The sequence below is a fragment of the Methylobacterium sp. A54F genome, assembly GCF_053346035.1.
In genome coordinates, this window is record NZ_JBKFBF010000013.1 from 1 (window position 1) to 55,335 (window position 55,335).

A 55,335-nucleotide genomic window follows, 5' to 3' on the forward strand; every position below is an offset into this window, starting at 1 on the left:
TGCGCAGCGCCGCGGCCGGACGGGGGGCAGCGGCGGGCGCCGCGGGCCGGGGTGCCGGCGCGGCCTCGCGCGGGGCGGGCGTGCCGGGCGCGGCACCGATGACGCGGCGCTTGACCGTCTCGACCACGACCTGCTTGGAGCGGCCATGGGAGAAGCTCTGACGCACGGTGCCCTGCTCGATCGGCCGCTTGAGGGAGAGCGGCTTCGCGGGAGCCTTCGTCAGAGTCTTGTCGCCCGGGTTGTTCGTATCGCTCATTCAGCCTGAACCCTTAAGGGTTTCCATCGTCCCAAGGACCGGCAACCTCCGGGGCGCCGGCCAGATCCGTCACAGCGTCGTCATGCAAATCGAAGGCGGTCTCGCCATCGCGGGCGGAACCGGGCTCCTCAACCGCGCCGGCCTCGCCCTCGAAGGAACGTAGCCGACGCCAACGCGTCAGGCAGCCGGATGACCCGACTCCTGCGACGAGCGCAGCGTGTATCACATGATCCCGACCGAAGGCCATGTCCAAATCGTCCTCGGACAGGTCGTCGATGATCGGTATGGTGGATATGGCGGCCCCGTACCGCCGATGCAATGCCTGGCCGAGCTTTCGCCGCCCGTCCGGGCTGGCGCCGCGCGCATGCACGAGCGCCGCGACCCCGTTGCCGATCGTCGATTCCACCTTGCCGAAGCCGGTGACGACGCAGCCCGCCTTGTTGGCGAGGGCGAGCGCCTGGCGCAGATCCTCCCGGAGCGCGTCCGCGATGCGGTCGGGGAGATCGGCATCCGCGCTCGCACCCTTCGCCCGGAAGGCGCGCTGGAACAGGCGGCGTCGCACCGCCTCGGCGACCGCCTCGCGGCGGGCGCTCACCCAGGCGCCGCGTCCCGGCAGGCGGGCGCGGAGATCCGCGACCACGTGCCCCTCGGGACCCAGCACGAACCGGATCATCCCGTCCGGATCGCCGGTGCTGCGGGTGACGATGCAGGTGCGCTCGGGCCGGCGACGGCCGCGCGGCGGCCCGGCATCGAGCACGAGGCCCGGCCCGTCGTCCGCCTCTCCGGCCGCCGTCATCCGGGGTTCCCTCAGCTCGCCTGGGCCTCGGTCTCGGCCGCCTCACCCTCGGCCTCGCCCTCGGCGGGCGCCTCCTCGGGCAACGCCTCGATCCAGCCGGCGTGCAGGCGCGCGGCCATGATCAGGGCCTCGGCCTCGGCGCGGGAGAGCTCGAAACCGTCGAGGTAGCCGGCGTGGCGGACGGCGTCGGGCCCGCGTCCCTCGGTGTAGCCGACGAGGTCGTCGGTGGCGCAGCCGGCGAGGTCCTCGATCGACTTCACGTCGTTCTCGCCGAAGGCGACGAGCATCGGCGTCGTGACGCCTTCGATCTCCCGCAGCTCGTCGGCGACGCCGAGTTCGGTGCGGCGGGCATCGTATTCCTGCTCGATGCGGGCGAGGTGGTCCTGCGCGCGGGCCTGGATCTCGGCGCCGGTCTCCTCGTCGAGGCCCTGGATGTTGCCGAGTTCCTGCGGCTCGACGTAGGCGATCTCCTCGACGTTGCGAAAGCCCTCCGCGGCCAGCAGCTGGCCCACCGTCTCGTCGACGTCGAGGGCCTCCATGAAGATCTGCGTGCGCTCGGCGAACTCCTTCTGGCGCCGCTCCGACTCCTCGGCCTCGGTGAGGATGTCGATGTCCCAGCCCGTGAGCTGCGAGGCGAGGCGCACGTTCTGGCCGCGCCGGCCGATGGCCAGCGAGAGCTGGTCGTCGGGCACCACCACCTCGATGCGGTCGGCCTCCTCGTCGAGCACCACCTTCACGACCTCGGCCGGTTGGAGGGCGTTGACGATGAAGGTCGCCTGGTCCTCGGACCAGGGGATGATGTCGATCTTCTCGCCCTGCAGCTCGCCGACCACGGCCTGCACGCGGGAGCCCCGCATGCCGACGCAGGCGCCGACCGGGTCAATCGAGCCGTCGCGGGAGATCACCGCGATCTTGGCGCGGGAGCCCGGGTCGCGGGCGACCGCCTTCACCTCGACGATGCCGTCGTAGATCTCGGGCACCTCCTGGCCGAAGAGCTTGGCCATGAACTGCGGGTGCGAGCGGGACAGGAAGATCTGCGGGCCGCGCACCTCGCGGCGCACGTCGAACAGGTAGGAGCGGATGCGGTCGCCGGGCCGGAAGGTCTCGCGCGGGATCATCTCGTCGCGCCGCACGATGCCCTCGCCGCGGCCGAGGTCGACGATGACGTTGCCGTACTCGACCCGCTTCACGAGGCCGTTCACGATCTCGCCGATGCGGTCCTTGTACTCGTCGTACTGGCGGTCGCGCTCGGCGTCGCGCACCTTCTGCACGATGACCTGCTTGGCCGACTGCGCGGCGACGCGGCCGAAGTCGAAGGGCGGCAGCGTGTCCGAGATGGTGTCGCCGACCTGGGCGGCCGGGTTGTAGCGCCGGGCCTGATCGACCGTGACCTCGCGGGCGTCGTTCTCCACCTGCTCCACCACCAGGAGGTGGCGGGAGAGGCGCAGCGCGCCGGTCTTCGGGTCGATCTCGGCGTGGACGTCGGTCTCGGCGCCGTAGCGGGAGCGCGCGGCCTTGGCGATGGCCTCCTCCATCGCGTCGATCACGATGGAACGGTCGATCACCTTCTCGCGGGCGACCGCGTCCGCGATCTGCAGGAGTTCGAGCCTGTTGGCGCTGACGACGGCCATCGGTGCGGTTCCTTCTCTGTCGAGTTCGTCCGGTCCCCGCGCAGGCGCGCAGGACGCGATTCCATCAGTGGAGCGTGTCGCGGTCCTTGAGGCGGGCCGCCTTGCTGGAAGAGGTCTTCTGGGGCCGCTCGGCAGTCCGCGGCGCGGCGGCCTTCCCGTCGTCCTTGCGAGGTTTGTCGTCCCTGCGGGGCTTGGCGGCCTTGCCGGCGCCCGGCTTCGGCCGCTGCGGCATGGGCGCGAGGCGCGGCGCGTCGGCCTCCGCCTCGTCGTCCTCGGCATCGTCCTCGTCCTGCGCCGGCCCCGTGCCGCGGCGGAGCGACTCGCGAATCAGGTCGTCGGTGAGCACGAGGTGGGCCTCGCCGAGGTCGGCGAGCGGCAGGTCGATCCGGCTCGGCAGCCCCGGCTTCACGTCCGGCAGGTCGATCGGCACGGTGGCGCCGTCCGGGCTCGGCACCCCGAGGATCCCGCGGAAGCGCTTGCGGCCCTCCAGGGGCACGGCGAGCTCCACCTTGGCCTCGTAGCCGGCCCAGCGCTCGAAATCCGAGACCCGCACCAGCGGGCGGTCGATGCCCGGCGAGGAGATCTCGAGGTAGTAGGCAGTGCCGACGGGATCGTCGAGGTCGAGGAGCGGCGAGATCGCCCGGCTCACGGCCTCGCACTCGTCGATCGACATGGTGCCGTCCGGCCGCTCGGCCATGATCTGCACGGTGCAGCCGCTCGCGGTGGAGACCTTCACGCGCACGAGTCGGAAGCCCAGGCCCTCGATGGCGCCCTCGATGGCCCGCGCGACGCGGGCCGCCACGCCGGTCTCGGTGGTCAGACGCTTCTCGGATGTCTCCGCCATGCTGTGCGCTCAAGGATTCGACGGCTGCTCGGTCGATTCTGGCGGCGGGGCGTCGCGGCAATAAAAAAGAGCGGACCCCGGGGGGCCCACTCCGAACCGCAGCCTCACGACTGCAACCAGAACTGTTGCAGCGGATATACGCCGAAATCCCGCGACTTCAAGTGTTTTCCCTTATGCCGCGGCGGCCCCGCGGGCTGGCCGCGCGAGACCCGGATCTCAACGCGCGGACGCGTAGAACGCGACCGGCGGCGTCGGGTGCTCCGCCCGGTCGGTGAGGATCACGGCCAGGATCCAGGCCGTGACGAGGACGAGCAGCGCGCCCTCGCGCGGGCTGAGGCGTCGCTTCTTCGGTTCGGACATCGGCGGGCAGCCCCTCGGCTTGCGGAGGGCAGCCTTGTGAGGGACGATCGTTTCCAGATTATGTGGGAATTCTACCCACGCGAAGCTCGAACTGATTTCGATCGGACCGGATGGCCTGATCCGAGGAGCGGCAGCGCATGCCGGCACGGCCAACGAAAAACGCCGCCCCGCTCGAGGCGGGGCGGCGTCGATCCATGTCAGTCGATCGGCGCGAGCCTGGGCGTCAGGCCGCCTGCTTGGCCTTGTTCAACAGCTTGCGGTTGATCAACACCTCGGCGATCTGCACCGCATTCAGTGCCGCGCCCTTGCGCAGGTTGTCGGAGACGCACCAGAAGGCGAGGCCGTTCTCCACGGTCGCGTCCTCGCGGATGCGGGAGACGTAGGTCGCATCCTCGCCGGCCGCCTCGTGGGGCGTGACGTAGCCGCCGGGCTCGCGCTTGTCGACGACGAGGACGCCCGGCGCCGCGCGCAGGATCTCGGTGGCCTGCTCGGGGCTCAGCGGACGCTCGAACTCGACGTTCACCGATTCCGCATGCCCGATGAAGACCGGCACGCGCACGGCGGTGGCCGTGAGCTTGATCTTCGGGTCGAGCATCTTCTTGGTCTCGGCGACCATCTTCCACTCTTCCTTCGTGTAGCCATCCTCCATGAACACGTCGATGTGGGGGATGACGTTGAAGGCGATGCGCTTCGTGAACTTCTCGACCTTGACCTCGCCGGCGGTGAACACCGAGCGGGTCTGGTTGAACAGCTCGTCCATGGCGTCCTTGCCGGCGCCGGAGACGGACTGGTAGGTGGAGACGACGACGCGCCGGATCGTCGCCGCGTCGTGCAGGGGCTTCAAGGCCACCACGAGCTGCGCCGTCGAGCAGTTGGGGTTCGCGATGATGTTCTTCTTCGTGAAGCCCGTCACCGCGTCGGCATTCACCTCCGGCACGATCAGCGGCACGTCCGAGTCGTAGCGGAAGGCCGAGGAGTTATCGATCACCACGCAGCCGGTCTGGCCGATGCGCGGGCTCCACTCCTTGGAGGCCTCGCCGCCGGCCGACATCAGGCAGATGTCGGTGTCGGAGAAGTCGTAGGTGTCGAGGGCTTTGACCTTCAGGATCTTGTCGCCGAAGGAGACCTCCTGGCCCTGGCTGCGGCGCGAGGCGAGCGCCACGACCTCGTCGGCCGGGAACGCGCGCTCGGCCAGAATGTCGAGCATCTCGCGGCCCACGTTGCCCGTGGCACCGACGACGGCGACCTTGTAACCCATCTTTCCAACTCCGCTCGGGGCTTCGGCCCCGGCACGCGCCGGGGGCCGTCCCGCCTGCCGGCCGCACCCGGGGGCCCTGCTTCCGGGGTCACGCTTCGGACGGCCAACGCCTGCGCGCCGCCTCACGCAACGCGCGCCGGGCCTCGCGGCCCGCGCGGAGCAAGAGACCGCGGCTCACGCCCTGTCAAGGCCGTCCGGGCGACGCGGGGCGCCGATCGGCCCGCGCGCGAGCCCGGATTCCGCCGCCGAGTCGCCGGCTCCGTCAGCCCGTCTCGAACGGGAAGGGCGAGGGCTGCCAGTACGGCTCCAGCACGCTGCCGCGCACGTTCTCCGCCTCCCAGTCGTGCAGCAGCCGCGCCAGGGCCGCGCGGTCGCCCGACATCAGCGGATCGGCGAGTGCACGCATGCGCTCGAAAAGCTGTTGGTCGCCCCGGAACACGTTCTGGTTCGGCACGCAGGGGGCAACCTGTTCCCGCCAGATCGTCTGCGCAGCCTCGAGGTCACCGACGGCGATCGCGGTGGCGATATGCCAGTCCGGCCACTGACACATCATGCGCCGCTCGCAGGCGCGGACGTAGGCGATTCCTTCGCGGACCCCGGTCACCGCTCGCAGTTCCGGGAGCAGGTGGTTCTCGACGCAGTTAAGAAACGCCTCCACGACAGCCGGATCAGTCCATTTCCATGTACGGAACCCGGCCGGGTTCGGGTTATAGTCGGACCGATGACAGCGCGTGACCGCACGTGAGAGCCCGTACATAGGAATATGCTCAGGAAGATAGAGCTGCCTCATGAACGCCTGAACGTCGAACATCTCCTTGAATCCGCACCGATCGATGAGGATGGTCATCGCCTCGTGCCTGACCGGCGTGATCCAGAGAACGTTGCTGGATAGGAGCGCCAAGTCCGGGTGACGCTCCAGAAGGGGTTTGACGAGATTCCTGATCTGTCTGGCGGTGGTCATGAGCTGAACCTCGGTTTCACCGCGGCTTCACTTGGATGATGATGACGCGTAGAGTTCCGATGAAGTGTTGGCCGGCTGCCACGACGAGTTCGAGCGCACGCCCCGGAGACAATTGTGCGTTACCTGTCTTGAAATCGTAGACACAGACCGTCCGCTTCTGATTGTTCTCGAACACGTCGAGCCGCACGGACCCCGCCTGATTTCTCGTTGCCAAAGGGCCGGTCCGCTCAAGGGACAACTCCGCCAGCAGATTCGGATCCTTCAAGGCTTTGATCATCTCCTCGGCTCTGTAGTGCATCAGGTCGCCGAAGCGCTTTCCCGTCGCCTGGGGGAAGAGCCTGCGGATGTCGGCGGCCGCGGTATCGCCGATCGCCTGTACGTCGCCGTTCCTCGGGCAGGCCGCGTCGAGCTGTTTCTGGGTCAGGACCCCGACCCAGACCACGGGATGCGCCGCCGGAGTGGTTCCGACCCTGTATTCCTGTGCCGTCAGGCCGATCACGGTGCCGAAGCCGCTCCGCCGTGCGGACAGCACGGAGAAGAGCAGTGCGCCGAGTTCGATGGTCCGGACGACCGCCGTAGCGGCCGGAAGAAAGGCGGATTGCGGAAACGCCTCGGCCACGGGCCCGACATCCGTCCAGGTGCTGCGCCCGAGGATCTCGCCCGTGGCACCGTGGCGGATGGTCTGGGTGTCGCCCGACGTCTCGAAGACCCGGCTCTCACCGTCCGGACTCGTGACGGTGTGCTCCTCGTCGCCGACCCGTGGCCCGGCATGGATCCGGATCGTGAGGACCTCGGTCCCGTCCCCGAGGAGCGTCCGCTCGCGACTTCGATCCTTGGCGGCCGGCTCATCCTGAGCCGCAAGGGAGGACCATCGGGTTGGGCCGAGCTGCGCAGGATCGACCGTCGCCCCGCTGCCCGCACTATCCTCGGAGACCCATTGGCCGCCGTTCGGCTGACCCGCCGGCGCACGCGGCTGGCCGGGATCGTACTTGCGCGTGAGGATGTGCCGCAGCCGTAGGACTTTCATCTCCAGGGTCAGGCCGGCGATCAGCCCGCGCAGCGCTTCGACTTCGGTCCCGATCTGTCGCCCACCCGCCATCGCACCCGCCCGAATCGCCTTCAATCAAGCGATGATACATGAACATAACAGGAACAAAAAGTATAAATTCCTTTTATGGGAACAATTGGAGCGTCCGGGGGTGCGTCGGTCGCGTCGACCCCGGCAACGCCCGATTCACCCCATGGCGGGAAAGGCGCCCCGCGGGTCCGAGCCTCAACGCTTTCGGAGGGTCCCGGCACTCAGGATGGACCGCGATGCAACGATCCGCGGGCCGCCGGGACCGTACGCCAGCCGGAGAGGGGAGCACGATGCGGGAACGCCGCGAACCGACCTTCGGGGCTCCGGCCTCCGCGCCGCGAGCGATCCCGGTCGAGGTCCTGCCTGAGCCGACGGCCCCGCCGCTGCGGCGACCGCTCGTCGGCTTCGCCGCCCGCGCCCTCGCGGCGATTGCGGTGATCGCGGCCCTGAGCCTGTTCGCCCGCGGCACGATCGAGCGGCACCCGCCGGTCCGCGCGGCGGAGGCGCCGCAGACCCGCGAGACCACCCTGACGGTCGCCTTCGTGCCGGCGGCGGCCCAGGCGGCGCGGCCCGCCGTCCCGGCGGATCCCGCGGGCGCCCGCTTCACCCTCGACGATCCGGACGCCCTCGATCCGGTGCGGGCCGAACCGGGACGGCTCAACCCGGGGACCGGCCTGCGCGAGGACGCCCTCGCCCGCGGCGACTTTCTCGCGATCGAAGCGCCGGCGCTCCGCCTGACAGTCACGCAGGGGATCACGGCGGAGCCGGCCCCGAGCCTCTTCGTCACCCTGGCGCGCCGGGCCGCGGACGGGCCGGGCCTGTCGGTGATCCGCACGGGCGAGCGGGGCCGGATCGCCACGAAGTTCGGCGCGGTCGAGACCCTGGAGGCGACGCTGGCCGGGGCCGTCCGGCGCACGTGCACGGGCTTCGTCAGCCTGGAGGCCGCCCCCGTGCGCCTCGACGGCTGGCTCTGCGCACCCCTCGGCCTGCCCCCGGAGCCGCGGGCGCTCGCCTGCGTCCTCGACGCGCTCGTCCTCGAAGGCCATCCGGACCCCGCCACCGAGGCGGTGTTCCGGGAGGCGAAGGTCCGGCGCGACCCGGCCTGCCGGCCCGCCGCCCAGCCCGCCGCGAGGCTCGCGGAACGCGGCGGACAGACCGGCTCGATCGGTCAGGTGCGCTCGCGCACGAAAAAATGAGGCACAAATGGGGCGAAATGTGCAAGCTGCGCCGTAGAGGCTGGAACAACGGCTCAGCTGGCACGTCTACTCAGCAACGGGGCACCCGGGTTTCTTAACGTTTGGGTGCCAGCCTCCACACCGGCTTAACCAAGGTCCGTCATGCGCTCCTTCAAGATCGCCCTCCTGGGCGCCCTCGCCGTCACCGGCCTCGGCCTGAGCACCGCCGCGGATGCGCAGGACGGCTACTACGCCCCGAACGGCTACGTCCGCGTCAGCCGCCCGCTGCCGATCCGCATCCGCCCCCGCAGCTGGCTCGACGCCGGCAACGTCGTCGAGGCGAACAACGGCTCGGTCTCGAACCCGGCCACGAACCCGCAGTTCATCGCGCAGGCGAACATCCTGAGCCCGCCCTACGGCCGCAACGACCGCTTCGGCGGCGGCATCCTGCCCGACCCGATCACCAACGGCCCGTTCATCGGCGCCCGCTCGAGCGCGATCCGCAACGTCGACCTCTCGGCCTTCGACGCGATCGACCCGACCTCCTACGTGGCCCGCTACGGCAACCCGTACTGAGCCGCACCCACCGTACCCCGTCCGAAGGGCGTCCCGGTCTCCGCCGGGGCGCCCTTCGCCGTTTCAGGCGGCCCGGCTGCGCAGGGCGCCCGCGATCGCCTCGGCCATGGCGCGGGTGCCGACCGCGGTCTCGCCCGCCTGCGCGATGTCGGCCGTGCGGGTGCCGGCCGCGAGGGTCTCGGTGATCGCCCGGTCGAGGAGATCGGCCGCCTCGCCGAGGCCGAAGGAGTAGCGCAGGCACATCGCCAGCGAGCCGATCATCGCGAGCGGGTTGGCAAGGTCGCGCCCGGCGATGTCGGGCGCCGAGCCATGCACGGGCTCGTAGAGGGCCTTGCGCGCGCCCCGGTCGTCGACGGCGCCGAGGGAGGCCGAGGGCAGCATGCCGAGCGAGCCGGTCAGCATGGCGGCCACGTCCGAGAGCACGTCGCCGAACAGGTTGTCGGTCACCAGCACGTCGAACTGCTTGGGCTGGCGCACAAGCTGCATGGCGCAGTTGTCGGCGAGCACGTGCTCCAGCTCCACGTCGGCGTAGTGCTGGCCGTGCACCTGCGTGACGACCTCCTTCCAGAGGACGCCGGACTTCATGACGTTGTGCTTCTCGGCCGAGGCCACCCGGTTCGAGCGCTTGCGGGCGAGGTCGAAGGCGACGTGGGCGATCCGCTCGATCTCGCCCGTGGTGTAGACCTGCGTGTCCACGGCGCGCTTCGAGCCGTCCGCGAGCGTCGTGATCTCCTTCGGCTCGCCGAAGTAGACGCCGCCGGTGAGCTCGCGCACGATCATGATGTCGAGCCCCTCGACGAGCTCGCGCTTGAGCGCCGAGGCCTCGGCAAGCGCCGGGTAGCAGATCGCCGGGCGCAGGTTCGCGAACAGGCCGAGATCCTTGCGCAGGCGGAGCAGCCCGGCCTCGGGGCGGCTGTCGTAGGCGACGCCGCTCCACTTCGGCCCGCCGACGGCGCCGAGCAGGATCGCGTCGGCCGCGTCCGCCCGGGCGAGGGCCGCGTCGGTCAGCGGCGTGCCGTGCGCGTCGAGGGACGACCCGCCGACGAGGTCGGTCTCGGTCTCGAACTGCGCGAGCCCGGTCTCCCACAGGGCCGCCACCACCGTCTCGACGCCCGCCATCACCTCGGGGCCGATGCCGTCGCCGGGCAGGAGGAGAAGCTTGTAGGTGGCCATGGCGGAGCTCGCTCGATCGGGGAGAATCCGGCGGCTGTACGAGCGGTGCGAGGGCGTTGCAAGCGGGGCGCGAGCGGCCCCAGCTTTACGCCTTGCGGGCCACCGTGAAGCGCGCGGCCTCCCGCAGGGTCCGGGCGCGCTCGCCCCAGCGCGACACGGCCTCGTCGCAGACGCCGACGAGGCGGTCGCACTCGGCCCTTGCTCCGTCGAGGCCGAGGCGGTCGACGAGGGTCGCCTTGCCGGCGTCCTTGTCCTTGCCGGTGGCCTTGCCCATCGCCTCCGGGGAGGCCTCGCGGTCGAGGATGTCGTCGGCGATCTGGAAGGCCTGGCCGAGGGCGAGGCCGTAGCGCAGCAGCGCCGCGCGCTCGTCGGCGCTCGCGCCGCCCACGATGGCGCCGGCCTCGACCGAGAAGGCCAGGATCGCGCCGGTCTTCATGGCCTGCATCCGCAGGGTGTCGTCCACGCCGAGATCCACGGGACCGAAGCGCCCCTCCGCCCCGAGGTCGAGGAGCTGGCCGCCGACCATGCCGCCGAGGCCCGAGGCGCGGGCGAGGCCGAGGACGAGGTCGGCGCGGATCGCGGGGTCCGGCTGCCAGGCGGGATCCGCCAGGATCTCAAAGGCGAGCGTCTGCAGCGCGTCGCCGACGAGGATCGCGGTCGCCTCGTCGTAGGCCTTGTGGACGGTGGGCTTGCCGCGGCGCATGTCGTCGTCGTCCATGGCCGGCATGTCGTCGTGGACGAGGGAGTAGCAATGGACGAGCTCGATGCCCGCGCCCGCCGCGAGGGCGCCGGCCTCGGCGCCCCCGAGCATCCGGGCGGTCTCGACGGCCAGGAACGGGCGCAGGCGCTTGCCGCCGCCGAGCACCGCGTGGCGCATGGCCTCCATCAGCCGGGGCGGCCGGGCGATCTCGCCGGTCCGGGTCTCGGGCCCGAGCTGCTCGACCAGGAACGCCTCGACGGTGTCGGCGACCGCGCCAAGCTTGTGGGAAAACGCCTCGGCGGCGCCGTCGGCCTTGACCGGAGCAGCGGCGGCCTGCGTTGAGGACGGGAAAGCGGTCATCGATACTCAAGCCCTGGTGGGGAATGGAAGCGCCGCGGTGGGGCACGCCGAACGCGAAGCCGAGACGGACGCGGTGACGGACCGCGCGGAGGGACGGGGCGCCCGCGACCTCGTGCCGATCCGGCGCGGCGGACGGGGGCGGCGCTGGGGGCCGCGGCGGATCGCCGGGCTCGTCCTCCTCCTCCCCGTCATCGGTCTCGTCCTGCTCGTCGCGCTCGCGCTCGTCTATAGCGCGGTGACGCCGCCCTCAACCCTGATGCTCGGGCGATGGTTGACGCTCCAGCCCGTGGACCGGCGGGCGGTGCCCTTGGAGGCGATCGCGCCGAGCCTCGTCCAGGCGGTGATCGCCTCGGAGGACCAGCGCTTCTGCGCCCATCGGGGGGTCGACTGGGGCGCCCTGCGGGACGTGGTCGACGACGAGGAGGGTCCGAGCCGCGGCGCCTCGACCATCACCATGCAGACGGCCAAGAACGTCTTCCTGTGGCCGGGCCGGTCCTACCTGCGCAAGGCCCTGGAGATCCCGCTGGCGCTCGTCATCGACGCGCTCTGGGGCAAGCGGCGGGTGATGGAGGTCTACCTCAACGTCGCCGAGTGGGGGGAGGGAGTGTTCGGCGCGGAGGCCGCCGCCCGGCACTGGTTCGGCAAGGCGGCCCGGGACCTGACCCGCGGCGAGGCGGCGCTGCTGGCCGCGAGCCTCCCGAACCCGATCCGGCGCAGCGCTGGCCGGCCCTCCCGCGGCGTGCGGGCGATCGCCGCCCGCATCGCGCGCCGGATGCCCCAGGTGGAAGGCCTCACCGGTTGCGTCCGGCGCTGAGGCGCGCGGCTGCGAAATCGGTTAGAGACCCGCCGGAGGCCAGCCGGAGACCCCCATGAGCGCGCAGGACATCGACGTCACCCTGGAGCGGATCGCCCTGATCCGCCGGCTGGTGATCGCCTGGAATCCGGCGGGTGCCGGCGCGCCGATCGTGCATCCGGACGCCCCCTACGGCAGCGCGGCCTGGGACGAGGACATCGCCAACGTCACCGGGGACGACGAGGGGGCCGCCGAGGAGCACCGCGCGGTCGGGGAGGCGCTGCGGGCCTTCGTGCGCCACGCGGTGCTGAAGCCCGGCCGCTTCAGCTATCACAACCCGCTGGAGAAGCTCGATCTCAGCAGGTTCACCGACGTCTTCCGGGATCATGAGACGGGCCGGTCCCCGGCTCAGATCACCTTCGACGTGACGGAGGAGCACCTGCGGCTCATCCGGCACCTCGCGATCGGCTGGGACGAGGCCCTGGCCGTCCCGGCCGTCGACACCGACCGGCCCTACGGCGGGCACGCCGGCCTCACGGACACGATCGCCGGCCTCCTGGGCCGGCCCGCGAACGCTGAGGGCCTCGCAGCCCTCCACCCCGAGCTGCAGCCGGCGCTGCAGATCTTCCTACGCTACGCCGACATCGCGCCGGGCGCCTACGCCTGAGCGCGCGGGTGCCGCCCGGGAGCCTCGGCCCCGGGCGGAGACGGAAGGCTCAGGCCCCGAGCTTCCGGCGGCGCTGCGCCAGGGTGCGCAGGCGCAGGGCGTTGAGCTTGATGAAGCCCGCCGCGTCGCGGTGGTCGTAGGCCACCGCGCCCTCCTCGAAGGTGACGAGGTCCTGGTCGTAGAGGGAGTTCGGGCTCTCACGGCCGATCACGTGGACGCCGCCCTTGTAGAGCTTGAGCCGCACCGTGCCGGTGACGTGCTCCTGGCTCTTGTCGATGAGCGCCTGCAGCATCTCGCGCTCCGGCGAGAACCAGAAGCCGTTGTAGATCAGCTCCGCGTATTGCGGCATCAGCGCATCCTTGAGGTGCGCGGCGCCCCGGTCGAGGGTGATCGACTCGATCGCCCGGTGGGCCGGCAGCAGGATGGTGCCGCCGGGCGTCTCGTACATGCCGCGGCTCTTCATGCCGACGAACCGGTTCTCGACGAGGTCGAGCCGGCCGATGCCGTTGGCCCGCCCCAGCTCGTTCAGGCGCGCAAGCAGCGCGGCCGGCGACAGCGCCTGCCCGTCGATCGAGACCGCGTCGCCCCGCTCGAAGCCGATGCTGACGACCGTCGCCTCGTCCGGCGCCTCCTCGGGGGAGAGGGTGCGGGAAAAGACGTAGTCCGGGACCTCGACCGCCGGGTCCTCCAGCACCTTGCCCTCCGAGGAGGCGTGCAGGAGGTTGGCGTCCACCGAGAAGGGGCTCTCGCCGCGCTTGTCCTTGGCGATCGGGATCTGGTGAGCCTCCGCGAAGGCGATCAGCTGCTCGCGGGAGCGCAGGTCCCACTCGCGCCAGGGCGCGATCACGGTGACGTCGGGCTTGAGGGCGTAGTAGCCGAGCTCGAACCGGACCTGGTCGTTGCCCTTGCCGGTGGCGCCGTGGCAGACCGCGTCCGCCCCGACCGCTTCGGCGATCTCGATCTGCTTCTTGGCGATGAGCGGCCGCGCGATCGAGGTGCCGAGGAGGTAGACGCCCTCGTAGACGGCGTTGGCGCGGAACATCGGGAACACGTAGTCCCGCACGAACTCCTCGCGCAGGTCCTCGATGAAGATGTTCTCGGGCCGGATGCCGAGGAGTTCCGCCTTGGCCCGAGCCGGCTCCAGCTCCTCGCCCTGGCCGAGATCCGCCGTGAAGGTCACGACCTCGCAGCCGTAGGTGGTCTGCAGCCACTTCAGGATGATCGAGGTGTCCAGGCCGCCCGAATAGGCGAGCACGACCTTCTTGACGGGCTTCTGGCTTGAGTCTGGCATGGCACTCGGCGGGTTCGCGACGACGGTTCGCGGCGGCTTATCGCGGCGCCCTTCGGCCTGCAACCGGCGTGCCGCGCCGGGCGTTCGCTGAAGTCGCCGGGCTGCCAAGACCTATCTCGCACGACCAGGACCTTCCTCGCACGACCGCCCTCGCGCGGACATGGTTCCGGGCGACACCATCCAGGCACGGCGAATCCGGAGACCCGCCCCCCATGGCCCGCCAGCCGACGCTCGAATTCTGGTACGAATTCGCCTCGACCTACTCCTACCTCTCGGCCATGCGGATCGAGGACCTGGCCGCAGCGGCCGGCGTCGAGATCCGCTGGCGGCCGTTCCTGCTCGGGCCGATCTTCGCGGCGCAGGGGTGGACCACCTCGCCCTTCAACCTCTACCCGGCCAAGGGCCGCAACATGTGGCGGGACCTGGAGCGGGAGGCCGCCCGCCTCGGCCTGCCGCCGGTGACCCGGCCCGATCCCTTCCCGCAGAACAGCCTCAGCGCGACGCGCGCGGCGATCTACGGCGCGGACCACGGCTGGCACGTCGCCTTCAGCAAGGCCGCCTTCGCGGCCTCGTTCGCGCGCGGGCAGTCCATCGCCGAGCCGGCGGCGGTCACCGGCATCCTCGACACCCTCGGCCTCGACGGGACGCAGATCCTGCGGGCGGCCTCCGCGGAGCCGAGCAAGAGCCGCCTGCGCGTCGCCGGGGAGGAGGCCCGCTCGCGGGGCGTCTACGGCGCGCCGACCTTCCTGACCGAGGACGGGGAGCTGTTCTGGGGCAACGACCGCCTGGAGCAGGCGCTTGCCTGGGCCGCAGGGGACCGTCCGGCGGGCCTGCGCTGATCGGCGCCGCGGCAGGGCCGGCCAAGCCCTGACCTCGCCGCGATTCCGGGGCTAGAAGGGCGCCCTTTCCCTCAGCCGGACCGCAGGGCGCGCGCAGCATGATCGACCGTCGGCACATCCTCCTCGCGGCCCTCAGGGCGGGCGCGGCCCTGGGCACCGGTGTGGCGAGCCGCGCCGGCGCTCAGGGCTACGGCCAGACCCGCGCCGTGCAGAACGACGAGGGCCGCGCGGTGGCCAACAGCGTGCTGCCCGGCGAGATCACCGGCCAGATTCCGTCCCTGCGCGGCGTCACCTACCAGGGTCCGCGGGAGGCCGAGACGACCCTCTACGAGTTCTTCGACTTCAACTGCCCCTGGTGCCGCAAGGCCGCCGCGGACGTCGTCTCGCTCGCCGCGAGCGACCCGAGCCTGCGCATCGGGCTCATCCACAACCCGATCCTGTCGCCGCAATCGGCGCAGGCCGCCAAGGTCGCCCTCGCCGTGCAGCGCCGCCTCGGCTCGGCCGCCGCGTGGAGCCTGTACGGGACGCTCCTCGGCCGGCCCGGCCGCATCGACGGACCCGGCGCCCTCGCGGCGGCCGGCAGCCTCGGCGTGCCGGCCCGCGAGATCGAGGAGATCGCCGATTCCGAGGAGGTGCGGCTCGCCCTCAGGAGCCACATGCGGATCGCCGCGGATCTCGGCCTCTACGCCACGCCCTCCTACGTCCTCGGGAACGCGGGCATCCTCGGGCATCCGGGCGCCGGAAGCCTCGCCCGCATGGTGGCGGCGACGCGCCGCTGCGACCGCATCGCCTGCTGAGCGGCGCCTCACCTTCGCCACCGTACGGCGGGATGGAGCGGGCTGCCCGCCCTGCCGCCGCACGGCCGGCATGCAGGGTCCCGCGCGGGTGCCCTCGCCTTGCGCGCCTCCGGTTGCCATGCTAGGCGGTCGCCGCGCCGGCATGAGGGGGGTGAGGACGCTCCTCTGAACGCCCGGCGGCATTCCCAATTCCCACGGTCCCCGTGCCGCACGCCGCTCGCATCGCGGGACCCGGTCGGCGCCGGCGGGCAAGGACAAGAGAGAGCGGCGGGTGGCGCAGAACGGTTCCGAAACGGGTGGCCTGGTCTCTGGCGTTGCGGGCCGCTACGCGTCCGCCTTGTTCGAGCTCGCGCGCGACGAGCGCCAGGTGGACGAGGTCTCCCGGAACCTCGAAGCCTTCCAGAACCTGATCAACGAGAGCCCTGATCTGCGCCGCCTGGTGCGGAGCCCGGCCTTCACGGCCGGCGAGCAGTCCGCCGCCATCGGCGCCATCCTGGAGCGCGCCGGCGTCTCGGGGCTTGCCGCGAACTTCATCCGCCTCGCCGCCGCCAACCGCCGCCTGTTCGCCCTGCCGGACATGATCCGCGCCTTCCGGGCCCGGGTCCAGGAATCCAAGGGCATCGTGCGCGCCGAGGTCCGGGTCGCCGAGAAGCCGTCGGACGCGGTGCTGGAGGAGATCAAGACCTCCCTGCGCGACGTCGCCAAGACCGACGTGGACGTCGACCTGCACGTCGACCCGAGCCTGATCGGCGGCCTCATCGTCAAGATGGGCAGCCGCATGGTCGACGCTTCGCTGCGCACCAAGCTCAACGGAATCCGCCTCGCGATGCGGGACGCCCGGTAGGCGCGCCCCGCGCCCCCACGGCCCCGCACGACGCCCGATACACACGCTTACGAATTGAAGAGGCCCGACGATGGACATCCGCGCCGCCGAGATCTCCGCGATCCTGAAAGAGCAGATCAAGAACTTCGGCGAGGAGGCCGAGGTCACCGAGGTCGGACAGGTCCTGTCCGTCGGTGACGGCATCGCCCGCGCCTACGGCCTCGACAACGTCCAGGCCGGCGAGATGGTCGAGTTCGAGTCGGGCGTCCGCGGCATGGCGCTCAACCTGGAGCAGGACAACGTCGGCATCGTGATCTTCGGCTCCGACCGCGAGATCAAGGAAGGCCAGACCGTCAAGCGCACCGGCGCCATCGTGGACGTGCCGGTCGGCAAGGGCCTGCTCGGCCGCGTGGTCGACGGCCTCGGCAACCCGATCGACGGCAAGGGCCCGATCCAGTCGACCGAGCGCCGCCGCGTCGACGTGAAGGCGCCGGGCATCATCCCGCGCAAGTCCGTGCACGAGCCGATGGCCACCGGCCTCAAGGCGATCGACGCCCTGATCCCCGTCGGCCGCGGCCAGCGCGAGCTGATCATCGGCGACCGCCAGACCGGCAAGACCGCGATCGCCCTCGACACGATCCTCAACCAGAAGCCGGCCCACCAGGGCACGGACGAGAAGGCGAAGCTCTACTGCGTCTACGTCGCGGTCGGCCAGAAGCGTTCGACGGTGGCGCAGTTCGTGAAGGTCCTCGAGGACCAGGGCGCGATGGAATACTCCATCGTCATCGCCGCCACCGCCTCGGACGCGGCCCCGATGCAGTTCATCGCGCCGTTCGCCGGCTGCGCCATGGGCGAGTACTTCCGCGACAACGGCATGCACGCCGTGATCGTGTACGATGACCTCTCGAAGCAGGCGGTCGCCTACCGCCAGATGTCGCTGCTGCTGCGCCGCCCGCCGGGCCGCGAGGCGTATCCGGGCGACGTGTTCTACCTCCACAGCCGCCTGCTGGAGCGCGCCGCCAAGATGGGCGACGCCGCGGGCAACGGCTCGCTCACCGCGCTGCCGGTCATCGAGACCCAGGCGAACGACGTCTCGGCCTACATCCCGACGAACGTCATCTCGATCACCGACGGCCAGATCTTCCTCGAGACCGACCTGTTCTACCAGGGCGTGCGCCCGGCGGTGAACGTCGGCCTCTCGGTGTCCCGCGTCGGCTCGGCCGCGCAGACCAAGGCGATGAAGAAGGTCGCCGGCAAGATCAAGGGCGAGCTCGCGCAGTACCGCGAGATGGCCGCCTTCGCGCAGTTCGGCTCGGACCTCGACGCCTCGACGCAGCAGCTCCTGAACCGCGGCTCGCGCCTCACGGAGCTCCTGAAGCAGCCGCAGTTCTCGCCGCTGAAGATGGAGGAGCAGGTCGCGGTGATCTACGCCGGCGTGAACGGCTACCTCGACAAGCTGCCCGTCAACAAGGTCCGCGCCTTCGAGGACCAGCTCCTCGGCACCCTGCGCACCAAGCACCAGGACCTCCTCGGCAGCATCCGCGACTCGAAGGACCTCTCCGACGACAACGCGACGAAGCTGAAGGGCGTCGTCGAGAGCGTCGCGAAGTCGGTCAACTGACCCACATCCCGCCGCGACGGTTCCGGGCCCACCCGGGACCGCAACGGGGCGGGGCAGCGGACGAGGCGGCCGGCGCGCCGGCCCGCACCGGACCCGCACGATCTCCGGCTCCTCCCCGCAGGGGGGAGGAGAGGCTCTTCCGAACGGACCTGGACCGCAGCCGATGCCGAGTTTGAAGGATCTGCGCAACCGCATCACCTCGGTGAAGGCGACGCAGAAGATCACCAAGGCGATGCAGATGGTCGCCGCCGCCAAGCTGCGGCGCGCCCAGACCGCCGCCGAGAGCGGGCGCCCCTACGCCGAGAAGATGGCCTCGGTGCTCGGCAACCTCGCCGGCAACCTGGTGGGCGGCGTCGGCGCACCGCGGCTCCTCTCGGGCACGGGCGCCGAGCAGACCCACCTCCTCGTGGTCTGCACCGCCGACCGCGGCCTGTGCGGCGCCTTCAACTCGTCGATCGCGCGCCTCGCCCGCGACCATGCCAACCGCCTGATGGCGGAGGGCAAGACGGTGAAGATCATGACCGTGGGGAAGAAGGGGCAGGACATCCTGCGCCGCCAGTTCCGCGAGCAGATCGTCGAGACGATGGATCTGCGCGGCAACAAGCCCGTCGACTACGAGTTCGCCTCCGAGATCGCCGACCGGATACTCGGGCGCTTCGAGGCCGGCGAGTTCGACGTCGCGACGCTGTTCTACTCCGAGTTCCGCTCGGTGATCTCCCAGATCCCGACGGCGCAGCGCCTGATCCCCGCCGAGCTGCCCGAGGGCGCCGAGAGCACCACCGGCGCGCCGGCCGACTCCGCCCTGGAGTTCGAGCCGAGCGAGGAGGCGATCCTGGAGACGCTGCTGCCGCGCAACCTCACCGTCCAGGTCTACCGGGCGCTCCTGGAGAACGCCGCCTCCGAGCAGGGCGCGCGCATGAGCGCCATGGATTCCGCCACGCGCAACGCGGGCGACATGATCAAGAAGCAGACGCTGATCTACAACCGCACGCGTCAGGCCATGATCACCAAGGAACTCATCGAGATCATCTCGGGCGCCGAGGCTCTCTGAGCCGGCATCCGGCACCCCGACCGCACAATCCGAAGGGCACGCAATCATGGCGAACACCGCAACTCCCGGCACCGGCTCCAACAAGGTCGGCCAGATCACCCAGGTCATCGGCCCCGTGGTCGACGTGCAGTTCGACGGCCACCTGCCGGAGATCCTGAACGCCCTCGAGACCAAGAACAACGGCGCCCGCCTCGTGCTCGAAGTCGCCCAGCAACTCGGCGAGAACACCGTCCGTTGCGTGGCGATGGACACCTCCGAGGGCCTCGTGCGCGGCCAGGAGGTCACGGACACTGGCGAGCCCATCAAGGTGCCGGTGGGCGCCAACACGCTCGGCCGCATCATGAACGTCATCGGCGAGCCGATCGACGAGGCCGGCCCGATCGAGACCACCACCTTCCGGGCGATCCACCAGCCGGCCCCGGCCTACGACGAGCAGTCCACCGAGGCGCAGATCCTCGTCACGGGCATCAAGGTCGTCGACCTGCTGGCCCCCTACGCCAAGGGCGGCAAGATCGGCCTGTTCGGCGGCGCGGGCGTCGGCAAGACAGTGCTGATCATGGAGCTCATCAACAACATCGCGAAGGCGCACTCGGGCTACTCGGTGTTCGCCGGCGTCGGCGAGCGCACCCGCGAGGGCAACGATCTCTATCACGAGATGATCGAGTCCAAGGTGAACATGGACCCGAAGGAGCACAACGGCTCGGCCGAGGGCTCCAAGTGCGCGCTGGTCTACGGCCAGATGAACGAGTCGCCCGGCGCCCGCTCCCGCGTGGCGCTGACCGGCCTCACCGTCGCCGAGCAGTTCCGCGACGAGGGCCAGGACGTGCTGTTCTTCGTGGACAACATCTTCCGCTTCACGCAAGCGGGCTCCGAGGTGTCGGCGCTCCTCGGCCGCATCCCCTCGGCGGTGGGCTACCAGCCGACGCTCGCCACCGACATGGGCGCCCTGCAGGAGCGCATCACCACCACCAACAAGGGCTCGATCACCTCGGTGCAGGCCATCTACGTGCCGGCCGACGACCTGACCGACCCGGCGCCCGCCGCCTCCTTCGCCCACCTCGATGCCACCACGGTGCTGTCGCGCTCGATCGCCGAGAAGGGCATCTACCCGGCGGTGGACCCGCTCGACTCCACCTCGCGCATGCTCTCGCCGGCGATCCTCGGCGAGGAGCACTATGACGTCGCCCGCCGCGTCCAGCAGACCCTGCAGCGCTACAAGTCGCTCCAGGACATCATCGCGATCCTGGGCATGGACGAGCTCTCCGAGGAGGACAAGCTGACGGTGGCCCGCGCCCGCAAGGTCGAGCGCTTCCTCAGCCAGCCCTTCCACGTGGCCGAGATCTTCACGGGCTCGCCCGGCAAGCTCGTGGCCCTCGAGGACACCATCAAGGGCTTCAAGGGCCTCGTCGAGGGCAAGTACGACGACCTGCCGGAGGCGGCCTTCTACATGGTCGGCTCCATCGAGGAGGCCCAGGAGAAGGCCAAGAAGCTCAAGGCCGCCTGAGGCGCCGCGAGCAATCCGGCGACCGGCGCCCCGCGCCGGCCGCCAGGCCCGACCCGGAGATGATCTGACCCCATGGCCACCTTCCAGTTCGATTTCGTCGGCCCCGAGCGGACGCTTTATTCCGGCCAGGTCGAGGCCGTGCAGCTGCCCGGCACCGAGGGCGAGATGACGGTGCTGCCCGGGCACGCGCCGGTCCTGACCTCCCTGCGCGTCGGCGTCATCGTCGTCACCGAGCAGGCGCAGAGCGGCAAGCGCATCTACGTGCGCGGCGGCTTCGCCGATATCGGGCCGACCGGCGTCACCGTGCTGGCCGAGCGCGCCGCGCCGATCGAGGAGGTCACGCCCGCCTCCCTCGACCGCGACATCGAGGCTGCCGAGATGCAGCGCGACGCGACCGAGGACCTGCAGAAGCGCGAGGAGATCAACGCGCAGATCACGCAGCTCCAGGAGACGAAGGTCCTCCTGAACCTCTGATCGCGACACCGCGCGCCACCGCATCGGGCCCGCCGGTCCCCCGCCTCGCCGCGGGCGGACCGGCGGGCCTCTTCACGTCCGGCCTGGTCAGGTCACCGACGCGAGCGCGTGCGCGAGGAGTGCGTCCCGCGCCGCCTCGCCCTGCGGGCAGCCCTCCGTGAGCCAGAGCCGGCGCGCCGCAGCGAGCGCCTGGCCGACCCGGGGACCCGGCGGCACGCCCCGCGCCACGAGGTCAGCGCCCGTCAGCGGAAGGACCGGCCCCCCGCCGCCCGCCCGCAGGAGATCGTCGAGGGCGGCCCGCGCCGCCGGCTCGACGCGGGGCCGCGGCTCGCCCCCCAGGATCGCGAGCGCGCCGGCGAGCACTGCCGGACCGTGATCCGCCGCGAGGCCGCGCATGCCCTGCGGGGTGATCGCGTCGGGGCTGCGCAGGGCCGCCACGGCCCGGGCGTAGGCGATGAGCGCGGTGTGCTCGGCCTTGGAGAGGCGCAGCCGCTCACGCAGTCGGTCGGCGTCGGCGGTGCTCGCCACGGAGAGCGCGCCGAGGCGCCCGACCTCGTCGGCCTCGGCCGCGATGGCGCGTGCCAGCCGACCGAGCTCCGCCGCGCCGCCGGTGATGCGGGCGAGGAGACCGGTCTCGCTCAGGGTCGCCACGGCGCCCCGGGCCCCGGGCGCCCGCAGAAGCTTCAGGAACTCCGCGCGCACCCGCTCCCGCGACAGCCCGTCGAGGGCGGCCCGGGCGGCGATGCAGGCCGCGAGCCCCGCCGGGTCCGGGGGCCCGGCCGCGTAGCGAGCGTGGAAGCGGAAGAAGCGCAGGATGCGCAGGGCATCCTCGCGGATGCGGGTCGGCGGGTCGCCGATGAAGCGCAGGCGCCCCGCCGCGAGGTCCGCGACGCCCCCCGTGAGATCGTGGAGGCGGCCATCCGCCCCGACCGAGAGGGCGTTGACGGTGAAGTCGCGCCGCTCCGCGTCGCGGCGGAAGTCGCGCCCGAAGCGGACCACCGCGTGGCGCCCGTCGGTCTCCACGTCCTCCCGCAGAGTCGTCACCTCGACGGGCTCGCCCGCGGCCACCACCGTGACGGTGCCATGCTCGAGTCCCGTGGGGATCGCCTTCAGGCCGGCGGCCCGCGCCCGCGCCAGCGTCGCCTCCGGCAGGAGGGTGGTGGCGAGGTCGATGTCGGAGACGGGCAGCCCGAGGAGCGCGTCGCGCACGCAACCGCCGACGAGCCGGGTCTCCTCGGCCGGATCGGCGAGGGCGCCGAGCACCGCGGCTACATTGGCGCGCGCGAGCAGGCGACCGGGACCGGCCGGGTCGAGGGCACGGCTCACCGGAACTGCCCCGGGACGAGGCGGCCGTTCTCCATGTGGGCCGGCACGTAGCCGGTCTCGTGGCGCTCGGAGAACAGGCCGGTGATCACCAGCGAAGCGATGACCACGCCGAGGCCCGCGAGGACGAGGCGGAAGACCTGCGCCTCCCAGTGCACCCGGTGAAAGGGGTTGCGCCCGACAAGGAGCAGGTAGGCGAAGAACAGGCCGAAAGGCAGGAGGAAGAGGCCGAACTCCTCCAGGACGCGACGCAGCATGGCAACCGGGATCAGGCAGGACAGGGGGCTCGGGGCCGATGCCCCGCATCAGTCAGATAGGCGCTCGCGCAGATTATGCAGGATGCCGGCCGTGACGCCCCAGATCATCCGGTCACCGAAGGGCGCCGCGTAGAAGTAGCGCTCGCGGCCCTGCCAGGTGCGGGAGCGCAGCTCGTAGCTCGCGGCGTCGAGGAGGAAGGCCAGGGGCACCTCGAACACCTCGGCGACCTCCGCGGGGTTCGGCCGGAAACGTGCCGCCGGGTCCACCAGGCCGATGACCGGGATCACCAGGAAGCCGGTGGCCGAGAGGTAGGGGTCGAGGTAGCCGAGACCGCGCACCGCCGCGGGCGCGAGGCCGATCTCCTCGGAGGCCTCGCGCAGGGCCGCGGCGAGGGGCGTCTCGTCGGCCGGTTCGATCTTGCCGCCGGGCAGCGCGATCTGGCCCGAATGGTCGCGCAGGTGGGCCGCCCGCAGCGTCAGCACGACGCGCAGGCCGTCAGGGCGCGGCACCACCGGGACCAGCACGGCGGCGCGCCGGTGAGGACCGGGCGGCACCAGGGCGTGGCCCTGCGGGTCGTGGCTGTGGTCGCCGCGCGGGTTCGAGGTCGGATCCTGGGAGCCGGGCGGGGTCGGCAAGAGGCGCTCGGCGGCTCGGTCCAGGAACCTCGCCAGGGCGTCGCCGCCCGGAACGGTCTCCCCCAGTGCGGGCGGGGCGATGCAGGCGCCGGTCATGCCGGGGCGATGCGGTGGAAGGCGCCGCCCGCCGCCACCCCGAACCAGCGGGCGCCGTCCAGCTCCCGCTCCTCGCCGAGCTCCACGAGATCGAAGGTGAGCGGCCGGCTGACGAGGGCCCAGAGATCGCGCCGGACATGCAGGTAGGGCCGCAGGCCGCCGCCCGCGTCCTCGGAGAAACGCAGGGCATGGTCCGGCCCCACCGAGATCAGGTCGTCCACATTCGTGCGGAAGGCGATCCGGCGCCCGTCGCCCTCGCCGTCCACCGCCATCTCGACCGCCACGAAGGGCGCGTCCTCCACGGTGATGCCGACGCTCTCGACGGGGGTGACGAGGACGATGCGCCCGTCCGGCTCGCGCCGCAGGATCGAGGCGAAGAGCTTCACGAGGGCCGGGCGGCGGATCGGCGCACCGTCGTGGAACCAGGTCCCGTCGGCCGCGATGCGCATGTCGATCTCGCCGCAATAGGGCGGATTCCAGGCCTCGACCGGCGGAGGGCCGCGCTTCGGCAGGCCGCCGAGGGCCGCGCCGAGGCGGCTCAGCGTCGGATCGGTGTCCGGGTCGAGGGGCAGGCTTACCGGGGGCGGTGTTTCTGGGGACGGGCTCATGGGTGCATCAGATAGGGGCGGGCCCGGCCGCGGAAACGGCGGGGCGCGCCGCTCAGGCCGACGCCTCCGCCGGCCGCCGCCGCAGGATCTTCCACACGCCCGTCGCGGCGCCGACGAGCCGGTCGCCGCTCGTCAGCTCGGTGCGCATGAACACGAGGGAGCCGGTGCGGCGCACCACAACGGGCCGGGCCTCGATCCACTCGCCGATGCGGCCGGTGCCGATGAACTGCATGGTCATCTCGACCGTGACGCAGTTCTGGCCGTCCGCCGCCTCCATGGCGGTGACGCCGAGCGCCCGGTCCGCGAAGGTCATCAGCATGCCGCCCTGCACGACGCCGATCAGGTTGGCGTGCTTGGCCTGCGCCGCGAACGCGTAGGTGCCGTCCCGCCGATAGAGGGGACCCACGAGATCGACGAAGCCCTGGTCTGACACGGGGCGCCAGCCGGCGGCGGCTGGGTCGGGGGGTGGCGCGGCTGCGGACATGGCCCAGCGATAGGCGGAGGCGGCCGCGCCATCAACGGCGGCTATGGTGATTCTCGATACCCGTCGGCGGGCCGGATCGATCGCGGCCGAGGGCGTCCGCGCCCTGCGGCGACGCCGACCTTGCCAGCCCGGCGCTTTCGGCGCCACACTCGCACCCTCTCGCAAGCATTCGAGGCCTCCGGGCCAGACGGGACAGGCATCGCATGACGCAGGGCTCCGCGCCGGCCACCAGCCTCGATGACGGCATCGTCGCCACGGCGGAAGCCTGCCTCGCCTCGGTCGGTCAGGCCCGGGAGGCGATCCACGGGGTCATCTTCGGGCAGGAGAAGGTGGTCGACCTCGCCCTCGTCACCATCCTGGCGGGCGGCCACGGCCTCCTCGTCGGCCTGCCGGGCCTCGCCAAGACCAAGCTCGTCGAGACCCTCGGCACGGTGCTCGGGCTCGACGCACGGCGGGTGCAGTTCACCCCCGACCTGATGCCCTCGGACATCCTCGGCACCGAGATCCTCGACGAAGATGCCGAGCGCCGGCGCTCCTTCCGCTTCGTGAAGGGTCCGGTCTTCACCCAGCTCCTGATGGCCGACGAGATCAACCGCGCGAGCCCGCGGACCCAGTCGGCCCTGCTCCAGGCCATGCAGGAGCACTTCGTCTCGGTCGCCGGCGAGCGACACGACCTGCCCCGGCCCTTCCACGTGCTGGCGACCCAGAACCCGATCGAGCAGGAGGGCACCTACCCGCTGCCCGAGGCCCAGCTCGACCGCTTCCTCCTGGAGATCGACGTCGGCTATCCGGACCGCGCCGCCGAGCGCCGCATCCTTCTGGAGACCACCGGCGTCGACGAGCAGCGGGCCCGGGCCGTGATGGCGACCGAGGCGCTGCTCACCGCGCAGCGACTGGTGCGCCGGCTCCCGGTGGGCGAGGCGGTGGTCGACGCGATCCTCGACCTCGTCCGCTCCGCCCGGCCCGAGGGCGGGGACGCCATCGTGCAGGGCAAGCTGCTGTGGGGGCCGGGCCCCCGGGCGAGCCAGGCCCTGACCCTCGCGGTGCGCGCCCGCGCCCTCATCGAGGGGCGGGTCGCCCCCTCCGTCGCCGACGTGAAGGCGCTGGCCGAGCCGGTCCTGAAGCACCGCATGGCGCTCACCTACGCGGCGCGCGCCGACGGCGACACGGTGCCGGGGCTGATCGCGCGCCTCGCGGAGAGACTCTGAGCGCATGGTCGCCGCACGCGTCCTCGGCGCCAGCGCGCGCGCACCGGGACGGGCCGCCACCGAGGGTGCCCTGGCGCTGGCCGACCGGATGCCGCGCCTCGTGCTGGAGGCACGCCGGGTCTCGACGATGCTCGCCCATGGGCTGCACGGGCGCCGCCGGGCGGGGCCGGGCGAGAGCTTCTGGCAGTTCCGCCCCTTCGTCACCGGCGAGGCGGCCGCGCGGATCGACTGGCGCCGCTCGGCCCGCGACGACCGGCTCTACGTCCGCGAGCGCGAATGGGAAGCCGCCCACAACATCTGGCTCTGGATCGACCGCTCGGCCTCGATGGGCTTCGCCTCGGAGCTGGCGCAGGCCCCCAAAATCGACCGCGCCCTGGTGCTCGGGCTGTCGCTGGCGGAGGCCCTGGTGGAGGGCGGCGAGCGTACCGGCCTTCTCGGGCTCACCCGCGCCACCGCCTCGCGCCGCATCGTCGAGACCATGGCGCAGGCGCTCGTCGGCGACGTCGCCGGGCTGACCCAGGACGCCCCGCCGCAGGCCGAGCCCGGACGCTTCGACGAGGCGATCCTGATCAGCGACTTCCTGTCGCCGCTCCCCGAGGTGCAGGCGAGCGTGAAGGCGCTCAGCGCCCGCGGCACCCGCGGCCACCTCCTCGTGATCGCCGACCCGATCGAGGAGACCTTCCCGTTCGCGGGGCAGGCCGTGCTGCACGACCTCGAGAGCGGCCTGAGCCTGGAGGTGGGCGATGCGGGAGACTGGGGCGAGGCCTATCGCGCGCGCATCGCCGCGCACCGGGCGGGCCTCGCCGAGATCGCCCGCGGCCAGGGCTGGACGATCACGCTCCACCGCACCGACCGCCCGGCGAGCGAGCCCGCGCTGCGCCTGCTCACGCTCCTCGCGGCCCGCGGTTGACGCGATGGCGGGCACCGAGGCCAGAATGACGCGGACGGGGATGCTTCCAGTGCGAGGACGCCGTTGCTCGGACCGCTGACCTTCGCCGCCCCCTTCGCGCTCGCCGCGCTGATCGCGCTGCCGGCGCTGTGGTTCCTGCTGCGGGTCACGCCGCCGCGGCCGCGGCGCATCGATTTCCCGCCCCTGCGGATCGTCGCGGACCTGCTGCCCCGCCGCGAGACGCCGGCCCGGACGCCGCCCTGGCTCCTGATCCTGCGCATGCTGGCCGCCGCCGCGCTGATCCTCGCCGTGGCGGGCCCCGTCTGGAACCCCTCGGGGCTCGGCGCCGGCGGAGGGCGCACGCCCCTCGTGGTGCTGATCGACAACGGATTCCCGGCGGCCCACGACTGGCGGGCCCGCCAGCGGGTCGCCACCGACGCGGTGGAGGGCGCCGCCCGTGACGGCCGGCCCGTCGCGGTGATCGGCCTCGCCGAGCCCGCCGGGGCGTTCGAGGCGCGCACTCCCGCGGCCGCGCTCGAACGCCTGCGGGCGGTCGCCCCGCGCCCCCACCTCCCCGAGCGGGAGGCGCATCTGGCGAGCCTCGGCAGCTTCCTGGAGCGCAACCCCGGCACTGCGCTGGTCTGGATCAGCGACGGGGTCGCGGGCGCCGGGGACGTAGGGCGGAGCGACGGCTTCCCGCGGGACCTCGCGGCGCTCTCCGAGCGGCACGGCGCGAGCCTCGCCATCCTGCGGGCCGAGCAGCCGCCCGCTTTGGCGATCACCGGCGCGGAAGCCGGCGGGCGCCTCGTCGCCCACGTGCTGCGAGCGGCGCCGAACGGCCGCGACGCCGGCCTCGTGCGGGCCCTCGACCCGAAGGGCCTGCCGCTGGCCGAGCACGACTTCGCCTTCCCGCGGGACGCCACGGCGGTCGATGTCGGCTTCGACATGCCGGTGGAGCTGCGCAACAGCATCGCCCGGCTCGAAATCCTGAACGAGCGCTCGGCCGGGGCCGTGACCCTGATGGACGAGCGCGGCAAGCGCCGCCGGGTCGGCATCGTCTCGGGCGGCACCCTCGACCAGGCGCAGCCGCTCCTCGCCCCGACCTACTACCTCGCCCGGGCGCTCGGCCCCTTCGCGGACATCCAGGAGCCGCGCGGGGCCAAGGGCACGGCCGAGTCCATCGGGCAGATGCTGGACAACCAGGTGACCGTGCTCGTCCTCGCCGATGTCGGCGCGATGGACGAAAAGACCGTCGCGCGGCTCACCAAGTTCGTGGACGAGGGCGGCCTGATCCTGCGCTTCGCCGGGCCCCGCCTCGCGGCCGGCAACGATCCCCTCGTGCCGGTGCGCCTGCGCCGGGGCGGCCGCTCGCTCGGCGGCGCCCTCTCGTGGGACAGCCCGAAGACGCTGGCGCCCTTCGCCCCCGAGAGCCCCTTCGCGGGCCTCACGCCGCCGGCCGACATCGGCGTGCGACGCCAGATCCTGGCCGAGCCGGACGGCGATCTCCCGAGCCGGACCTGGGCCTCCCTTGAGGACGGGACCCCGATCGTCACGGCGGAGAAGCGGGGGCAGGGCCTCGTGGTGCTGTTCCACGTCACCGGCGACACCACGTGGTCCAACCTGCCCCTCTCGGGCCTGTTCATCGACATGCTGCGCCGGGTCGTCGGCCTCGCCGGCAGCGCGGCGCCGGGGACGGGGGAAGCCGGGCAGCGCGCCCGGGCCGCGGTGCTGGCGCCGCGGCTCACCCTCGACGGCTTCGGAGCGCTGGGCAGCCCGCCGGCCTCGGCCACCGCGGTCGCCGCTGATTACGGCGACCGCGCCACGCAGGAGCATCCGCCGGGCTTCTACGGCCCGCCGGACGGCGGCATCGCGGTGAACGCCCTCAAGGTGGACGATCGCCTCAAGGCCCTCGACCTGTCCGCCGTCGCGGGTGCCCGGCTCGGCTCGCTCGCGGGCGCCGAGACCCTTGATCTGCGCGCGTTCCTGTTCACCTTGGGGTTGATGCTCCTGGTGCTCGACACGCTCGCCGGCCTCTGGCTCGGCGGCTTCATGGGGCGCGGCGGCCTGACGGGCCGGCTGCGCAGCCGGCCGGCGGCGCTCGCATTGGCGGGCCTCGTGCTGCTCGGCGCCGGCGTGCCGCCGGCGCGGGCCGAGGAGCCCGTCGCGAATCGCCCGAACGGCTTCGAATCGGCGCTCGTCACGCGGCTGGCCTACATCGTCACGGGCGATGCGGCGGTCGACGAGGCGAGCCGGGCCGGGCTGACCGGGCTGACCCAGATGCTCGCCACCCGCACGGCCCTCGAGCCCGGCGAGCCGGCGGGCCTCGACCCCGCCAAGGACGAGCTCGCCTTCTACCCCCTGATCTACTGGCCGATCGCACCCGGTCGCCCGCAGCCGAGCGAGGCCGCGATCCGGCGGATCGACGCCTTCATGCGCAACGGCGGGACGGTGCTGTTCGACACCCGCGACGCCCTCACCGCGCGCCCGGGAAGCGCGGCGACGCCGGAGGCGCTCTACCTGCGCAAGATGCTGGCGACCCTTGAGGTGCCGGAACTGGAGCCGGTGCCGCTCGACCACGTGCTGACCAAGGCATTCTACCTGGTGGACAGCTTCCCGGGCCGCTACGGCACCGGCCAGACCTGGGTGGAGGCTCTGCCGCCGGCGGCCGAGGGCGCGGAACGCCGCCCGGCGCGGGCCGGCGACGGGGTCAGCCCCATCATCATCACGGGCAACGACCTCGCCGCGGCCTGGGCGGTGGGCCGGCGGGGGGAGGCGCTCTACCCGGTGGTCGGCGGCGACCAGCGCCAGCGCGAAATGGCCTTCCGGGGCGGCGTCAACATCGTGATGTACACGCTGACGGGCAACTACAAGGCGGATCAGGTCCATGTCCCGGCGCTGCTCGAGCGGCTCGGCCAGTGACGCGACCGGACAGGCCTCGCCGGGGAGGCATCGCGAGCCAGGATAGCGGATCATGCTGAGCCTCAGCTTCACGCCCCTCGTGCCCTGGCCCGTGCTGGCCGGGCTCGGCGTGGTCGCCGCGCTGTTCTGCGTGCTGGCGCTCCTTGCCCGCGGGCGCACGGCGCTCCTGCGCGCGCTGGCCCTCGCGCTCGTCCTCGCCGCCCTCGCCAACCCCTCCCTGGTGCGCGAGGACCGCGAGCCCGTTAAGGACGTCGCGGCGGTCATCGTCGACCGGTCCGGCTCCCAGTCCCTCGGCGATCGTCCGCAGATGACCGATCAGGTCCGCGCGGAACTCCAGAGGCGCTTCGGTGCGCTGACGAACATCGAGCCGCGCTTCATCGACGTGCCGGACGCCCGCGAGGGCGACGACGGAACCAAGCTGTTCACCGCCCTGTCGCAGGCGCTGGCCGACGTGCCACCGGAGCGGCTCGCGGGCGTCGTGATGCTCACCGACGGCGTGGTGCACGACATCCCCGCTTCCCTGGCGGCGCTCGGCATCAAGGCCCCGCTGCACGTCCTCGTCACCGGCCATCCGGACGAGCGCGACCGGCAGATCAAGCTGCTGGAGGCCCCGCGCTTCGGCATCGTCGGCAAGGACCTGACGATCCGCGCCGAGGTGATGGAGCGGGGCGGTACCGGGACCGCCACCGTCACGGTGCGCCGCGACGGGCAGGAGATCGGCCGCCGCGCCTTCCCGACCGGCCAGCCCTTCAGCCTGACCACGCGGATCGAGCACGGCGGCCCGAACGTGGTCGAGATCGAGGTCGAGCCGCTGCCGGGCGAGCTGACCACGGTGAACAACCGCGCGGTGCTGCCGATCGAGGGCATCCGCGAGAAGCTACGCGTGCTCCTCGTCTCCGGCGAGCCGCACCAGGGCGAGCGGACGTGGCGCAATCTCCTGAAGTCCGACGCCAACGTCGACCTCGTCCACTTCACCATCCTGCGCCCGCCCGAGAAGCAGGACGGCACGCCGATCTCCGAGCTGTCGCTGATCGCCTTCCCGACGCGCGAGCTGTTCGTCCAGAAGATCAAGGATTTCGACCTGATCATCTTCGATCGCTACGCCAACCAGAGCGTGCTGCCTTCGGCCTACTTCGACAACATCGTCCGCTACGTCCGGGACGGCGGAGCCCTGCTGATCGCGGCGGGACCGGAATTCGCCTCGTCGGCGAGCCTCGCCCGCACCCGCCTCTCGTCGATCCTGCCCGGCGAGCCGAACGGGCGCGTCGTCGAGCAGCCCTACAAGGCGGCCCTGACACAGACCGGCACCCGCCATCCGGTCACCCGCGCGCTGCCGGGCTCAGAGGCGAACCCGCCCGCCTGGGGCGACTGGCTCCGCATCGTCTCGGCCCAGGTCCGGCCCGGCATCCAGCCGATTCTGCAGGGGGCCGCCAACCAGCCGCTGCTCGCCCTGTCCCGCGAGGACAAGGGACGCGTGGCGCTCCTCCTATCGGACCACGCCTGGCTGTGGGCCCGCGGCTACCAGGAGGGTGGCCCGTACCTCGACCTGCTGCGGCGCCTCGCCCACTGGCTGATGAAGGAGCCGGCGCTCGAGGAGGAGGCGCTTCGCGCGCAGATGACCGGCCACGGCCGCGAGGTCCGGGTCGAGCGCCAGACGATGGCGGAGACGACCGAGCCTGTCACCGTGACGGGGCCCACCGGCAAGACCCGCACGCTGCCCCTCGCGCAGGCCGAGCCCGGGCTGTTCAGCGCCACCTTCGAGGCCGCCGAGCTCGGCCTGCACACCCTGCGCTCCGGCAACCTCGTCGCGTTCGTGAGCGTCGGGCCCGCCAACCCGCGCGAGCTCGCCGACGTGTTCAGCGACACCGAGCGCATGAAGGCGATCAGCGAGGCGACGGGCGGCTCCATCCGGCGGGTGGCCGAGGCAGGGGGCGGCCTCACCGTGCCGCGCCTCCAGACCATGCGCAGCGGGCGCCTCGCCGGGGGCGACTGGATCGGCTTCCGCCCGAGCGACAGCGCCAACATCCGCGGCGTCGAGGTCTACCCGCTCGCCCTCGGCTTGTGGGCGCTCGCGGCCCTCGCGGCCGCCGTGCTGGCGATGTGGCTGGTCGAGGGACGGCGGGGCAGGGCGGCCTGACGCCGCCGCTCAACGCTCGGGCATCAGGCGGCCGAAGAACGCCGCGATCTCCTCGGCTGCGGCCTCCGGTGCCTCGCGATGCGGGAAGTGGCCGACGCCGCGGAAGGGCGCGAGGTCGAGATCACTGAAAAATTCGGGCAGGCGGTCGGTCCACGCGTAGGGGAAGAGCGGATCGCGATCGCCCCAGCGGATGCGGGTCGGCACGGTGATCGGCGGGAGCGCCGGCGCCTCGCCGCGAAGCATGGCGAGGCGCGCCTCGTTCTGGCTCAGGTACCAGTTGAAGCCGCCCTGCAGATTGCCGGGGGCCAGGAAGTTGTCGACGAAGGCCTCCAGCACGTCGTCGAAGGCGGCCGGGTTGCCGCCCGCCCAGTGGCGCAGGAAGTGGCCGATGTAGAGGCGGCAGGCCTCCCGAGAGGCGCCGACCGTGCCGGCCGCGAAGGGCTGGAGGTGGAAGGACTGGTACCAGATCTCCCGCAGCATCTCCGGCCTGCCGAGCCGCGGGCCGATGCCCGCGTAGGGACAGTCGAAGAACAGGAGGCCCGCGAAGCGCTCCGGCGCGGCGCGCCCGAGCGCCTGGCCGACATAGGCCCCGACGTCGTGCCCCACCACGCCCGCTCGCTCGATGCCGAGGGCGTCGAGCAGCCCGAGCATGTCGGCGGCGTGGATCTCCGCGCCGGCCCGGTCCGAGGGTCCGGCGTCCGGCTTGTCGCTCGCGCCGAACCCGCGGAGATCGGGAGCGATGCAGGTGAACCGGTCGGCGAGGCGCGCCATGACCGGCTCCCAGGTCAGCCAGAATTCCGGCCAGCCGTGGAGGAACAGGAGCGGCGGCCCGGCCCCGAGGCGGGCGACGTGCAGGCGCAGCCCGTTGGCTTCGATCGAGTCGTGACGGATCGCTTCCATGGTCCGCGGCCTCCCGCGGTCACAAGGACCGGGCCGCGCTCACGGTTCCGGAGAGATCCGCGGCGGCGCCGGGGGTGAGCTCCAGCCAGAGGAAGCGGGCCGGATCGACGGGCCCCGGAAGGGCGAGGCGCCCCGGCGGCACCGGCGCGAAGCCGAAGCGGGCGTAGTAGGGCGCATCCCCGACGAGGATCACCACGCCGTGCCCGGCAGCGCGTGCCGCATCGAGGCTGGCCCCCATCAGGCTCGCGCCGATCCCGCGCCCCTCGAAGCTCGGGTCCACGGTGAGCGGCCCGAGCGCCAGGAGCGGCCGCCCCCCGGCCTCCGCGGGACCGACCCGCACGGATCCGGCCAGGAAGCTGCCGACGAGGGCCGCGAAGCTCAGATCGGGCAGGTGCGCGACGCCCTCCCGCAGGCGGAAGGCCGTGCGGGCGAAGCGCCCGGGCCCAAAGGCCCGCGCGTGCAGGCGGTCGATCGCGGGCGCGTCGGACGGATGCTCCGGCCGGATGACGAGGGCGAACACGGGGGCGGCTCAGGTCGCGCGCGCGGAGAAATCGATGCGCGGATCGATCCAGACGTAAATCAGGTCCGACAGGAGGTTCACGGCGAGACCGAGCAGCGAGAAAATGTAGAGCGTCGCGAACACGACCGGATAATCCCGCCCGACGATGGCCTTGAACGAGAGCTCGCCCAGGCCGTCGAGGGTGAAGATCGTCTCGATCAGCAGCGAGCCCGTGAAGAAGGCCGAGATGAAGGCGCCGGGAAAGCCCGCGATCACGATCAGCATGGCGTTCCGGAACACGTGCCCGTAGAGCACCCGCCGCTCGCTGAGGCCCTTCATGCGGGCGGTCAGCACGTACTGCTTGCGGATCTCGTCGAGGAACGAGTTCTTGGTGAGCATGGTCGCCGTCGCGAAGGCCCCGACCGCCAGCGCCACGAGGGGCAGGACCATGTGCCAGGCGTAGTCGGTGACCTTCTGCCAAAGCGTGAAGTGCTCCCAGCCCTCGCTCGTCAGGCCGCGCAGGGGGAAGACCTGCAGGAACGATCCGGTGGCGAAGAGGATGATCAGCAGGAGCCCGAACATGAAGCCCGGCACCGCGTAGCCGATCGTCACCACGATCGAGCTGTAGCGGTCGAATCGCGTCCCGTCCCGCACCGCCTTGCGGATGCCGAGCGGGATGGAGATCGCGTAGGACAGGAGCGTCATCCAGAGGCCGAGCGAGATCGACACGGGCAGGCGCTCGCGGATGAGCTGGATCACCGTGGCGTCCCGGAAGAAGCTGCGCCCGAAGTCGAACTGCAGGTAGTTCCAGAGCATCTTCACGAAGCGTTCGGGGGCGGGGCGGTCGAACCCGAACTGCTGCTCGAGCTTGGCGATGAACTCGGGGCTCAGGCCCTGCGCGCCGCGGTAGCGGGAATTCGCCTCAGCCCCCGCCCGCGCCATGCCGCCGCCGAGGTCGCCCGCGCCGCCGGTCACGCGGGACATGGCGCCGTCGTTCTGCCCCTGCAGCTTGGCGATCACCTGCTCCACCGGGCCGCCGGGAGCGAACTGCACGATCGTGAAGGTGATCAGCATGATCCCGAACAGGGTCGGGACCATCAGGGCGATGCGGCGCAGGATGTAGCTCAGCACGGACCGCTCCCTAGTTCCGCCCGATGCGGAGCGCTTTCGCGGCGTCGAACCACCACGCGGACGGCACCCCGAGGTCGTAGCGGGGCCCGTTCAGTGGGTGCCCGAACACGTCCCAGACCGCGAGGCGGTGCGTGCCCGCGTACCACATCGGCACCCAGTAGCGCCCGGACCGCAGCACCCGGTCGAGGGCCCGGCACGCCGTCACGAGCTCCGCCCGGGAGCCGGCACCGACGATCTTCGCGATGAGCGCGTCGGCCGCTGGGCTCGCGATGCCCGCGAGATTGTTCGAGCCCTGCGTGCCGGCCGAGCCAGAGCCGTAGGACTCGGCCAGCTCCGGCCCGGGCGTGAGGCCGCTCGCGTAACGGCGGGAGGTCACGTCGAAGTCGAAGCTGTTCACGCGGGCCTGATACTGGGACGGGTCGACCAGGCGGAAGTTCGCCTTGATGCCCACCAGCGCCAGGTTGCGGATGAAGGGCTGGGTGTGGGGCTCCAGGGCGCCGTCGGAATCGAGGAACTCGATCTCGATCGGCCGCCCGCCGGGCAGGCGCATGGTGACGCCGTCGCGGGTGCACCCGGCCTCCTTGAGCAGGGCGACCGCGCGGGACAGGAGGCGCCTGTCCTGGCCGGACCCGTCCGAGACCGGCGGTGTCCAGGCCTCGCCGAATACTTCCCCGGGCAGATCGGCCCGAAGGGGCTCCAGCAGCGCCAGCTCCTCGGGCGCCGGCAGGCCGGTCGCCTTCAGGTCCGAGTTCTCGAAGAAAGAGGCCGTGCGCCGGTAGGCGTCGAACATCAGGTTCCGGTTGGTCCACTCGAAGTCGAAGCACAGCCCGATCGCCTCGCGCACGCGGGGATCGCGAAAGGCCTCCCGGCGCGTGTTGAGCCACCAGCCCTGCGTCCCGGACGGGCGGGCATCGGGAACGGTCGTGCGGACGACGCGGCCCTCGCGCACGGCGGGGAAGTCGTAGCCCGTGGCCCAGACCCGGGCGGTGAACTCCTCGCGGAACGTGAAGGCGCCACCCTTGAACGCCTCGAAGGCGACGGTCCGGTCGCGGAAGTATTCGTAGCGGATCGCCTCGAAATTGTGCTGGCCGACGTTCACGGCGAGGTCCGCGGCCCAGTAGTCGGGGACCCGCTCCAACTCGATGAAGCGGCCGACATCGACGCGCCCGACCCGGTAGGGACCGGAGCCGAGGGGCGGCTCCAGGGTCGCGGCGTCGAAGTCCCGCCGCGCGTAGTAGGCGGCCGAGAAGACCGGGAGCTGCGCCACGAAGAGCGGCAGGTCCCGGCTGCGCCCGGGTGCGAAGGTGACCACGACCGTCTCGTCGCCGTCCGCGGCGGCGTCGCGCAGGTCGCGGATCACCTGGGAGATCTCGGGGTGCCCCTTCTCGCGCAGGAGCTTGAGCGAGAACGCGACGTCGTGGGCGGTCAGGCGCGAGCCGTCGTGGAAGCGCGCCTGCGGCCGCAGGTGGAAGCGGTAGGTGAGGCCGTCCGCGCTGATCTCGACCGCGCGCGCCAGGAGGCCGTACAGCGCGTCCGGCTCGTCGAGGGCCCGCACCATCAGGCTGTCGAAGGTGAGGTTCATGCCGGCGGCGCCGTCGCCACGCAGCACGTAGACATTGAGGGTGTTGAAGGTGTTGCCGGACTGATTGCCGAAGGTCTGGCTCACCGTGGTCGAGAACCGGCCGCCCTTCGGCGCCGCCGGGTTGACGTAGTCGAAGTTCTGGAAGTCGGAGCCGTACTTCAGCTCCCCGAAGCTCGAAAGGCCGTGGGTCGTGCGGGGCGCGTCCGCCCGTGCCCCGCGCGGCAGCGAGGCCAGCGCCGCCGCTGCGGCGGCGCCGTGCAGGAGGGCGCGGCGGGAGGTGAGCGACGTGCAGGCCACCGCGCCGGACGCGGGCTCGCCGGCGTCCGAGGCGGCCGGGGAGGGCGGCCGCCGCCTCACTTCGCCACGCCCGTCTTCTGAGCCAGGGCCTCGTCGTACCACCAGGTCGTCGGGAAGCCGGAGCTGCCGTACTTCGGAAGCTCGTCCGGGTGGCCGAAGCGGTTCCAGCGCACGGTGCGCGACACGTTCGAGGCCCATTGCGGGACGAGGAAGTTGTGGGCGAGCAGGACCCGGTCGAGGGCGTGGGTCGCGGCGAGGACGCCCTCCCGGTTGCCCGCGAAGATCACCCGCTCGATCAGGGCGTCGATGGCCGGGTCCTTGATGCCCATGATGTTGCGGCTGCCCTGCTTGTCGGCCGAGGCCGACCCCCAGTACTCGCGCTGTTCGTTGCCGGGCGAGAGCGATTCCGGCCAGGAACTCGTCGTGATGTCGAAGTCGAAGCTGCGGATCCGGTTCTGGTACTGCGCCTGGTCGATCATCCGCAGGGACGCCTGGATGCCGATGAGCTTCAGCTGGGCCGCGTAGGGCAGCACCACGCGCTCGAACGCGTTCTGGAATTCCAGGAACTCGACGGTGAGGGGCTCGCCGGTCGCCTTGTTGACCATGCGCCCGTCACGCAGCTCGTAGCCCGCCTCGCGCAGGAGGCGGACGGCCTCGCGCAGGTTCGCCCGCACCGTCTCCGAGCTGTCGTTGACCGGGTTCCGGTAGGGCGTGGTGAAGACGGAGGCCGGCACCTTGTCCTTGAGGCCGTCGAGGATCGCCTTCTCCTCGCCCTCCGGCAGGCCCGAGGAGGCGAGCTCGGAGCCGAAGAAATAGGAATCGATGCGCTTGTAGAGCCCGTAGAACAGCGACCGGTTCATGTCCTCAAAGTTCATGGCGAGGTTGAAGGCTCGGCGGACGCGCTCGTCCTTGAACTTGTCGCGGCGCAGGTTGAAGGCGAAGGCCTGCATGTTGCCGTTGCCGCGATCGGGGAATTCCTCCTTGACGAGGCGTCCCTGCTTGACGGCCGGGAAATCGTCGTAGGCGGTGGCCCAGTTGCGGGCGATGTTCTCGGCGCGGAAATCGTAGAGGTCACCCTTCAACGCCTCGACCAGGACCGTCCCGTCGCGAAAGTACTCGTAGCGCATCGTGCCGAAGTTGTTGCGCCCGGCATTCACGGCGAGGTCCTTGCCCCAGTAGTCGGCCACGCGCTCGTAGGTCGCGGAGCGGCCGAACTCGAAGCGCGCGAGCCGATAGGGCCCGGAGCCGAGGGGGATCTCGAGCGTCGTCTCGGTGGGGTTGCGGGCCTTGCCCTCGGCGTTCTTGCCCGTCCACCAGTGCTTCGGCAGCACCCGCAGCTGACCGAGCACCTGGGGCAGCTCGCGGTTGCCGGCCTCCGCGAAGGTGAAGGTCACCTCGCGCGGGCCAGTCGCCTCGGCCTTCGTCACGGTCTGGTAGTAGGCCGCGTAGAAGGGACTGTTGGCCTTCATGGTGTCGAAGGACCAGACCACGTCGTCGGGCGTCACCGGCACGCCATCGTGCCACCGGGCGTTCTCGCGGATCCGGTAGGAGACCGAGGAGAGATCGGGCGCGAGGCGCACCGCCTCGGCAAGCAGGCCGTAGGAGGTGAAGGGCTCGTCGAGGGATTCGGTCATCAGGGTGTCGTAGATGCCCTGGACGCCGCCCTCGAGGTCGCCCTTCAGGCCCGACACGATGAGGTTGAAGTTGTCGAACCCGCCCAGCGCCCCGAGGCGCACGAGGCCCCCCGTCGGCGCGCCCGGCTTGGCGTAGTCGAAATGCTTGAAGCCCGGGGGGTATTTCGGCTCGCCCATGAGCGAGACGGCGTGATGCCAGCCGCCGTCCGGCGCCGCGACGGAGGCGGGCGCCGCATCGGGCGCGGCACCGGCCGGACCTCCGAGCAGGGCAACGGCGAGCGTCGCGGCGACGAGACGTCCGATCACGGCAGGGGCTTTCACGGTCCGGCGATCTCCCGACGACCCGGGATCAGGGTCGGGCCAGCGTTCTAAGCGCCCCGGCCGCACCTGTCACACGGGCAGCCGCGAAAATGCCTGCCGCCTGCCGTCGCAGCGTGCCGAGGCTCGGAACGAGAAAAGGCCGGGCAGGGCGCCCGGCCTTCCCACAGTTTCGTCGGTCGGCGGCTCGACTTCCGGCTCACTTGCCGCCGGCGTCGAGGTCCTTGGCCTTCTGCTCGGCAGCCGGATCGGCCTTCGCCGGGGGCTCCGTGACGGGAGCGCCGGACGGCGCGCCGGGGGACGGCTCGGTGCTCGTGTTCTGGGTCGGGCCGCTGCTCTCGGGCGCCGGCGCCGGTGCCACCTCGTTGCGGTTCTCCGTGGCGGTGTTCGGCTTAGGGCTGCCCGCCGGCTTCTCGAGGGCGGGCTTGGCCGTGTCGAGATCGGCGGGCTTCGCCGGGCTGTCCTTGCCCTCCGAGCCCTTGTTCTGCGCCGGCTTGTCCGTGGTGGGCTTGTCGGCCTCGGGCTTCGCGGCTTCGGCAGGCTTGGTGGCCTCAGCAGGCTTGGCAGCTTCGGCAGGCTTGGCGGCCTCGGCGGCCTTCGGATCGGCAGACTTGGGATCGGCGGCCTTGCCCTCCTCGGGCTTGGCGGCGGCCTTCTCGGCGGCCGGGAGCGGCTTCGGGCTGTCGGCGAGCGTGCGCAGGTAGGCGATGACGTTCGCGCGCTCCTGGGGCGAGGCGATGCCCGCGAAGGCCATCTTGGTGCCCTTCACGTAGCCCTTCGGGTTCTCGATGAAGTGATCGAGATCCTCGTAGGTCCAGGCGCCGCCCTTCTCCTTCATGGCCGCGGAATAGTCGAAGCCCTCGTGGCCGCCCTTCTTGCGCTCCACCACCTCCCAGAGGTCCGGGCCGACCTTGTTCGGGCCGCCCTTCTCGAAGCTGTGGCAGGACTGGCAGGCCTTGGTGCCGCCCTGGCCCTTCTCGACGTTGGCGCTGGCGAGCCGCACGGCGATGGGCTCCGCCTTCGGGGCCTCGGCGGCGGCGGAGGCCTCGGGCGCGGGCTCCGGCAGCTCGTAGCCGGCGGTTCCGGCGGGCTTCGGGTGATAGATCAGCTCGGCCACGAACCCGGATCCAACCGCGAAGAGCAAGGCGCCGAGCACCGCGCCGGCAACCTTGTTCAGCTCGAACGAGTCCATTCTCGACAACTCCGGGGATCTGGGGGTGGTCTTGGGGTTGGCCGGGTGGGAAGCGAAGCCGGCGGGGCAAGCGCCGGAGATTGGAAGACTTCGAGGGTGCCTTAGCCGCTCTGCCCCGATCTTGACAATGGCGCAACCGAGGGCCGCGTAGTCGCAGAGCCCGGCGTGTAGCCCGCGACGGCGTTCCGCCGCGCGGAAATGACAAGGCGGCGCGCGGCTGTTAAGGACGCGCCCCGCGACCAACGCGACCCGACCCATGTCCGATCCCCTCGTCCTGATTCCGGCCCGCCTCACGGCGACGCGGCTGCCGAACAAGCCGCTCGCCGAGATCGCGGGCGTGCCGATGATCGTGCATGTCTGGCGCCGCGCCATCGAGGCCGGGATCGGGCCCGTGGTGGTCGCGACCGACACCGGCGCGATCGCCGAGGTCGTGGAGGCCGCCGGCGGCGTCGCGGTGATGACCCGGGCCGACCACCCTTCCGGCTCCGACCGCCTCGCGGAGGCGCTGGAGATCGTGGACCCGGAGGGCCACCACGACGTCGTCGTGAACGTGCAGGGCGACCTGCCGAGCATCGATCCCCGCGCCATCGCCGCGTCGGTGGCGCCGCTCGCCGACCGCGCTGTGGACATCGCAACGCTCTGCGCCGTGATCACGCGGGCCGAGGAAGCGGACGACCCGAACGTCGTGAAGCTCGTCGGGCACCCCGTGGCCGCGGGTCGGCTGCGCGCGCTCTACTTCACGCGGGCCCGCGCCCCCTGGGGGGAGGGGCCGCTCTACCATCACATCGGGCTCTACGCCTATCGCCGCACCGCGCTCACCCGCTTCATGGCGCTGCCGCCGGGCAGCCTGGAGACCCGCGAGAAGCTCGAACAGCTCCGGGCCCTGGAGGCTGCCATGCGCATCGACGCCACGATCGTCGAGGACCTGCCCCTCGGCGTCGACACCCCGGCCGACCTGGAGCGCGCCCGCGCGCTCCTCTCGGCGCGCCGCCTGAACTGACGACCGAGACGATGACCGAACGCACCATCTCCTATCAGGGCGAGCCCGGCGCCAACTCGCACATCATCTGCGCCCAGGCCTATCCGGGCTGGGAATACCTGCCCTGCCCGACCTTCGAGGACGCCTTCGCGGCGGTGGCGGAGCATCGGGCGTCGCTCGCCATGATCCCGATCGAGAATTCGAGCGCGGGCCGGGTGGCGGATATCCACCACCTTTTGCCGAGCTCGCCGCTCCACATCGTGGCCGAGCACTTCCTGCCGATCCACTTCCAGCTGATGGCGCTGCCGGGCGCGTCCAGCGAGGGATTGGCGAGTGTCCACAGCCATGTCCACGCGCTCGGCCAGTGCCGGCGCATCATCCGGCGGCTGGGCCTGCGCGCGGTGGTGGCGGGCGATACGGCCGGCGCCGCACGCGAGGTCGCGGAGGCCCGCGACCCGACCCGGGCGGCGCTGGCGCCGGCGCTCGCCGCGGAGGTCTACGGCCTGGAGATCCTGGCCCGCGACGTCGAGGACGAGGCCCACAACACCACGCGCTTCGTGGTGTTCTCGCCGGAGCCCCTGGCCGTCGAGCCGAATGTCGGCCCGATGGTGACGAGCTTCGTGTTCCGGGTGCGCAACATCCCGGCGGCGCTCTACAAGGCGCTCGGGGGCTTCGCCACGAACGGCGTCAACATGTCGAAGCTCGAGAGCTACATGGTAGAGGGCCAGTTCACCGCCACGCAGTTCTACGCCGAGGTCGACGGCCACCCGGAGGATCCGGGGCTGGCGCGGGCGCTGGAGGAGCTGGGCTACTTCTCGCGGGAGCTGAAGGTCATCGGCACCTACCCGGCGCACCCCTTCCGCGAGGCGGCGCGCCCGGCGGCGGAGTGAAGGTTCATTGAGCTTGTATTGCGTTCAGCACAAGCTTAACCAATGTGCCAGGCATATTTGTAGCGCCTGCGGCACCACGGCTGCGAGCAGCGATGTCAGCCTGCGGCGTGCCGATACTCGAATATATTATGTACGGCGTCATATTTCCTAGTTTTCTAAGCTCCTCTAGAAAATCGTATCCCGCTCGATCGCCCTCTGGACGACCCATATCCGAAATTATAACATCAAACTTATTTGATTTAGCCTGCTTGAGTGCCTCTTCAGTACTCAATGCGCGAATGATTTTAATACCAAAAGCCTCCAATGCCTGCTGTTCGTAGATATTATTCTCTGGATTGTCGTCAACCCACAGTATTTCCGCACCTCTTGCGTTCTTCAACGCCCGTGGAGTCGCAGCAGCCTGCGCGGTCTCGATATTTCGCTCGACTGTTTTGGCAATTTCATAAGACGAAGGAGTCGCACTCACTTGTGGACCTGCATCGCTCGGCTTCTGACGCGATGGTTGAGCCTGCTCGGAATCGGATTGGACCAACTTAGCCTGGGTCGCAGCGGCAGCTAGCCTGGACGCCGCTTCGGGAGGAAGCTGGAGTTTCAAAACACCTTCCGCACCAGGGATCTTGAAGCTTAACTCGCTCAATCCTTTCAGGATCTGCGAAAATTCAACCCTAAACAATAATAATATCAACAATAAAAGGCTTGGCCATATGAAGGCGGAAATCAACTTCGAAATTGCTTCCAATAATTCGGAAAATTCCTTCATGACATCTACTTAAATAATTTACAGTACAAGCCAGCATACCATAAAATAAAATTTAATCAATAAATTCTATTCCCGCCGCAGAATCCGGTCGACGATCACGTCGGAGAAGAAGCTCGGCCGGAAGCCGCGGCGCAGCGCCTCGGGGTCGTAGACGGTCTCGACCCAGGTCAGGAAGTCGAGCCCCTTCGCCTCGCCCTCGATCAGGTAGAGGGCGAAGAAGGCGTCGAGGATGCCCGTCTTGGCGAAGCGGAAGTGCCCGTAGCGGGGCGAGAGCTGGGCCATCGCCTCGCGCACCGGCCGCCCCTCGTGCAGGATGAGGTAGAGCACCGAGGCGAGGCCCGCCCGGTCGGCGCCCGACTTGCAGTGCATCACCGCCGGGTATTCGAGGCCGGCGAAGAAGTCCCTGGCGGCGAGGATGGTCTCGCGGGCCGGCGCCTCGCGGGAGCGCAGCACGAACTCCACGAGCCTCAGCCCGTGGCGCTCGCAGGCCTCCCGCTGCAGCGGCCAGGAGCCGTGCTCGCGCCCGCCCCGGAGCGAGACGATGGTCCGCACCCCCTCGCGCCGGAAGCGGGCGAGGTCGTGCGGGCCCGGCTGGGCCGAGCGCCACAGCGGGCCGGTGCCGACCCGGTGCCGGTTGAGGTAGGCGAGGCGGAACACCCCGTGGTCCACGAGCAGCATGTTCGCCCAGGCCCGCAGCCGGTCGCCGGGCCCACCGATCGGCCGCTCGAAGCGGGCGATCCGGGCCATCCGCCGGGCATACCGGGTCTCGGGCTTGAGGAATCGGTTGAACACGGGCCGGGGCGCGGGGTGCGGGCAGGGGAGGCCGGAGCCTCTAGCAGCGCCCCGGGGTCCGGGCAAATCGCGGACCCGGCGGGCCCCCGCAACCGGCACCGCACTTGCCTGCGGCTCGGGTTGCGCGCGCCCGCGAACCCAAGCGGCCCCGCGCGAGTTGGATTGCCTGACGCCGGCGCATCGCGCCCGCGCACCGAGCGAGAGGGAGCCGGCCATGACCACCCGCACCACGAGCATCCGCCGGGCCCGCGAAGGGGATGCCGGCGCTCTGTCGGCGGTGTTCGATGCGGCCTGGCGGGAGGCCTACCGGGGCATCATCCCCGGCGTCGCCCTGGAGCGGCTGATCTCGCAGCGCGATCACGCCTGGTGGCGCGGCGCCCTGCGGCGGGGGCGGCCGGTGGCGGTGGTCGATGCCGGCGAGACCGTGGTGGGCTACGCGACCTACGGCCGGGCGCGCAGCCGCGCCCTCGGCACGGAGAGCGAGATCGACGAGCTGTACCTGCGCCCCGAGTACCAGGGCCTCGGCCTCGGCCGGCGCCTGTTCCGCGCGGTGCGCAACGACCTCGCCGATCACGGCCTGCCGCGCCTCGGCGTCTGGACCCTCGAGGACAACGACCGCGCCGCGCGGTTCTACGAGGGCCTGGGCGGCACGCCCGGCGCCCGCACCCTCGACCGGGTGGCGGGGATCCCGCTGCCCAAGGTCGGCTACCGCTTCGCCTGACGGCGCCCGGAAAACGTCGCGCCTCCCCACGCAAGTCGGATTTGCTTTGTCGGGCAACGGCCTTAAGACACCGGCCTGACGGCCACCGGGCCGCAATGGCTGCGCGACCGCGCGGTGCGGATCGGAGCCTGCGCGCGCCGTCCCGCCGCGGTGCCGAAGGTCTGGAGAGGAAACATGCTCATCGACGCCGTCTCGATCGGCAAGAACCCGCCGCACGACGTCAACGTGATCATCGAGGTGCCGATCGGCGGCGAGCCGATCAAGTACGAGATGGACAAGGATTCCGGCGCCCTCGTGGTCGACCGCTTCCTCTATACGGCGATGCACTACCCCGGGAATTACGGCTTCATTCCCCACACCCTGTCGGGCGACGGCGACCCCTGCGACGTGCTGGTGGCCAACACCCGCGCCATCGCGCCCGGCGCGATCATGAGCGTGCGCCCCGTGGGCGTGCTGGTGATGGAGGACAATGCCGGCGAGGACGAGAAGATCGTCGCGGTGCCCTCGCGCCACCTGACGATGCGCTACGACCGGGTCGAGAACTACACCGACCTGCCCGACATCACCCTGAGCCAGATCCAGCACTTCTTCGAGCACTACAAGGACCTCGAGCCCGGCAAGTGGGTGAAGGTCGTGCGCTGGGGCGACAAGGCGGAGGCCCATCGCCTGATCCAGGAAGGCATCGAGCGCGCCAACGCCCGCAAGGGCTGAGGACAGCGCTTACCGACGATGCCCCCCGGCGGCCGTGCCCGGCCGGCGGGGGCTGCGGGCGCTTCCCGCGGCGCCGCTACAGCGCCTCGCCCCGAAGGAGCCGCGGCTCCCGGCCCCGGGTCGCGGCGGCCTCCCCGATGAAGAAGCGCTTGAGGGCCGGCGCCCGGTCCACCAGACCGAGGCCGAGGTCCCGGGCGACGCGCAGGGGCAGCAGGTCGTTCGAGAACAGCCGGTTGAGCCCGTCCGTGGCGGCCGCCATCGCGACGGTGTCGAAGCGCCGGCTCGCCTCGTAGTCCCGCAGCACCGCCGGATCGCCGGGATCGAGGCCGAGGCGGAGCGCCTCCGACACGGCCTCGGCCAGCGCCGCCGCCGCCGCGAGGCCGAGGTTGAGACCCTGGCCGGCGATCGGGTGGATTACGTGGGCGGCGTCCCCCAGCAGCGCCAGCCGCTCCCCGTAGAAGCGCCGGGCGATGCCCACCGCCAGCGGATGGGCGCTCGGCCCGTGCTCCAGCGCGAGGGTCCCGAGCTCGGGCGTGAAGCGGCGCTCGATCTCGCCGAGCACCTCGGTCGGGTCGCCCCCGAGGAGGGCCGCCACGTCGGCGCTGCGCTCCGTCCAGACGATCGAGGAGCGGTGCCCGAGGGTCCCGCCCGGGGCCAGCGGCAGGATCGCGAACGGCCCGCTCGGCAGGAAGTGCTCGAAGGCCCGGCCCGCATGGTCGCGCGCGTGGCCGATCGTCGCCACGATGCCGGTCTGCGGGTAGTCGCGGCCGACCCAGCCGATCCCCGCGGCCTCGCGCAGGCGCGAGCGCGCCCCGTCCGCGGCGACGAGGAGGGAGGCCCGGTGCGTCCGCCCGTCGCCGAGCGCGGCCTCGATCGCGGTGGCGCCCGGCACCGCCCGCGCGATGCCGACGGCCTCCAGGGTCACGCCCGCCTCGCGGCACGCCTCGAGCAGGGCGCCGGCCAGCGGCTCCGCCTCGACCATGTGAGCGAAGGGGCCGTCGAGGGGGCCGTCCGCGCCCGCGTCCTGCGCGAAGGTGAGGAAGACCGGCCGCACCGGGTCGGCGAGGCGGCTGTCGCTGATCGCCATCTCGGCGATGGGCTGCGCCCGGTCGGCGATGCGCGCCCAGACGCCGAGCCGCTCCAGCATCCGGCGCGCCCCGGCCGCCACCGCGAAGGCCCGGCCGCGGTGCCGGGCGGCGCCCGCCGGCAGGCCGGGGTCGCACAGCGTGACGTCGACGGCGGGCCCGTGCGCCTGCTTCAGGGCCACCGCGAAGGCGAGCCCCGGAATACCGCCGCCGGCGACGAGGATGCGGCGGCTGCCCGGCCGCGGCGTCGTTTCGGACATGCTGCCCTCCTGCCCGCCGATCCGGCGGACGTTTCGTTCCGCAGTGCCATCCCGGCGACCGCCCGGCAATGCGGCGTGCCGACGGGGGGTGATGGACGCTTGCCCGGAAACCGGTATGTCGTGGGGCCGAGGGGCACCCGTCAGCCACCACACGGAAGCCGATCCTGACCATGACCGGAATCGTCGCCGAACTCCTCGGCATCCTCGACCTCGAACGCCTCGAGGTCGACCTGTTCCGCGGCACCAGCCCGGGGGGCGGCTGGCCGCGGGTGTTCGGCGGGCAGGTGGTGGCCCAGGCCCTCGTCGCCGCGACCCGCACCGTGCCGCCGAGCCGACCGCCCCACTCGCTGCACGCCTACTTCCTCCTCGGCGGCGACCCCAAGGTGCCGATCGTCTACGAGGTGGAGCGCATCCGCGACGGGCGCAGCTTCACGACGCGGCGGGTCAAGGCGGTCCAGCACGGCCGGGCGATCTTCGCGATGTCGATCTCCTACCAGGCGGTCGAGGAAGGCTTCACCCACCAGGCGACGATGCCGGACGTGCCGCCGGCGGAGTCCCTGCCGGACACCCGCGCCCTGATCGCCGGCGCGGCCGGGACGATCCCGCCCGCCGTGGCGGGCTACTTCGCCCGGCCCCGCCCGATCGAGCTGCGCCCGGTGGAGCTCGCGCGCTACATCCGGCGCGAGCCGAGCGAGCCGCGCTGCAATGTCTGGTTCCGGGCGGCCTCCGCCCTGCCGGACGATCCGGCGATACATCAGGCGGTGCTGGCCTACGCCTCGGACATGACGCTCCTCGACGCCTCCCTGATCGCGCACGGGCGGACGGTGTTCGACCCGGAGATCCAGTCGGCGAGCCTCGACCACGCGCTCTGGCTGCACCGCCCGTTCCGGGCGGATGAATGGCTCCTCTACGCGCAGGACAGCCCGGCGGGCGGCGGCGCCCGCGGCTTCTCCCGCGGGCAGATCTTCGACGCCGCCGGCAACCTCGTGGCTTCCGTGGCCCAGGAGGGCCTGATCCGCCCGCGCGACCAGGACCGATAGGGCACCCGACGACGACGGGCGAAGGCCCTCGGAGCCCCCGACCGCTCCGGGTTCGCCCGGCGCGGCTGCTGCGGCGCGCGGGGTCCCATAAATGCGGCACGCGTCACGCCGAGCGGAGCCCGCGACCGAATTCTGCCGCCGCGAGCGGCTTCCTGCACAATTCGTATGCAGTTTGAGGCGCCGCCGCGCACGCGAAAGCACCAGCCGGCGTCCAACAGCTAGGCAGCCGCGCGAAGGTCCAAAAGGTTCCCGGCCGCGACACCGCTGGCATAGTCCTTGAATGACGGCCGCCGAACGCGGGGTCATTCCGATCCCCGCGGACAATCCGGACCGGGCCGCCGCGCAGGGGCGGCCTCGGCAACCGGCTTCCCGTTCGCACAAGGGGGCGCCGCCCATGAAAATCGTGATGGCCATCATCAAGCCGTTCAAGCTGGAGGAGGTGCGCGACGCCCTCACCGGCATCGGCGTGCACGGCCTGACCGTCACCGAGGTGAAGGGCTACGGCCGTCAGAAGGGCCACACCGAGATCTACCGGGGCGCCGAGTACGCGGTGAGCTTCCTGCCGAAGCTCAAGATCGAGGTCGCGGTGTCCGCCGACCTCACGAGCAGCGTGATCGACGCGATCGCCGGCGCCGCCCGCACCGGGCAGATCGGCGACGGAAAGATCTTCGTGATGCCGCTGGAGAAGGCGGTCCGTATCCGCACCGGCGAGACGGACGCCGACGCCCTCTGAGCCCCGCGACCGGGCGCCCGCGACCGCCGAATCCGGCGGGGGAGCGCCGGGCCAACACCGAACCACCGCTTCACAACCAGAATCGCATCGCGATCGGGAGTCTCGTGTCCATGAAACTTCGCACCATCCTCGCGCTCGGCCTGGGAGGGGCGGCGCTGGCCGCCATCCTGGTGGAGCCGTCCCTCGCGCAGACGCCGGTGCCGGAAGCCGCCACCGCCGCCCCGCCCTCGCCGCTGCCCAACAAGGGCGACACCGCCTGGATGCTGGTCTCGGCCCTCCTCGTGCTGATGATGGTCGTGCCGGGGCTGGCGCTGTTCTACGGCGGCCTCGTGCGCACCAAGAACATGCTCTCGGTGCTGACCCAGGTCTTCGCCATCGCGGCGATCGTCTGCCTGCTGTGGGTCTGCTACGGCTACAGCCTCGCCTTCACCAACGGCGGCGGCCTCAACGACTTCGTGGGCGGCTTCTCGAAGGTGTTCCTCAAGGGCGTCGACCCGAACTCGGTGGCGGCGACCTTCTCGAACGGCGTCGTGATCCCCGAATACGTCTACATCTGCTTCCAGATGACGTTCGCGATGATCACCCCGGCGCTCATCGTCGGCGCCTTCGCGGAGCGGATGAAGTTCTCGGCGCTGGTCGTGTTCACCATCCTGTGGGTCACGCTGATCTACTTCCCGATGGCGCACATGGTCTGGTACTGGGCCGGCCCGGACGCGGTGGGCAACGCCGCCAAGGCGCTGGCCGCGGCCACCGACGACGCCTCGAAGGCCTCGGCCCAGGCCGCCCTCGACGCCGTCAACGCCGATGCGGGCATGATCTTCAAGTGGGGCGCCCTCGACTTCGCGGGCGGCACCGTGGTGCACATCAACGCGGGCATCGCGGGCTTCGTCGGCTGCCTGATCATGGGCAAGCGCATCGGCTACGGCCGTGACCTGCTCGCGCCGCACTCCCTGACCATGACGATGATCGGCGCCTCGCTGCTCTGGGTCGGCTGGTTCGGCTTCAACGCCGGCTCCAACCTTGAGTCGAACGGCACCACCGCGCTCGCCATGATCAACACCTTCGTGGCCACCGCCGCGGCCGCCGTCTCCTGGCTGTTCGTGGAGTGGGCGCTCAAGGGCAAGCCGTCGCTCCTCGGCATGCTGTCGGGCGCCATCGCGGGCCTCGTCGCCGTCACCCCGGCGGCGGGCTTCGCGGGCCCGATGGGCTCGATCGTGCTGGGCCTCATCGCGGGCGCGGTCTGCTTCATCATGTGCTCGACCGTGAAGAACGCGCTGGGCTACGACGACAGCCTCGACGTGTTCGGCGTCCACTGCATCGGCGGCATCCTGGGTGCGCTCGGCACCGGCATCCTGGTGAACCCGGCGCTGGGCGGCGTCGGCCTGCCGGACTACACCACGAAGCCCGGCGAGCTCGTCGTCGGCCCCTACGACCTCGCCACGCAGCTCCTGGCGCAGGGCAAGGCCGTCGGCTTCACCCTGCTGTTCTCGGGCATCGGCTCGGCGATCCTCTACAAGCTGATCGACGTGACGATCGGCCTGCGGGTGACGCAGGACGAGGAGCGCGAGGGCCTCGACATCGCCGACCACGGCGAGCGTGCCTACAACTACTGATCGGTCGAACCCGACCCCTCGGGGTCCGCGGTAGCGCAAGAAAAGAGGGCCCCGGATCGCTCCGGGGCCCTTCCTCGTCTATGTCCGACCTGGGCTCGCCTCAGAAGCTCACGGCCCGCACCCGCTTCACCTGCGGGATTGCCGCGATCTCGGCCAGCACCTCGGGCGCCACAGGGCCGTCCACCGCCACGAAGGCGATGGCGTTGCCGCCCTCCGCCTCGCGGCCGAGGTTGAACGTCGCGACGTTGACGCCGGCCTCGCCGAGCACGCTGCCGAAGCGGCCGATGAAGCCCGGCTTGTCGTGGTTGCGCACGTAGAGCATGTGCGGCGCGAACGGCGCGTCGATCTCGATGCTGCGGATCTCGATGACCCGCGGCTTGCCGTCGTGGAAGACGGTGCCGGCGGCGTCCCGCGGCATGTCCTCGGCCTCGACGGTGATGCGCACCACCGACTCGTAGTCGCCGTTGCCGCCCTCGCGCTTCACCTCGTCGACGACGATGCCGCGCTCCCGGGCGATGGCGGGCGCCGAGACCATGTTGATGTCGGCGAGGAACGGCCGCAGCACGCCGGTCACCGCCGCCGAGGTCAGGGCGCGGGTGTTCATGCCCGCGACCTCGCCCTCGTAGGTGATGCGGATGCCCTTCACGGGGGCGTCGGTGAGCTGGCCCAGGAAGGAGCCGAGCTTGTCGGCGAGCGCCACGAAGGGCTTGAGGCGGGGCGCCTCGTCGGCGGAGATCGAGGGGAAGTTGATGGCGTTGCTGATGGCGCCGCTGAGCAGATAGTCCGCCATCTGCTCGGCGACCTGGAGCGCCACGTTCTCCTGCGCCTCGCTGGTGGAGGCGCCGAGATGGGGCGTGCAGATCACGTTGGGGTGGCCGAACAGCGGGTTCTGCGTGGCGGGCTCCTCCACGAACACGTCGAAGGCCGCCCCGGCGACGTGGCCCGAATCGAGGGCCGCCCGCAGCGCCGCCTCGTCCACCAGCCCACCGCGGGCGCAGTTGACGATGCGCACGCCGCGCTTGGCCTTGGCCAGCGCCTCCGCCGAGAGGATGTTGCGGGTCTTGTCCGTCATCGGCACGTGCAGCGTGATGATGTCGGCGCGGGCGAGGAGCTGGTCGAGCTCAACCTTCTCGACGCCGATCTCCAGGGCGCGCTCGGGCGACAGGAAGGGGTCGTAGGCCACGACCTTGAGCTTCAGGCCGATCGCCCGGTCGGCCACGATGGCGCCGATGTTGCCGCAGCCGATCACCCCGAGGGTCTTGGCCGTCAGCTCGACGCCCATGAACCGGTTCTTCTCCCACTTGCCGCCTTGGGTGGAGAGGTCGGCCGCGGGGATCTGGCGAGCCAGCGCGAACATCAGCGCGATGGCGTGCTCGGCGGTGGTGATGGAGTTGCCGAAGGGCGTGTTCATCACGATGACGCCCTTGGCGGTCGCGGCCGGCACGTCGACGTTGTCGACGCCGATGCCGGCGCGGCCGACGACCCGCAGGCGCGCGGCCGCCGCGAGGATCTTCGGGGTCACCTTGGTGGCGGAGCGGATCGCGAGGCCGTCGTAGTCGCCGATGACGGCGGCGAGCGCTTCCTTGTCCTTGCCGAGTTCGGGGCGGAAATCGACGTCGATGCCGCGGTCACGGAAGATCTGGACAGCGGCTTCCGACAGCGCGTCGGAGATGAGCACCTTGGGAGCGGGCATCGCATGCCTCCTGCTCTGGTGTGTCGGGGGAGGGTGGGGCGGCCGGGCAGGGGCCCGGGCGCGGAATTTTTGGGGATCATTCGTATCGGGCCCGCGACGCAGCCGTCCCTCCCCCTAGCGGGGGCGGGAAGCCGGGTGTCCGGGATGGCCGAGAGGCTGGAGCCGCTTCGTCCGGCGCCGCCCCTCTCCCGACCCGCTTCGCGGGCCACCCTCCCCCGCGGAGGGGGGAGGGAGAGATGGCGGCGGCCGGGTGTGCTCCGGCCGACCTCGGCCTACGCCGCCCGGGCGAGCTTCGCCTTGGCCTCGCCGAAGGCCCAGTCGAGCCACGGGGTCAGGGCCTCGAGGTCCGAGCGCTCGACGGTAGCGCCGCACCAGACGCGCAGGCCGGGGGGCGCGTCGCGGTAGGCGCCGATGTCGAGGGCGACGCCCTCGGCTTCGAGGATCTCCACGATGTCCTTGGCCACCGCCGCCACCGCCGCGTCGCCCTTGGCGAGCACGTCCGGGTCGGCGATCACCAGGCAGACGCCGGTGTTCGAGTAGGTGGCCGGGTCGACCGCGAGGTTGGCGATCCAGGGCGTGCGCGCGACCCAGTCGAGGATCGTCTTCGCGTTGGCGTCCGCGCGGGCGAGCAACGCGTCGAGGCCGCCGATGCGCTCCGCCCAGCGGAGGGTGTCGAGGTAGTCCTCGGTGGCGAGCATCGAGGGCGTGTTGATGGTGTCGCCCTTGAAGATGCCCTCGATGAGCTTGCCGCCCTTCGTCAGGCGGAAGACCTTCGGCACGGGCCAGGCGGGCGTGTGGCTCTCGAGGCGCGCGACGGCGCGGGGCGAGAGGATCAGCATGCCGTGCGCGGCCTCGCCGCCCATCACCTTCTGCCAGGAGAAGGTGACGACATCGAGCTTGTCCCAGGCCAGGGGCTGGGCGAACGCCGCCGAGGTGGCGTCGCAGATCATCAGGCCCTCGCGGTCGGCCGCGATCCAGTCGCCGTTCGGCACCTTCACGCCCGCGGCGGTGCCGTTCCAGGTGAAGATGACGTCGTTGTGCTGCGTGTCGATCGCCGCGAGGTCCGGCAGCACGCCGTAGGGCGTCTGGTGGATGCGCGGGTTGATCTTGAGCTGCTTGAGGGCGTCCGTGACCCACTCGGCCCCGAAGGCCTCCCAGGCCGCGACCTCGACGGTCTTCGGCCCGAGCATCGTCCACATCGCCATCTCGACGGCGCCGGTGTCGGAGGCCGGAACGATGCCGATGCGGTAGTCGGCCGGCACGCGCAGCACCTGGCGCGTCAGGTCGATCGCTTCCTTGAGCTTGGCCTTGCCGAGGGGCGAGCGGTGCGAGCGGCCGAGGGCGGCGTCGCCGAGCGCGTCGAGGCTCCAGCCCGGACGCTTGGTGCAGGGGCCGGACGAGAAATAGGGCACGCGGGGGCGCGTGGCGGGTCGGTTCGTCATGTGATCCATCCTTACAGATGGGCGCTCCTCGTTGGGGAGGAGTGTCCCGCGCAGCGGCATGATCCTGATTCGGGGTGAAAGCAAGTGACCGGGGACACGCCAGGCGTGCAGGCGGCCCCTGCGCGGCCGGAGCGCAACACCGGGCAGGGGCCCCGGGAACGCCGCCTTAAGGTTACTGCGCGATCCTGCCATCTTCATGGTGCGTAAGGCGTATTCCCGATGACGTTCGAAGAGGTCGCGCTCCCCTGCGCGTGGGCCGTGCTCCTGCTCGCCGGCCTCTGCCTGGTCCCGAAATCGAAGCACATTGCGAAAGAGCCGGAAGACGAACGGCCGGAGCCGGCCTTCCTCGACGTCGGCGGACCGGTCATCGACGTCGAGCCGGCCTGAGACCGGTCCGCGGGCGCTGGGGCAGCCCGGCTCCGGGCGACGCAATCCTCGACGCAACATCCCCGCAACGGGAGCCCCTTAGAGGCATCTCCACGCAGCGGCCGCCAGCCGCCCTCCGGGATGCCCGTCATGATCAGCGATTGCCAGTTCCGCCGCCTCTGCGTCGCCGTGTTCGGCCTCGGCCTCGCGCTGGCGCCCCTGGTGGAGCCGATGCTGCCCTGAGGCGCGGCCGGGATCCGTCCCTCAGGGGTCGCGCCGCAGCAGGTCCGGCCGGCGCTCCCGGGTGAGGCGCTCCGATTCGGCCCGGCGCCAGCGGGCGATGGCGGCGTGGTTGCCGCCGGTCAGGACGTCCGGGATCGGCCGGCCCTCCCAGTCCCGCGGACGGGTGTAGTGGGGATATTCGAGGCGCCCGTCCTCGAAGCTCTCCTCCTCGCCCGAGGCCGCCTTGCCCATCACGCCGGGCAGCAGGCGCACGCAGGCGTCGATCAGCACCATCGCGGCGATTTCTCCGCCGGACAGGACATAGTCGCCGATCGAGACCTCCTCGAGCCCGCGGCCCGCGATGACGCGCTCGTCGACCCCCTCGAACCGCCCGCAGACCACGACGAGCCCGGGCCCGGCACCCAGCGCCCGCACGCGCGCCTGGCTCAGGGGCCGGCCGCGCGGCGACATCAGCAGGCGCGGCCGCGGGTCGCCCTCGGGCGCGGCCGCGTCGATCGCGGCGGCGAGTACGTCGCAGCGCAGCACCATCCCGGCGCCGCCGCCGGCCGGGTTGTCGTCGACGCTGCGATGTCGCCCGATCCCGTGCGCGCGGATGTTGCGAGCCTCCAGCGCCCAGCCGCCGCGGGCCAGGGCATCGCCCGAGAGCGACAGGCCGAGGGGCCCCGGGAACATTTCGGGGTAGAGGGTCAGCACCGTCGCGCGCCAGGGCACGGCGGTCTCGGGGGGCAGTAGGGTGGGCTCCATGCGGCTTGATGGCGCCTCCGCGGCCGCCCGGTCAACGGCACCGAAGCCGGCGGCGCGGGTTGTGGAGCCATGATCCAAGCCAAGATCCGAACCAAGATCCGAACCGAAACCGAGACCGCGCGCCGGACTGGGCTGCGCGCCGCAAGCCGCATCGGGCTCCTCTTCCTGGCCCTGGCAGCGGCCCTGCCCGGGTCCGCCGGTGCCGCCGAGCCCCTCGCGCCGCCCGGCACCCCGGACTCGGCCTTCCCGCGGCCGGACCGGCCGGTGGCCGAGATCATTGCGGCGCAGTGGGCGCTGGAGAAGGAGCGGGAGGCGGCGGACGAGTTCGGGCAGGTGGCCCGCCTGATGCGCATCGCGCCCGGCGAGACGGTGGCGGATATCGGCGCCGGCAGCGGCTACTACGCGGTGCGGCTCTCGCCCCTCGTCGGCGCAACGGGCCGGGTGCTCGCCGAGGACCTGACGCCCGGCTACCTCCGGGACCTCGAAGCCCGGATCCGCCGCGAAGGGCTCGGGAACGTCACCGTGGTGCGCGGCGAGGCGCACGATCCGCGGCTGCCCGCGGCCTCCGTCGATGCGGCGGTCCTCGTGCACATGTACCACGAGATCACGCAGCCCTACGGGTTGCTGCACAACCTCGCGGCGGCGATGAAGCCCGGCGGCCGGGTCGGGATCGTCGATGCCGACGACATCCCCTCGCGCCACGGCACGCCCCCGAAGCTCCTGCGCTGCGAGCTCGCCGCCGCGGGCTACCGGGAGACCGCCTTCACGACGCTCACGGGCGGCGTCGGCTACCTAGCGGTGTTCGAGGCGCCTGCGCCGGACCGGCGGCCGGACCCGAAGACGATCCGGCCCTGCCGGGACGAGACGACGCGACAGCCCGCGAAGGCGCGGTGAGCCGGATCGGGCCCTCCGCGAAGCCCCTCAGTCCGGCTCCTCGGGCGGCTTCTCGCCCGGCGGGGCGAACAGGTCGTCGGGCGGCGCGACCACGACGCGGCCCGCCTTCGGGTCGAGCTCCGGCACGAAGGCTTTCGTGAAGGGCAGGAGCGCGGTGGCGCCGCCCGCCTCGGGGCGGATCTCCAGGAGATCCCCGCCGCCGTAGTTCGGCACGGCCGTGATGGTGCCGAGGCGAGCGCCCGCGATGTCGATGACGGGCAGGCCGATCAGGTCGGTGATCAGGAACTCGTCCGCATCGGCGGCCTCGCCGAGGCGCGCGCGGGGCACGTAGAGCAGGAGGCGGTTCAACGCCTCGGCACCGGTCCGGTCCTCGACGCCCTCCACGCGCACCACGAGGATGTCCGGCGCGGCGCCCGGGGCGGGGCGGGCCTCGGTGAGCGCGATGCTGCGCCCGTCCCCGGTGACGAGGGGGCCGTAGCCGGCGATTCCCGCAGGGTCGGCCGTGTAGGATTTCAGCCGCACCTGGCCGTTGAGGCCCTGGGCGCGCCCGAACTCGCCCAGCAGGACGAGGTCCGGGTCGGCTGAGACGGGCGCGGGCTTCGCCGCCGGCCGCTGGGGCCGGGGCGACGTCTCGGCGGCCGGCGCGAGCCGGCCGGGGCGGGCGCGGCCGCCGCGGGGTGGGGTGCCTCCGGGGCGGCGCGCCATGGTGCGGCGCCCGTCAGGCCGCCGCGTCTTCGGCCGGCGCGGCGGCCTTCTCGGCGCGCTTGGCCGCGCGCTCCTTGGACTTCTCGCCCGGCTCCGCCTTCTGCGGGTTGTTGCGCGCTGGGCGCTTGGCGAGGCCGGCGGCATCGAGGAAGCGCAGCACCCGGTCGGTCGGCTGCGCGCCCTTGGCGAGCCAGGACTGGATCTTCTCGCTCTCCAGCTGCACGCGGGCCGGATCGTCCTTGGCCTTCATCGGGTCGTACACGCCGACCTTATCGATGAAGCGCCCGTCGCGCGGCGAGCGGGCGTCGGCGACGACGATGCGGTAGTAGGGACGCTTCTTGGCGCCGCCGCGGGTGAGACGGATCTTCAACGACATGGTCTTCTCCTGAATGTCTTCTGTAAGAGCGAATAGCGAATAGTGAGTAGCGAATAGAAAAGCCCCTATTCGCTATTCGCTACTCCCTATTCGCTCACTTCTTCTTCCCGAACGGGAACCCGCCGAGGCCGGGCAATCCGCCCGGCATCT

At 71.6% G+C, this 55,335-nt stretch carries 55 protein-coding genes (1 of these 55 only partly in view); 24 read left to right on the top strand and 31 right to left on the bottom strand.

From position 1 onward, the window contains the following. The 8 genes from ACLBXP_RS19770 to ACLBXP_RS19805 all read right to left on the bottom strand — a co-directional run. On the bottom strand, nt 1-256 hold a 256-nt coding region (locus ACLBXP_RS19770; RefSeq protein WP_447669500.1), incomplete at its 3' end, for a translation initiation factor IF-2 associated domain-containing protein. A gap of 13 nt (nt 257-269) precedes the next feature. Beyond that, complete coding sequence (locus tag ACLBXP_RS19775) at nt 270-1,052, bottom strand: RNA-binding protein (protein WP_447669501.1); 783 nt, start codon at nt 1,050-1,052, stop codon at nt 270-272. Nucleotides 1,053-1,063: 11 nt separating this feature from the next. Then, on the bottom strand, nt 1,064-2,683 hold the full coding sequence (nusA, locus tag ACLBXP_RS19780) for a transcription termination factor NusA (protein ID WP_447669502.1): 1,620 nt from the start codon (nt 2,681-2,683) through the stop codon (nt 1,064-1,066). Nucleotides 2,684-2,747: 64 nt separating this feature from the next. Further along, nucleotides 2,748-3,527 carry a ribosome maturation factor RimP gene (rimP, locus tag ACLBXP_RS19785; RefSeq protein ID WP_447669503.1) on the bottom strand — a complete coding sequence of 260 codons (780 nt, stop codon included), beginning with the start codon at nt 3,525-3,527 and terminating at the stop codon, nt 2,748-2,750. Nucleotides 3,528-3,743: 216 nt separating this feature from the next. Continuing rightward, complete coding sequence (locus tag ACLBXP_RS19790) at nt 3,744-3,887, bottom strand: hypothetical protein (protein WP_447669504.1); 144 nt, start codon at nt 3,885-3,887, stop codon at nt 3,744-3,746. A gap of 223 nt (nt 3,888-4,110) precedes the next feature. Beyond that, the gene (locus ACLBXP_RS19795) at nt 4,111-5,145 is read right to left on the bottom strand and encodes an aspartate-semialdehyde dehydrogenase (protein ID WP_447669505.1); all 1,035 of its coding nucleotides are present in this window, start codon (nt 5,143-5,145) and stop codon (nt 4,111-4,113) included. A 262-nt stretch (nt 5,146-5,407) separates the two neighbouring features. Next, entirely contained in the window at nt 5,408-6,106 is a 699-nt protein-coding gene (locus ACLBXP_RS19800) for a hypothetical protein (RefSeq protein ID WP_447669506.1), read from the bottom strand. Nucleotides 6,107-6,122: 16 nt separating this feature from the next. Then, entirely contained in the window at nt 6,123-7,205 is a 1,083-nt protein-coding gene (locus ACLBXP_RS19805; protein ID WP_447669507.1) for a hypothetical protein, read from the bottom strand. 269 nt (nt 7,206-7,474) lie between these two features. Between ACLBXP_RS19805 and ACLBXP_RS19810 the strand changes: the two genes are divergently transcribed. Then, on the top strand, nt 7,475-8,380 hold the full coding sequence (locus ACLBXP_RS19810; protein ID WP_447669508.1) for a hypothetical protein: 906 nt from the start codon (nt 7,475-7,477) through the stop codon (nt 8,378-8,380). Nucleotides 8,381-8,521: 141 nt separating this feature from the next. Beyond that, nucleotides 8,522-8,935 (top strand): hypothetical protein, encoded by a 414-nt coding sequence (locus tag ACLBXP_RS19815; RefSeq protein WP_447669509.1) that lies wholly within the window; start codon nt 8,522-8,524, stop codon nt 8,933-8,935. Nucleotides 8,936-8,998: 63 nt separating this feature from the next. Here ACLBXP_RS19815 and leuB read toward each other — a convergent pair whose 3' ends face one another. Both leuB and ACLBXP_RS19825 read right to left on the bottom strand, forming a co-directional pair. Continuing rightward, the gene (gene leuB, locus ACLBXP_RS19820; protein ID WP_447669510.1) at nt 8,999-10,108 is read right to left on the bottom strand and encodes a 3-isopropylmalate dehydrogenase; all 1,110 of its coding nucleotides are present in this window, start codon (nt 10,106-10,108) and stop codon (nt 8,999-9,001) included. A gap of 85 nt (nt 10,109-10,193) precedes the next feature. After that, nucleotides 10,194-11,168, bottom strand: coding sequence for a polyprenyl synthetase family protein (locus tag ACLBXP_RS19825; RefSeq protein WP_447669511.1), 975 nt, complete (start codon nt 11,166-11,168; stop codon nt 10,194-10,196). A 112-nt stretch (nt 11,169-11,280) separates the two neighbouring features. Here ACLBXP_RS19825 and mtgA point away from each other — a divergent pair, with 112 nt between their 5' ends. After that, the gene (mtgA, locus tag ACLBXP_RS19830; RefSeq protein ID WP_447669641.1) at nt 11,281-11,982 is read left to right on the top strand and encodes a monofunctional biosynthetic peptidoglycan transglycosylase; all 702 of its coding nucleotides are present in this window, start codon (nt 11,281-11,283) and stop codon (nt 11,980-11,982) included. Between the two features lie 55 nt (nt 11,983-12,037). Further along, nucleotides 12,038-12,628 (top strand): hypothetical protein, encoded by a 591-nt coding sequence (locus ACLBXP_RS19835; RefSeq protein WP_447669512.1) that lies wholly within the window; start codon nt 12,038-12,040, stop codon nt 12,626-12,628. A 49-nt stretch (nt 12,629-12,677) separates the two neighbouring features. On the opposite strand, the gene ACLBXP_RS19840 is transcribed toward ACLBXP_RS19835, so the two are convergent. Further along, nucleotides 12,678-13,919 (bottom strand): argininosuccinate synthase, encoded by a 1,242-nt coding sequence (locus ACLBXP_RS19840; RefSeq protein WP_447669513.1) that lies wholly within the window; start codon nt 13,917-13,919, stop codon nt 12,678-12,680. A gap of 212 nt (nt 13,920-14,131) precedes the next feature. Between ACLBXP_RS19840 and ACLBXP_RS19845 the strand changes: the two genes are divergently transcribed. The 7 genes from ACLBXP_RS19845 (at nt 14,132) to ACLBXP_RS19875 (ending at nt 21,028) form a co-directional block, all read left to right on the top strand. After that, the gene (locus ACLBXP_RS19845) at nt 14,132-14,758 is read left to right on the top strand and encodes a DsbA family protein (protein WP_447669514.1); all 627 of its coding nucleotides are present in this window, start codon (nt 14,132-14,134) and stop codon (nt 14,756-14,758) included. A 98-nt stretch (nt 14,759-14,856) separates the two neighbouring features. Next, a complete protein-coding gene (locus ACLBXP_RS19850; protein WP_447669515.1) occupies nt 14,857-15,555 on the top strand; it encodes a DsbA family protein in 699 nt (232 codons plus the stop codon). Between the two features lie 271 nt (nt 15,556-15,826). Beyond that, on the top strand, nt 15,827-16,399 hold the full coding sequence (locus ACLBXP_RS19855; protein WP_447669516.1) for a F0F1 ATP synthase subunit delta: 573 nt from the start codon (nt 15,827-15,829) through the stop codon (nt 16,397-16,399). 70 nt (nt 16,400-16,469) lie between these two features. After that, nucleotides 16,470-17,999 carry a F0F1 ATP synthase subunit alpha gene (gene atpA, locus ACLBXP_RS19860; RefSeq protein ID WP_447669517.1) on the top strand — a complete coding sequence of 510 codons (1,530 nt, stop codon included), beginning with the start codon at nt 16,470-16,472 and terminating at the stop codon, nt 17,997-17,999. 163 nt (nt 18,000-18,162) lie between these two features. Continuing rightward, a complete protein-coding gene (locus ACLBXP_RS19865; protein ID WP_447669518.1) occupies nt 18,163-19,050 on the top strand; it encodes a F0F1 ATP synthase subunit gamma in 888 nt (295 codons plus the stop codon). Nucleotides 19,051-19,096: 46 nt separating this feature from the next. Then, nucleotides 19,097-20,554 (top strand): F0F1 ATP synthase subunit beta, encoded by a 1,458-nt coding sequence (gene atpD / locus ACLBXP_RS19870; protein WP_447669519.1) that lies wholly within the window; start codon nt 19,097-19,099, stop codon nt 20,552-20,554. Between the two features lie 72 nt (nt 20,555-20,626). Further along, on the top strand, nt 20,627-21,028 hold the full coding sequence (locus tag ACLBXP_RS19875) for a F0F1 ATP synthase subunit epsilon (RefSeq protein ID WP_447669520.1): 402 nt from the start codon (nt 20,627-20,629) through the stop codon (nt 21,026-21,028). An 87-nt stretch (nt 21,029-21,115) separates the two neighbouring features. On the opposite strand, the gene ACLBXP_RS19880 is transcribed toward ACLBXP_RS19875, so the two are convergent. Genes ACLBXP_RS19880 through ACLBXP_RS19900 form a run of 5 tightly spaced genes read right to left on the bottom strand, consistent with a single transcriptional unit; the run spans nt 21,116 to nt 24,432 of the window. Beyond that, nucleotides 21,116-22,354, bottom strand: a complete 1,239-nt coding sequence (locus ACLBXP_RS19880) for a CCA tRNA nucleotidyltransferase (RefSeq protein WP_447669521.1) — start codon at nt 22,352-22,354, stop codon at nt 21,116-21,118. Next, the gene (locus ACLBXP_RS19885; RefSeq protein WP_447669522.1) at nt 22,351-22,608 is read right to left on the bottom strand and encodes a DUF6111 family protein; all 258 of its coding nucleotides are present in this window, start codon (nt 22,606-22,608) and stop codon (nt 22,351-22,353) included. Before ACLBXP_RS19885 ends, ACLBXP_RS19880 begins: the two co-directional genes overlap by 4 nt. 48 nt (nt 22,609-22,656) lie before the next feature. Then, nucleotides 22,657-23,340, bottom strand: coding sequence for a CoA pyrophosphatase (locus ACLBXP_RS19890; protein WP_447669523.1), 684 nt, complete (start codon nt 23,338-23,340; stop codon nt 22,657-22,659). Then, nucleotides 23,337-23,948, bottom strand: coding sequence for a DUF1285 domain-containing protein (locus ACLBXP_RS19895; protein WP_447669524.1), 612 nt, complete (start codon nt 23,946-23,948; stop codon nt 23,337-23,339). The genes ACLBXP_RS19890 and ACLBXP_RS19895 overlap by 4 nt, the downstream gene beginning before the upstream one ends. Before the next feature lie 52 nt (nt 23,949-24,000). Next, nucleotides 24,001-24,432 carry a PaaI family thioesterase gene (locus tag ACLBXP_RS19900; protein WP_447669525.1) on the bottom strand — a complete coding sequence of 144 codons (432 nt, stop codon included), beginning with the start codon at nt 24,430-24,432 and terminating at the stop codon, nt 24,001-24,003. Nucleotides 24,433-24,635: 203 nt separating this feature from the next. On the opposite strand from ACLBXP_RS19900, the gene ACLBXP_RS19905 reads away from it, so the two are divergent. The 4 genes from ACLBXP_RS19905 to ACLBXP_RS19920 all read left to right on the top strand — a co-directional run bounded on the left by ACLBXP_RS19905 (nt 24,636) and on the right by ACLBXP_RS19920 (nt 31,585). After that, nucleotides 24,636-25,640, top strand: coding sequence for an AAA family ATPase (locus ACLBXP_RS19905; protein ID WP_447669526.1), 1,005 nt, complete (start codon nt 24,636-24,638; stop codon nt 25,638-25,640). Nucleotides 25,641-25,644: 4 nt separating this feature from the next. Beyond that, complete coding sequence (locus ACLBXP_RS19910; protein WP_447669527.1) at nt 25,645-26,550, top strand: DUF58 domain-containing protein; 906 nt, start codon at nt 25,645-25,647, stop codon at nt 26,548-26,550. A gap of 63 nt (nt 26,551-26,613) precedes the next feature. Continuing rightward, entirely contained in the window at nt 26,614-29,448 is a 2,835-nt protein-coding gene (locus ACLBXP_RS19915; protein WP_447669528.1) for a DUF4159 domain-containing protein, read from the top strand. A 52-nt stretch (nt 29,449-29,500) separates the two neighbouring features. Beyond that, complete coding sequence (locus ACLBXP_RS19920) at nt 29,501-31,585, top strand: hypothetical protein (protein WP_447669529.1); 2,085 nt, start codon at nt 29,501-29,503, stop codon at nt 31,583-31,585. 9 nt (nt 31,586-31,594) lie between these two features. Here the strand turns inward: ACLBXP_RS19920 and ACLBXP_RS19925 are convergent, their stop codons facing one another. The 6 genes from ACLBXP_RS19925 to ACLBXP_RS19950 all read right to left on the bottom strand — a co-directional run bounded on the left by ACLBXP_RS19925 (nt 31,595) and on the right by ACLBXP_RS19950 (nt 39,138). Beyond that, entirely contained in the window at nt 31,595-32,485 is an 891-nt protein-coding gene (locus ACLBXP_RS19925; RefSeq protein WP_447669530.1) for an alpha/beta fold hydrolase, read from the bottom strand. A 19-nt stretch (nt 32,486-32,504) separates the two neighbouring features. Next, nucleotides 32,505-33,005: a GNAT family N-acetyltransferase gene (locus ACLBXP_RS19930; protein ID WP_447669531.1), complete on the bottom strand. Its 501-nt coding sequence runs from the start codon at nt 33,003-33,005 to the stop codon at nt 32,505-32,507. 9 nt (nt 33,006-33,014) lie between these two features. After that, the gene (locus ACLBXP_RS19935) at nt 33,015-34,115 is read right to left on the bottom strand and encodes a microcin C ABC transporter permease YejB (protein ID WP_447669532.1); all 1,101 of its coding nucleotides are present in this window, start codon (nt 34,113-34,115) and stop codon (nt 33,015-33,017) included. A gap of 10 nt (nt 34,116-34,125) precedes the next feature. Further along, nucleotides 34,126-35,958: an extracellular solute-binding protein gene (locus ACLBXP_RS19940; protein WP_447669642.1), complete on the bottom strand. Its 1,833-nt coding sequence runs from the start codon at nt 35,956-35,958 to the stop codon at nt 34,126-34,128. Nucleotides 35,959-36,050: 92 nt separating this feature from the next. Next, the gene (locus ACLBXP_RS19945; RefSeq protein WP_447669533.1) at nt 36,051-37,949 is read right to left on the bottom strand and encodes an extracellular solute-binding protein; all 1,899 of its coding nucleotides are present in this window, start codon (nt 37,947-37,949) and stop codon (nt 36,051-36,053) included. A 196-nt stretch (nt 37,950-38,145) separates the two neighbouring features. After that, nucleotides 38,146-39,138 carry a c-type cytochrome gene (locus ACLBXP_RS19950; RefSeq protein ID WP_447669534.1) on the bottom strand — a complete coding sequence of 331 codons (993 nt, stop codon included), beginning with the start codon at nt 39,136-39,138 and terminating at the stop codon, nt 38,146-38,148. Nucleotides 39,139-39,394: 256 nt separating this feature from the next. Between ACLBXP_RS19950 and ACLBXP_RS19955 the strand changes: the two genes are divergently transcribed. Together ACLBXP_RS19955 and ACLBXP_RS19960 are read left to right on the top strand one after the other, a co-directional pair. Then, on the top strand, nt 39,395-40,138 hold the full coding sequence (locus tag ACLBXP_RS19955; protein ID WP_447669535.1) for a 3-deoxy-manno-octulosonate cytidylyltransferase: 744 nt from the start codon (nt 39,395-39,397) through the stop codon (nt 40,136-40,138). An 11-nt stretch (nt 40,139-40,149) separates the two neighbouring features. Continuing rightward, nucleotides 40,150-41,007, top strand: a complete 858-nt coding sequence (locus tag ACLBXP_RS19960) for a prephenate dehydratase (RefSeq protein WP_447669536.1) — start codon at nt 40,150-40,152, stop codon at nt 41,005-41,007. 4 nt (nt 41,008-41,011) lie between these two features. Here ACLBXP_RS19960 and ACLBXP_RS19965 read toward each other — a convergent pair whose 3' ends face one another. Beyond that, entirely contained in the window at nt 41,012-41,767 is a 756-nt protein-coding gene (locus ACLBXP_RS19965) for a response regulator (RefSeq protein WP_447669537.1), read from the bottom strand. A 66-nt stretch (nt 41,768-41,833) separates the two neighbouring features. Continuing rightward, nucleotides 41,834-42,559 (bottom strand): tyrosine-protein phosphatase, encoded by a 726-nt coding sequence (locus ACLBXP_RS19970; RefSeq protein WP_447669538.1) that lies wholly within the window; start codon nt 42,557-42,559, stop codon nt 41,834-41,836. Between the two features lie 214 nt (nt 42,560-42,773). Here ACLBXP_RS19970 and ACLBXP_RS19975 point away from each other — a divergent pair, with 214 nt between their 5' ends. Then, a complete protein-coding gene (locus ACLBXP_RS19975; RefSeq protein ID WP_447669539.1) occupies nt 42,774-43,280 on the top strand; it encodes an N-acetyltransferase family protein in 507 nt (168 codons plus the stop codon). A gap of 174 nt (nt 43,281-43,454) precedes the next feature. Beyond that, nucleotides 43,455-43,991 (top strand): inorganic diphosphatase, encoded by a 537-nt coding sequence (ppa, locus tag ACLBXP_RS19980; RefSeq protein WP_447669540.1) that lies wholly within the window; start codon nt 43,455-43,457, stop codon nt 43,989-43,991. A 76-nt stretch (nt 43,992-44,067) separates the two neighbouring features. Here the strand turns inward: ppa and ACLBXP_RS19985 are convergent, their stop codons facing one another. After that, a complete protein-coding gene (locus ACLBXP_RS19985) occupies nt 44,068-45,336 on the bottom strand; it encodes an FAD-dependent monooxygenase (RefSeq protein ID WP_447669541.1) in 1,269 nt (422 codons plus the stop codon). Between the two features lie 170 nt (nt 45,337-45,506). Between ACLBXP_RS19985 and tesB the strand changes: the two genes are divergently transcribed. The 3 genes from tesB to ACLBXP_RS20000 all read left to right on the top strand — a co-directional run bounded on the left by tesB (nt 45,507) and on the right by ACLBXP_RS20000 (nt 48,722). Further along, nucleotides 45,507-46,376: an acyl-CoA thioesterase II gene (tesB, locus tag ACLBXP_RS19990; protein WP_447669542.1), complete on the top strand. Its 870-nt coding sequence runs from the start codon at nt 45,507-45,509 to the stop codon at nt 46,374-46,376. 394 nt (nt 46,377-46,770) lie between these two features. After that, a complete protein-coding gene (locus ACLBXP_RS19995) occupies nt 46,771-47,109 on the top strand; it encodes a P-II family nitrogen regulator (RefSeq protein WP_447669543.1) in 339 nt (112 codons plus the stop codon). A 110-nt stretch (nt 47,110-47,219) separates the two neighbouring features. Next, entirely contained in the window at nt 47,220-48,722 is a 1,503-nt protein-coding gene (locus ACLBXP_RS20000; protein WP_447669544.1) for an ammonium transporter, read from the top strand. 100 nt (nt 48,723-48,822) lie between these two features. On the opposite strand, the gene serA is transcribed toward ACLBXP_RS20000, so the two are convergent. Together serA and ACLBXP_RS20010 are read right to left on the bottom strand one after the other, a co-directional pair. Beyond that, entirely contained in the window at nt 48,823-50,415 is a 1,593-nt protein-coding gene (gene serA, locus ACLBXP_RS20005) for a phosphoglycerate dehydrogenase (RefSeq protein WP_447669545.1), read from the bottom strand. A gap of 272 nt (nt 50,416-50,687) precedes the next feature. Further along, nucleotides 50,688-51,857 carry a phosphoserine transaminase gene (locus ACLBXP_RS20010; RefSeq protein WP_447669546.1) on the bottom strand — a complete coding sequence of 390 codons (1,170 nt, stop codon included), beginning with the start codon at nt 51,855-51,857 and terminating at the stop codon, nt 50,688-50,690. A 219-nt stretch (nt 51,858-52,076) separates the two neighbouring features. On the opposite strand from ACLBXP_RS20010, the gene ACLBXP_RS20015 reads away from it, so the two are divergent. Further along, on the top strand, nt 52,077-52,244 hold the full coding sequence (locus ACLBXP_RS20015) for a hypothetical protein (protein WP_447669547.1): 168 nt from the start codon (nt 52,077-52,079) through the stop codon (nt 52,242-52,244). Nucleotides 52,245-52,487: 243 nt separating this feature from the next. Here ACLBXP_RS20015 and trmD read toward each other — a convergent pair whose 3' ends face one another. Beyond that, entirely contained in the window at nt 52,488-53,210 is a 723-nt protein-coding gene (gene trmD, locus ACLBXP_RS20020) for a tRNA (guanosine(37)-N1)-methyltransferase TrmD (protein WP_447669548.1), read from the bottom strand. A gap of 69 nt (nt 53,211-53,279) precedes the next feature. On the opposite strand from trmD, the gene ACLBXP_RS20025 reads away from it, so the two are divergent. Beyond that, complete coding sequence (locus tag ACLBXP_RS20025) at nt 53,280-54,104, top strand: class I SAM-dependent methyltransferase (RefSeq protein WP_447669549.1); 825 nt, start codon at nt 53,280-53,282, stop codon at nt 54,102-54,104. 27 nt (nt 54,105-54,131) lie between these two features. Here the strand turns inward: ACLBXP_RS20025 and rimM are convergent, their stop codons facing one another. The 3 genes from rimM to ffh all read right to left on the bottom strand — a co-directional run. Next, nucleotides 54,132-54,809 (bottom strand): ribosome maturation factor RimM, encoded by a 678-nt coding sequence (gene rimM, locus ACLBXP_RS20030; protein ID WP_447669550.1) that lies wholly within the window; start codon nt 54,807-54,809, stop codon nt 54,132-54,134. A 13-nt stretch (nt 54,810-54,822) separates the two neighbouring features. Then, on the bottom strand, nt 54,823-55,185 hold the full coding sequence (rpsP, locus tag ACLBXP_RS20035) for a 30S ribosomal protein S16 (RefSeq protein WP_447669551.1): 363 nt from the start codon (nt 55,183-55,185) through the stop codon (nt 54,823-54,825). 94 nt (nt 55,186-55,279) lie between these two features. Then, nucleotides 55,280-55,335, bottom strand: partial view of a signal recognition particle protein gene (gene ffh / locus ACLBXP_RS20040; RefSeq protein ID WP_447669552.1) — the 3' end only. Its footprint extends 1,522 nt past the window's final position; 56 of the gene's 1,578 nt are visible here — the last part of the coding sequence; its start codon lies off the right edge, out of view; it ends in the stop codon at nt 55,280-55,282.

Coding starts and splice junctions, on each gene's coding strand:
- ACLBXP_RS19775 (WP_447669501.1), bottom strand. CDS start 1,052: ATGACGGCGGCCGGAGAGGCGGACGACGGGCCGGGCCTCGTGCTCGAT.
- nusA (WP_447669502.1), bottom strand. CDS start 2,683: ATGGCCGTCGTCAGCGCCAACAGGCTCGAACTCCTGCAGATCGCGGAC.
- rimP (WP_447669503.1), bottom strand. CDS start 3,527: ATGGCGGAGACATCCGAGAAGCGTCTGACCACCGAGACCGGCGTGGCG.
- ACLBXP_RS19790 (WP_447669504.1), bottom strand. CDS start 3,887: ATGTCCGAACCGAAGAAGCGACGCCTCAGCCCGCGCGAGGGCGCGCTG.
- ACLBXP_RS19795 (WP_447669505.1), bottom strand. CDS start 5,145: ATGGGTTACAAGGTCGCCGTCGTCGGTGCCACGGGCAACGTGGGCCGC.
- ACLBXP_RS19800 (WP_447669506.1), bottom strand. CDS start 6,106: ATGACCACCGCCAGACAGATCAGGAATCTCGTCAAACCCCTTCTGGAG.
- ACLBXP_RS19805 (WP_447669507.1), bottom strand. CDS start 7,205: ATGGCGGGTGGGCGACAGATCGGGACCGAAGTCGAAGCGCTGCGCGGG.
- ACLBXP_RS19810 (WP_447669508.1), top strand. CDS start 7,475: ATGCGGGAACGCCGCGAACCGACCTTCGGGGCTCCGGCCTCCGCGCCG.
- ACLBXP_RS19815 (WP_447669509.1), top strand. CDS start 8,522: ATGCGCTCCTTCAAGATCGCCCTCCTGGGCGCCCTCGCCGTCACCGGC.
- leuB (WP_447669510.1), bottom strand. CDS start 10,108: ATGGCCACCTACAAGCTTCTCCTCCTGCCCGGCGACGGCATCGGCCCC.
- ACLBXP_RS19825 (WP_447669511.1), bottom strand. CDS start 11,168: ATGACCGCTTTCCCGTCCTCAACGCAGGCCGCCGCTGCTCCGGTCAAG.
- ACLBXP_RS19835 (WP_447669512.1), top strand. CDS start 12,038: ATGAGCGCGCAGGACATCGACGTCACCCTGGAGCGGATCGCCCTGATC.
- ACLBXP_RS19840 (WP_447669513.1), bottom strand. CDS start 13,919: ATGCCAGACTCAAGCCAGAAGCCCGTCAAGAAGGTCGTGCTCGCCTAT.
- ACLBXP_RS19845 (WP_447669514.1), top strand. CDS start 14,132: ATGGCCCGCCAGCCGACGCTCGAATTCTGGTACGAATTCGCCTCGACC.
- ACLBXP_RS19850 (WP_447669515.1), top strand. CDS start 14,857: ATGATCGACCGTCGGCACATCCTCCTCGCGGCCCTCAGGGCGGGCGCG.
- atpA (WP_447669517.1), top strand. CDS start 16,470: ATGGACATCCGCGCCGCCGAGATCTCCGCGATCCTGAAAGAGCAGATC.
- ACLBXP_RS19865 (WP_447669518.1), top strand. CDS start 18,163: ATGCCGAGTTTGAAGGATCTGCGCAACCGCATCACCTCGGTGAAGGCG.
- atpD (WP_447669519.1), top strand. CDS start 19,097: ATGGCGAACACCGCAACTCCCGGCACCGGCTCCAACAAGGTCGGCCAG.
- ACLBXP_RS19875 (WP_447669520.1), top strand. CDS start 20,627: ATGGCCACCTTCCAGTTCGATTTCGTCGGCCCCGAGCGGACGCTTTAT.
- ACLBXP_RS19885 (WP_447669522.1), bottom strand. CDS start 22,608: ATGCTGCGTCGCGTCCTGGAGGAGTTCGGCCTCTTCCTCCTGCCTTTC.
- ACLBXP_RS19890 (WP_447669523.1), bottom strand. CDS start 23,340: ATGACCGGCGCCTGCATCGCCCCGCCCGCACTGGGGGAGACCGTTCCG.
- ACLBXP_RS19895 (WP_447669524.1), bottom strand. CDS start 23,948: ATGAGCCCGTCCCCAGAAACACCGCCCCCGGTAAGCCTGCCCCTCGAC.
- ACLBXP_RS19900 (WP_447669525.1), bottom strand. CDS start 24,432: ATGTCCGCAGCCGCGCCACCCCCCGACCCAGCCGCCGCCGGCTGGCGC.
- ACLBXP_RS19905 (WP_447669526.1), top strand. CDS start 24,636: ATGACGCAGGGCTCCGCGCCGGCCACCAGCCTCGATGACGGCATCGTC.
- ACLBXP_RS19910 (WP_447669527.1), top strand. CDS start 25,645: ATGGTCGCCGCACGCGTCCTCGGCGCCAGCGCGCGCGCACCGGGACGG.
- ACLBXP_RS19920 (WP_447669529.1), top strand. CDS start 29,501: ATGCTGAGCCTCAGCTTCACGCCCCTCGTGCCCTGGCCCGTGCTGGCC.
- ACLBXP_RS19925 (WP_447669530.1), bottom strand. CDS start 32,485: ATGGAAGCGATCCGTCACGACTCGATCGAAGCCAACGGGCTGCGCCTG.
- ACLBXP_RS19950 (WP_447669534.1), bottom strand. CDS start 39,138: ATGGACTCGTTCGAGCTGAACAAGGTTGCCGGCGCGGTGCTCGGCGCC.
- ACLBXP_RS19955 (WP_447669535.1), top strand. CDS start 39,395: ATGTCCGATCCCCTCGTCCTGATTCCGGCCCGCCTCACGGCGACGCGG.
- ACLBXP_RS19960 (WP_447669536.1), top strand. CDS start 40,150: ATGACCGAACGCACCATCTCCTATCAGGGCGAGCCCGGCGCCAACTCG.
- ACLBXP_RS19965 (WP_447669537.1), bottom strand. CDS start 41,767: ATGAAGGAATTTTCCGAATTATTGGAAGCAATTTCGAAGTTGATTTCC.
- ACLBXP_RS19975 (WP_447669539.1), top strand. CDS start 42,774: ATGACCACCCGCACCACGAGCATCCGCCGGGCCCGCGAAGGGGATGCC.
- ppa (WP_447669540.1), top strand. CDS start 43,455: ATGCTCATCGACGCCGTCTCGATCGGCAAGAACCCGCCGCACGACGTC.
- ACLBXP_RS19985 (WP_447669541.1), bottom strand. CDS start 45,336: ATGTCCGAAACGACGCCGCGGCCGGGCAGCCGCCGCATCCTCGTCGCC.
- tesB (WP_447669542.1), top strand. CDS start 45,507: ATGACCGGAATCGTCGCCGAACTCCTCGGCATCCTCGACCTCGAACGC.
- ACLBXP_RS19995 (WP_447669543.1), top strand. CDS start 46,771: ATGAAAATCGTGATGGCCATCATCAAGCCGTTCAAGCTGGAGGAGGTG.
- ACLBXP_RS20000 (WP_447669544.1), top strand. CDS start 47,220: ATGAAACTTCGCACCATCCTCGCGCTCGGCCTGGGAGGGGCGGCGCTG.
- serA (WP_447669545.1), bottom strand. CDS start 50,415: ATGCCCGCTCCCAAGGTGCTCATCTCCGACGCGCTGTCGGAAGCCGCT.
- ACLBXP_RS20010 (WP_447669546.1), bottom strand. CDS start 51,857: ATGACGAACCGACCCGCCACGCGCCCCCGCGTGCCCTATTTCTCGTCC.
- ACLBXP_RS20015 (WP_447669547.1), top strand. CDS start 52,077: ATGACGTTCGAAGAGGTCGCGCTCCCCTGCGCGTGGGCCGTGCTCCTG.
- trmD (WP_447669548.1), bottom strand. CDS start 53,210: ATGGAGCCCACCCTACTGCCCCCCGAGACCGCCGTGCCCTGGCGCGCG.
- ACLBXP_RS20025 (WP_447669549.1), top strand. CDS start 53,280: ATGATCCAAGCCAAGATCCGAACCAAGATCCGAACCGAAACCGAGACC.
- rimM (WP_447669550.1), bottom strand. CDS start 54,809: ATGGCGCGCCGCCCCGGAGGCACCCCACCCCGCGGCGGCCGCGCCCGC.
- rpsP (WP_447669551.1), bottom strand. CDS start 55,185: ATGTCGTTGAAGATCCGTCTCACCCGCGGCGGCGCCAAGAAGCGTCCC.